This is a genomic window from Mesorhizobium sp. M1307, assembly GCF_040318155.1.
GTDB lineage: Bacteria > Pseudomonadota > Alphaproteobacteria > Rhizobiales > Rhizobiaceae > Mesorhizobium.
On the sequence record NZ_JAMYLR010000016.1, the window covers coordinates 1 to 56,409 of the forward strand.

The window sequence follows — 56,409 nt, forward strand, 5'->3', positions numbered from 1 at the left end:
AAAGAGCTCACAAACCGAGACCATCCCCAGCGACCTGGTGTATCTGCGGAGGACAGGCTGCGCGTATTTCCGTAGGTCCGTAGGGCAGTAGGGGAGTAGGGCAGTAGGGCAGTAGGGCAGTAGGGCAGAGGTTCGAGCGCCCTTTAAACATACTGCCCTACTGCCCTACTGCCTTATTCCCCTTATCACTATCCCCCAGCGCCAACTGGTCCGTGATCTCGAAGCGTTCGGAAGCACCGACGCGGATCATGTTCAGGCTGCCCTCGCGGGTGAAGCGGAATTCGCCGGGCGCGTCCGCACCGGCCGGCTTGCCGGCCTGGAAGCTGATGATGCGCGTGCCGCCATCGGGCCATGTCACGGTCACGTCGATCTTGTCGCCGGTGTGCACGACGTGTGCCTTGCAGCTCGTCATCGGCTGGCCGAGATAGCGCGCGCAGGGGATGGCGTTGCCGGCACCGGGTACCGGTGTCCCCGGCGGCTGAAGCCGCGCAACGGTCTGTGCGTCGGCCGGAGGCGCCGCGTTGGCCGCGCCGAAATTCCGGACGGGGTCCGCAGCCACGGGCGGCGATCCATCAACCTGTCCAGTCGAGGGGTTTCCAGCGGCCAGGGCCAAGCGGTAAGCGTCCTCGATCGCCACCTTGCCGATTGCGTCAGCGGAGTTCAGCACCGTTTCGGGAGCGGTCGCGCCGAGGCGCGTTGTCAGATCGGGCAGTGGTTGAGAGGCAGGGCTCTCCGTATTGGCCGCCGCCTGGGGTGTCACTTGCTGGGGATTGATAGGATCGAGGTAGCGCGCCGGCGCCCATCCGCTCAGTTTGGGGTCGTCAATGTCTTCAACCTTGCACCATTTGTAACCGCTGACGTCGCCGCAGCCGAGATTTTTCACGCTCGAACCGCTCGGCAGCCGCGCCTCGATCTTGCCCATGGCCGACGCCGTGGCGCGCACGTTCAGGAGATCATCCGGAGCAAGACCCGTCACAATCGAGATAATGGGCTCCGGCTCCTGGCCGTTGGCCGGCAACTCCGCCAGCATCAGCGGAGCGGCAACCATCGCAAGCAGCGTCGTCGGGAGTGTTACTGTGCGCCTAATCATCTGCCATGGGCGGTAGGTTCAATTGCCGAAGGCGCGGCCAGGCACGAAAACGCCATCGCACGCCAGCCGGTTTTTATAGGCGACGAGACGGCGCTGTGTAAGCCCGAAAAGGTGCCGCGTGTTGAATCGCGACCAGGCCACTTCCGTGAACTAACAGCCGGCAAAATATTGCACATTTCATGTAAATATGCACTCTCTCAAGTAAGGTTGAGGAGGGCAATATGGTCGACCTTGAAATATTTGCGCAGGTGGAAAACATAGTTCGCCAGCGTATCAAGAAAACGCGCGCCGAGATTGAGGCTTCACTTGGTCACATCGCCAACGGCAATCCGCTGGCCGCCGAACAGACCCTCTCCAGGCGCCTCGACAGGTTGCAGGTAAAGGCGTCGCTCAGCCGCACCGAAGCGGAGATGATATCGGCAGCGATCGACATGAGGTCTGCCGGGGAAAGAAAGGCCGCCGCCAAGCAGCCAGGGCCGGAGGCAATTCTCGGCCCAACGCTCGATTTCATCGGGATCGCATTCCTCGAGCGTGGGCGCCGTGCTGCCGATGCGGTTGGCCGCGTTGCCTTTCTCAACGGCAATCCACAAGGATCGGGTTTTCTGGTCGGGCCAAGGCTGTTCCTCACAAACAACCATGTGATTTCGTCGCCGGCGGATTCCCGGCGCTTCCAGGTCCAGTTCGATTATGAGCAGGACGGTGCGAATGCCGTGCGTACGCCGACGACGTTCCTGTTCGATCCTGAATCCTGTTTCGTGACCGATAGCATAGAGGGTCTGGACTATACGCTGATCGGAGTTGGCGAGCGGCGTTCCGGTCCAAAGGAACTGGGGGAGTTCGGTTTTATCTCGCTGTCGGATGCGCGCGACAAGCATATGCTCGGCGAAATCGCCAACATCGTCCAGCATCCCGATGGCCGCTTCAAGGAACTGGTGCTGCGTGAAAACCGGTTGGTGGCCCGCGACGAAACGGTGCAAGTGCTGCACTATGTCGCCGACACCGAACAGGGTTCGTCCGGCTCCCCGGTCTTCAACAATGAATGGGAACCTATCGCCCTGCACCATTGGGCCGGCCCGTTCCACGAGGTGACGGGCATAGGTGGCTATGCGCTTGCGCGCGAGATCAACGAAGGCATACGGATCAGCGCCATCGTTGACGATCTGGGTGCTAGAAAGTCCAAGCTGCCGGGCTCCTCGGCATCGGCGGTTTCGCAAGCTCTGGCGATTTGGGCCGGCATGCCGCGCATGATGGACGAGACAGTTCGGCTGAACGCCGATATTCGCGAAGATGTGCCGGACAAGCCGGTGCAGCGGCCGGAACCGGATCGCAATCCGCCGGCGACGAGACACAATGCCGATGGCTCGGTCACCTGGACTTTTCCCATCGAGATAAATGTCCGGGCGCCGCTGATCGACCGCGACGGAGGCGATGCGAGACGAAACGACGGCAAAGGCCCGGCAAGCGAACCCGGGAAGGTGGCCATCGCCGAGGCCGCGGGTTGGAAAACAGAGGATTTCGACGATCGTGGAGGGTATGAGCCCGGCTTCATACCGGGCTTTGTCCTGGCAATGCCGACGGTTGCCAATTCACCCTACCGGTTGGCCAAAAACCTTCTTGCCAAACCGGGAGAGGACCCACACGAATTGCGCTACCATCATTTTTCGATCTTGATGAACGCCGATCGCAGGCTTGCCTTCGTCACCGCCTGCAATATCGATGGATCCCGCACCAAGGCGGTCAATCGTGAGGACAAGACGGTCATCGACGACCCGTCGCTTATCGAATTGGGGGTGGAGTCGATTTCCGGTTCGGAAGCCAGCGATGCTTTCCGGCCGGATCGGCGCATCGACCTTGGCGAGCAGATGACCCAGGAATTCTATTCGAGCCAGAATGTGCCTGGATTTCCCGTCGCAAAATCCAAGGAACGAATCGCTCGAATGTTCCAGAAGGGCCATATTACACTTCGCGGCGACCCCGCATGGGGCGTCGATCAGGAGGCGGTCGCGGCAGAACGCGACACGTTCTTTTATACCAATGCTGCGCCGCAAGTCGGCTTCTTCAATCAAGGAAGCTCGCTTAACCATCCCGGCTCCAAAGGGAAGTTGAGATGGCGCGCGGTAGAAACCTATGTGCTGCGCAACGCCTATACGATGCGAGGCCGTGTCACGGTGTTTGCCGGGCCAGTGTTCGGCGAGGACGATCCTCCTTACCGCTTCGAAAGCCATGTTCCGCTGAAGTTCTGGAAGATCGCGCTGTGGTCCGATCAAGCTGGCCTGCGCGCCATCGCGCTGCTGGCGGACCAGAAGCCGGTTTTGGAAGTGATGCCCGAAGCGTTCGGCGAGCGTGCCGAGGCATTCGATGACCCGCTTGAAATTGCCAGGGTATCGGAGTTCCTTTCGACGGTGGCCGAGATTGAAGAGCTGACCGGCCTGAACTTTGGCCAGCAGGTGCGCGACGCCGACATTCGGGCCGGTTCCGAATCCGCCCCAGCACAGAGTTTCAACCCAACGCAACTAGCGCCCAAGACGTCACGGCCAAAGGCTTCGGCGACCAAGACTTCGACGTCCAAGACTTTGGCGTCCAAGACTTCGGCGGCCAGCGCCCGACATCCTGCCAAGCGATCGAAGCGATCGGCGTCTGACGACTGAAGATTGGACCGGTCGCGACTTCTGCCGCTCGAAGGCGGTCATCCGTTCAGCTAGGCATGAAGCCGGTACGCAGCGCGTGGGCCCATTCGGGCCGTCCCGCCTGCTCGGCCTGATACGCCGCCGCCTCATGGTCATAGTCGACGGCGATGGATTCGAAACGATCAGGATGCAAGTCGACGATGCCGTAGCGGGCGTGCGGCGAGCCCTGCTCGGAGACATGCGCCGGCGGGGTTGAATCGTCATAGGCCGGGCAGCCGATGCTGCCCGGGTTGAAGATGACCGGACCGCCGGGAATGCGGACCAGCTCGCTGCGGTGGCTGTGGCCGCAAAGCATGATGCGGCAGGCGGGATCGATCGCGCCGAGCCGCCGCTGGATTGCGACCAGCGGCGCGCGCACCAGCCGGCCGTCGACGATCGCGTCAGTCAGGTATTTTTCGTCGTGGTCGGGCCGGGCGTGGAAGGCGAGTATGCCGGGCGCCACCTTCAGCGTGAGGGGCAGCGCAAATAGCGCCTCGCGTTGGCCTGCGGTCAGCCGTTCCTGCGCGTAGCGGTCGGACGGCCACATGGTCTCGTCGGCGGTGTCGCGGGCAACGCGGCGGTCGTGGTTGCCGCGCACCGTCGGCAGGTCGAGCGTCTCGAGCCTCTCCATGGTCTCGCGCGGCCAGAGCGGGCCGGAAACGCAATCGCCGAGATTGACGATGAGGTCGGCGCCGCCGCGCTGCCGCAGATCATCGAGCACGGCGTCGAGCGCCAGGACATTGCCGTGGATGTCGGCGAGGACGGCAATGCGCATGGCAGGCTCCGTTAATTGGAATGGCTGGAGGGCAGGTGAAGCTATTTTGCTCGTCTCGCGAAGCGGGCGAGAGCGGAACCCAGCTTCGGGCCGTTCAGGCGCGGACTTCGATCTCGTGGCCGCCAACCGCCGGCAACGATGCGTCGTCGCCGGCCGCGGCAATCACGCTGTCGAGCAGGCCCGGGAAGCGGCGGTCGAGATCGTCACGGCGCAGCGTGATCAGCCGGCTGGTTCCAACCGCCTCGGTGCGGGTGACGCCGGCCTCACGCAGCTTGGCCAAATGGTAGCTCAGATTGGTCTTCGAGCAGAGATCGAGGAACCGGCTGCAATTCAGCGGAACGCCCTCTTTGCTGGCGAGATAGCGCACGATGGCCAGTCGCGTCGGGTCGCCGAGCACGGCAAGCACGTTCGGCAGGCTGATCTGGTCGGCGGTGGGATGGGGCAAGGTCATGCCCAGGAATTAAGCACATTCGGAGCCGATTTCAACGCATCTCCTCTCGTGGCTAATGGACACATAGTTTCGTTCCGTCGCCCCGTCCTGACACCGGGCTGTCAGGATGGTTCGGCTATTTTGCAGCGGCTTTATTGACATCATGCCCTGTTATGTCCAATTGTTCAATAAGCTTTGAACTAAGGAAATTGCCATGGATAAGCGCCTCATCTGGCTTGCGCTCGGATCGTTCACGATTTCGACCGAAGGTTTCGTCATCTCCAGCCTTTTGCCCGACATTGCAAAGGATGCCGCCATCTCCGTTCCGCTCGCCGGCACGCTGATCACCGCGTTTGCGCTCGCCTATGCGATCGGCACGCCGATCCTGGCAACGCTGACCGGCGAATGGGACCGGCGCCGCGTCATCCTGTGGACGCTGGTGTTCTTCGTGTTGGGCAACGTCGCCGCGGCGCTAAGCTCCTCCTTCGAATTGCTGTTGATCGCGCGCATCGTCATGGCGCTGTCGTCAGGCTTGTTCGCGGCGACCGCACAGGGAACGGCCGTTGCGCTTGTCGACGACCATCATCGCGCCCGCGCCATTGCCGTGGTCGTCGGCGGCACCACCGTGGCGGTCGCGGTCGGCGCGCCGCTCGGCGCGCTCGTTGCGACGGTTGCCGGCTGGCGCGGCACCTTCTTTGCCATTGCCGGCCTTGGTGCGCTCGCCGGCGCGATCCTGTAGTACCGGCTGCCGCGCGGCATCGTCGGCACCAGGCTGCCGCTCCGGATGCGGCTGGCAGCGGCACTTCGGCCCGGCGTCATGCCTATCCTGGTGACGACCATCCTGGCGCTGATCGGCGCCTTCACCGTCTTTGCCTTTGTCGCGCCGCTCGCCATCGAAGGCGGCGGACTGAGCCCGATCGCGCTTCCCGGAATGCTGCTCGCTTTCGGCGTTGGCGCGGTCATCGGCAATATCGGCGGCGGTCAGGCCGCCGACCGTTTCGGCGCGACGCGCACCGTCTGCTGGTCGCTGGCGCTGAGTGCCGCCATGCTGGTCACGTTTTCGCTGATCCCGATGTTCCTGCCGCGCGAGATCGCCGGGCCGGCGCTCATGGCCATGATGGTGCCGTGGGGCATCGTCGGCTGGGCGTTCCCGCCGGCGCAGGCCAGCCGTATCATCAAGCTGGCGCCCGATGCCGCGCCCATCGTGCTGTCGCTGAACGCTTCGGCACTCTATCTCGGCGTCGCACTGGGTGCCGTGGTCGGCGCCGCTGTGCTGCGCTATGGCGCACCGGCCGACCTCGGTGTGGTCGCGGCGGCATTCCCGATCATTGGTCTGGGCGTGGTGCTGGCGGGCCATCTGGCGGCGCGTCCGGTGGCGATGCCGGCCGAATAAGGCTTGTTAGCGGAGCTTGGCTGCCCGCCGCCGATAATTCAAGTCGCGGCGGGCGGTGCGTCAAAATCCAGCGCGGCGATTTCGTCCAGCGCCGAATTCTGGGAAGTTGCCGGAAGCGACCTCGCCGACGTTCCGCAAGAAATCGTCGTGACCGCCGACGATCTGGTCGATGCAGCGCTGGTTGGCCTGGCAAAGGGTGAAGCATTCACGGCACCGGGTCTTGCCGATATTGCCGGGGTGGATGCCTTTCTTGGCGTCCGGCAAGGCTTCTTCGGCAGTCTTCTGGCGGGCAAGCCGGCGGCGCGTTACGCTGCCTGACATGGCTAAAGACTGATCTTACGCTGTCCGCCACATCGGGATGATCGAGGCGGCCAGCAGCAGGCCAAGCATGATGTTGAGCATGCGCCACTGCCGCTCGGTTCGCAGCAACCGGGCGAGCAGCGTGCCCGCCACGCACCACGCCGCCAGCGATAGGGCCGCTGCAAGACCGAAGACCGTGCCGAGCAGCACGGCGAGCTGCAGCGGCCCGTTGGCGAGCGCGGCAAAGGATGCCGCCGCTCCCAGCCCCATGGCCCAGCCCTTTGGGTTCATCCATTGCAGGCCGGCGCCGCCCAAAAAGCTGTTCGGCTTTGCCATGGCCACGTCCAGATTGGGCGGACCGCTGCGGCCGATCTTGAGGGCAAGCCACGTCAGATAGAGGGTACCGGCCATTTTCATTGCCAGTTGCAGCGAAGGAGCGGCGGCCAGCAGACCGGCGAGCCCGGCAGCACCTGCCGCAGCCACCGTGGCCAGGCCGGCCGCACTCCCGGCCATCAGCGGGATAGAGCGGCGAAAGCCGAACTGCGCGCCGGACGCCGTCGATAAGGTCGTCGCCATGCCGGGCGTTGAGGTTGAGACCAGCGCGAACAGGACGAGGGGAAGGACGGTTTCAAACATGCTGCTTCCTTTGAAGCCCGCACGGTAGGCTGTTCGGCTCATCAGTAAATGCAATGTTTGCTATGACACGCATTAGCAAATATAATAGCTGGATGCTCCGCAACCTCGATACTGCCCTGGTTCGAACCTTCGTCACCGTTGCCGACAAGGCCAGCATGACGGCGGCGGCCAACGCGCTGCATTTGACGCAGGGTGCCGTCAGCCAGCAGATCAAGCGTTTGGAAGAGGTTCTCGGCTGCAGCCTGTTCGATCGCGATCGGCGCGGATTGCGATTGACCCGCTCCGGCGAGCGATTGTTCGGCAAGGGCAAGCGCCTGCTTTCCCTCAATGACGAGATCCTGGCGGAGATGGCGGGCGATGCGGTTGCCGGTCAGGTGCGGCTTGGCGTGCCGTACGACCTTGTCGGCACCTTGCTTGCGCCAGTGCTGAAGGCCTATGCCGAGGCCTATCCGCAGGTCGAGATCTCGCTTGTCTGTGCTTCGTCGCCAGAGTTGGCCGCAGCCTTGGCGACCGGCACGATAGAGCTCGCGGTGATCGAGGAGCCGATCGGTCGGTCGGCCGGTGAATGCCTTGTTGTTGATCGGCTGGTCTGGGTCGGCGCCAAAGGCGGCGCCGCCCGCGGCAAGCGGCCCTTGCCGGTTTCGATGGTCGCCGAGACCTGTGCGTTCCGCCCGGTGGTGCTGGAGGCGCTCAACGAGCATGGGCTGGAATGGCGCACCGTATTCGAAAACGGCAGCATCGACGCGACGACGGCGACGGTGCGTTCGGACTTGGCCGTCACCACCTGGTTGGCGTCGACCGTGCCTGTCGACCTCGACATTTTGGCCAACGATCCGGAGCTGCCGTTATTGCCGAATTTTTCGATCAATCTGCATTTGCCGAAGCACGACGTCGCGCCGGCTGCACTGGCATTCGCGGGCCACCTCCGCGATGGGTTGGCACGGCGACGAGAGGCGGCTTAAAAACAGCAAAAAGGACGGCCAGTGTTCAGCCGTCCTTGATCGCCCCGCGGCATCTACTTCCAGTTCTTGCGCCGCTCGATCTCGGCTTCGGACGGCTGCTCCGTGGCAAATGACCCGGTCTTGATCTCGCCGGAGCGTTCATAGCTCGCCATGAGGACGCCGGTGGTCGATGCCTGCGAACGGGTCAGCTTGAAGGCGGCAGGTATCGTGCCGCTGCCGAACAGTTTTTTGCCCTTGCCCAGCACCAGCGGGAAGATCAGCAAGCTGATCTCGTCGATCAGGTCATTGGCGAGCAAGGTCTGGATCAGCTCGCTCGATCCCTGAATGAGCAGGTCGGGGCCGTCCTCCTGCTTCATCCGGCGCAACGTCGCAACGACATCGCTGCCGAGCGGCTGGCTGTTTTGCCAGGACAGCGAATCCGGCCTGTGCGTCGCCACATATTTGGTGACGGCGTTGAAGCTGTCGGCGATCGGATCATTCTTCTGATAAGGCCAGTGGGCGGCGAAGATGTCGTAAGTCTTGCGGCCGAGAAGCAGCGCGAACGGTTTTGAAAACGTCTCGCCCATCGCGGCGCCCATCACATCGTCCCAGTAATGAAACGTCCAGCCGCCGAATTTGAAGCCGCCGACAGGGTCCTCTTGCGGGCCGCCGGGCGCCTGCATGACGCCGTCGAGGCTGACGAATGTTGCGGTGATGATCTTCCTCATTGGAGCTTCCTTTCCCTGATCCGTGCCGTCATGGCCGGAGTTCGAGCCAAGGACGGGCGAACGGACATTTATCCGACAGCGGCCGGCAAATTTCCAGGGTTGGAAGGACGGATGACTGCCGACCTTGTTGCGTCGGCTTGGAGAAGAGAAACGCTCAGCCCAGACCGACGACCGTATCGTAGAGCAGCTTGAAGTTGAGCACCAGGATGAGCCCGGCGACCACCCAGGCCAGCACGGCAACGGCGCGGGAAATGGCGAAATTGCCCATCTTGCGCTTGTCCGAGACGAACTGCACCAGCGGTACGACAGCGAAGGGGAGCTGCATCGACAGGATTACCTGGCTGAAGACCAGCAACTGGCCGGTTCCCTTCTCGCCATAGAGCGCGGTGACCACCACCACCGGGATGATGGCGATGCCGCGCGTCAGCAGGCGGCGCGCCCATTGCGGGATGCGCAGCCGCAAGAACCCTTCCATCACGATCTGGCCGGCGAGCGTCGCCGTCACCGTCGAGTTCAGGCCGGAGGCGAGCAGCGCTACGGCAAACAGGATGGAAGCGATGCCGAGGCCAAGCAGCGGCGACAGAAGCTCGAAGGCCTGGCCGATCTCGGCAACGTCATGATGACCGGTGCCGTGGAACGCCACCGCCGACACGATCAGGATGGAAGCATTGACGAACAACGCCAGTATCAGTGCGATGGTCGAGTCGGTCGTCGCCCATTTGATGGCATCGCGCTTGCCGCGATCGGTGCGCTCGTAGGCGCGGGTCTGCACGATCGAGGAATGCAGATAGAGATTGTGCGGCATCACCGTGGCGCCGATGATGCCGATGGCGATGTAGAGCATGGCCGGATTGGTGACGATCTCGGACGACGGCACGAACATCGCGTGCAGGATGGAGCCGACCGGCGGGGCGGCGGCAAAGATCTGAATGGCGAAGCAGCCGAAGATGATAATCAAAAGCGCTATGATGAAGGCCTCGAGGAAACGGAAGCCCTTGTTCATCAGCAGCAGCAGCAGGAAGGCATCGAGCGCGGTGATAATGGCACCGCCGATGAGCGGAATCCCGAACAGCAGTTGCAAGGCGATCGCCGTGCCAATGACCTCGGCCAGGTCGCAGGCGATGATGGCCAATTCGCAAGCGACCCAAAGCATGAAATTGACCGGTCGCGGATAATAGGCGCGGCACGCCTGCGCAAGGTCGCGGCCGGTGGCGATGCCGAGCCGGGCGGCGAGTGCCTGCAGCAGGATCGCCATCAGGTTCGACAACATGATGATGAAAAGCAGCGTGTAGCCGAATTGGGCCCCGCCGGCGAGGTCGGTCGCCCAATTGCCCGGATCCATATAGCCGACCGAAACCATGTAGCCCGGCCCCATGAAGGCGAACAGCCGGCGAAGCCAGATCCCCGAGTGCGGCACCGCGATCGTTGCGTTGACTTCGCGAAGGCTGGGCTGCTCGTCGTCCTCCGGGCGGGCAAATCGCCACATGGACCGGGGGGCTGAGGTGGCTTCGGCTTCCGACATGAAACGGCTTTCCACTGGAACGATCGATGTTGTCTCCTTATCTATGCCACGGCTGAACATTATGCAATATGCTATGTTTCATTGTCTGAGCTTTTTCTTGTGGCCGCTTGGCCGTGCGGCCGGAACGGCAGTGAACGCCGGTTGCGCCGGCCACCGAATGGAAATAAACGGCCAGAACCAATAGGGTTCCGTGTTATGACCGCAATGTCGATTCAAACTGCCGGGAGGAGCGTATTGGCGCTGAAGAAAAGACCGGTTCCTCGCGAAAAGCCGCTGCCTGACGCAGAAATCCACTCGGAAGGCTTTAGGCAGACGCGTGAAGCGCGCCGCAGCGCGCTGGTCGAGGATTATGTCGAGCTCATCGCCGACCTGATCGAGGATGGCAACGAGGCGCGCCAGGTCGATATCGCGGCACGGCTCGGCGTCGCTCAGCCGACGGTGGCGAAAATGCTGACGCGGCTGTGCGCCGACGGGCTGGTCTCCCGGAAGCCTTATCGCGGCGTGTTCCTGACCGATGCCGGCCGCAAGGTTGCGGAAGAGAGCCGCATTCGCCACCAGACGGTCGAGGCCTTCCTGCGCTCGCTCGGGGTCAGCGCCGAGACGGCGCGCATCGACGCCGAGGGCATCGAGCATCACGTCAGCGCCGAGACGCTCGAAGCCTTTCGCAAGGCAATAATCGCCGCCCGCTGAAAAGCACGGCCAGCGTATCTCTTCGCGCGACTCGCTTCCCACGAGCAGGGTGAACGGCACAGACCTTGCGATGTCTCGGCCAGAGAGCAGGCAAGCGTCAGCAAGCATTGCTTGTTCGCACGAAAAATACTGTGACTTGGCCTAACCGTTGAGATAATTGTTGTCGCGTCCGATCGAACCGGGACACGGCCCGATCGGCCGGAAAATTGCATCACGGGGGTTGCCATGCTCTGGAAGGGCCGTCGTCAGAGTGACAATGTCGAGGACGAGCGCGGCCAGAGCGGCGGGCTTGGCGGCGGGCCGGGGCAGTTTCGCATCCCGATCGGCGGTCGCGGCGGCGGCGGCGGCATGTCGGGCATTATCATCGTAGGGTTGATTTTCCTGGCAGGGTGGTATTTCGGCTTCGACCCGAGTCAGATCCTCGATAACAGCGGCTTGCAGCCCGGCGGCGGCCAGATCACCGACAATAGCGGCGAGCAAGGCGGCGGCACCGGTGCGCCGGCATCCGACGAGATGAAGCAGTTCGTGTCGACCGTGCTGGCCGAGACCGAGGATACCTGGACTGGCATTTTCCAGTCCGAGGGCCTGACCTATCAAGATCCAAAACTGGTCCTGTTCAGCGGCCAGATTCGCTCCGCCTGCGGTTCTGCCTCGTCAGCGGCCGGACCATTCTACTGTCCCAACGATCGCAAGGTCTATCTCGACACCACCTTCTTCCAGCAGCTCGATCAGCAGTTCGGTGCCTCGGGCGATTTCGCACAGGCCTATGTGATCGCGCATGAGGTCGGCCATCACGTGCAGAACCTGGTCGGCATCCTGCCCAAATTCAACCAGATGCGGCAGAGCATGGGCGAAGCGGACGCCAACCACATGTCGGTGCAGGTCGAGCTCCAGGCCGACTGCTTTGCCGGCATTTGGGCACATTTCACCGGCCAGAAGGGCATTTTGGAGCAGGGCGACATGGCGGAGGCACTGAACGCCGCCAAGCAGATCGGCGACGACACGCTGCAGAAGAAGATGCAGGGCTACGTCGTGCCGGAAAGCTTCAACCACGGAACGTCGCAGCAGCGGCAGACCTGGCTGGCGCGCGGGTTCCAGAATGGCAAGCTTTCGGACTGCGACACGTTCAACAACCCGATCTGAGCCGACGGTTTTCTCGTAATCCGAGAGACTGGATCGCAGTCAGGGGATGTCAGGATGAAAGCACTCTGCCCGTTCCCTCATTGTTCCCAGCGATGTGCTCGCCTATAAGGTGTGTTCCCGTTCGCTCGGGCGGCCCGAGGAGATACCATCATGATAGACCCCAAAACCGCCAGGCGGGGCCTTGCGCTTGTTTTCACCACCCTGCTGCTCGACATCATCGGCTTCGGCATCATTATGCCGGTGCTGCCGGCCTATCTCAGGGAATTGACCGGCGTCGGCATCAGCGAGGCGGCTATCGAGGGCGGCTGGCTGTTCTTCGTCTATGCGGCGATGCAGTTCGTTTTCGCACCAGTGATGGGCGGGTTGAGCGACCGGTTCGGGCGGCGGCCTATCCTGCTTGCCTCGGTGCTGACGTTCGCTATCGACAATCTGATCTGCGCTATCGCCTGGTCCTATCCGATGCTGTTCATCGGCCGCGTGCTGGCCGGCATTTCCGGTGCCAGTTATTCCACGACATCGGCATTCATTGCCGATATCTCGACCGACGAAAATCGTGCGAAGAATTTCGGGCTGCTCGGCATTGCTTTCGGCGTCGGCTTCGTCATCGGGCCGGTTCTGGGCGGGTTGCTCGGCACGTTCGGGCCGCGTGTGCCGTTCTATTTCGCTGCCGGGCTTGCTTTCGCAAACTTTCTGATCGCGCTGTTTCTGTTGCCGGAAACACTTGATGACAAGCACCGTCGCCGCTTCGAGTGGAAACGCGCGAACCCGGTCGGCACGCTCGTCCAGATGCGCAACTACGAAGGTATCGGCTGGATCGGACTTGTCTTCTTTCTGATGACGCTGGGGCACATGATGTATCCTGCGGTCTGGTCGTTCGTCTCCAATTATCGCTATGGCTGGAGCGAACAACAGATCGGCTTCTCGCTCGGCGCTTTCGGCCTGTGCGGGGCGATCGTCATGGCGACAGTCCTGCCGCGCGTGATCCCTAAGATTGGCGAGTGGAAGACAGCGGTAATCGGTCTGGCATTTACCGCACTCAGCGCCTTCGGCTACGCCGTCGCGTCACAAGGCTGGATGATCTATGCCGTGATCGTCGTCGGATGTCTCGAGGCGTTGGCCGACCCGCCGCTCAGAAGCCTGGCGGCCGCCAAGGTGCCACCTTCCGCCCAGGGCGAACTCCAGGGCGCGATGACCTCGATCTTCTCGATCACCTCGATCATCACACCGCTGCTTTATACGGCGATCTTTTCCTGGTTCACGGGGCCGAACGCGCCCGTGGTTTTCGGCGGTGCCCCGTATCTGCTCGGCGCGATTTTCCTCACGCTGGCGCTCGTCGTCTTCGTCACCAGGGTGGCCAAGCCGACGCCGAAGGAAGTCAAACGCATGCACGCGCAGGAACCGGTGACAGGCGGGGCTTGATCGGCGCCGGGAGCCCGGCTGGCGCCGTCAATCAAATTCGTTTTTACGCATGCGCTAAACACGCTCGGCCAGTGCCGGCTCGCCGCGCTTTTCGCGGATGAGATTGACGAAGCGGCGAAACAGATAGTGCGAATCCTGCGGGCCGGGCGAGGCTTCGGGATGATGCTGGACCGAGAAGACCGGCCTGCCGGTGAGCGCAATGCCGCAATTCGAACCGTCGAACAGCGAGACATGCGTTTCCTCGACGCCGCTCGGCAATGAGTCGGCGTCGACGGCAAAGCCATGGTTCATCGAGACGATCTCGACCTTGCCGGTGGTGTGGTCCTTGACGGGATGATTGGCGCCGTGGTGGCCCTGATGCATTTTTGCGGTCTTGCCGCCCAGCGCCAGCGCCAGCATCTGGTGGCCGAGGCAGATGCCGAAAAGCGGGATTTCGGTCTTCAACAGATCCTGGATGACCGGAACGGCGTAGTCGCCGGTGGCTTCCGGATCGCCAGGGCCGTTGGATAGAAAAATGCCGTCGGGCCGCATCGCCAGGATCTCCTCGGCGCCGGTTTTTGCCGGCACCACAGTGACCTTGGCGCCGAGGCCGGCCAGCAGGCGCAATATGTTGCGCTTGACGCCGTAGTCGACAGCAACGACGTGCATCGACGGATCAGCCTGTTCGCCAAAGCCCTCGTTCCAGACCCAGGGCGTCTCGCGCCAGACCGAGGACTGGCCGGAGGTCACCTCCTTGGCGAGATCAAGCCCGATAAGCCCTGACCATGCGGCGGCGCGGCGCTTGAGGTCATCGACGTCGAAGATACCGTCGGGCGCGTGCGCGATGACGGCATTGGGCATGCCCTTTTCGCGGATCAGCGCGGTCAGCGCCCGCGTGTCGATGCCTGAAAGTGCGACGATGCCGCGCTTCTTCAGCCAATGGTCGAGACCGGTTCCGGCGCGGTAATTCGACGGGTTGGTGACATCGGCCTTGAACACGGCGCCGACGGCGCCGGCGCGGGCCAGCGGGTTGAGGTCCTCGATGTCTTCGTCATTAGTGCCGATATTGCCGATATGCGGAAAGGTGAAAGTGACGATCTGGCCGGCATAGGATGGGTCGGTGAGTATCTCCTGGTAGCCGGTCAGCGCGGTGTTGAAGCAGACCTCGGCGACGGCGGAGCCGGTGGCGCCCAGACCGCGGCCCTCTATGACAGTGCCGTCGGCCAGCACCAGCAGGGCTGTCGGCCTCTCGCTGGCCCAAGGGGGGGTCGACGCGGCTGTCATCGTTGCCATGGCGGCACTCCTAAAGGTTGCGCCCTCAGTCGGCGCAACAAAAGGCGCGAAGCGGCGATCTCACAGCCTCGGCGCGCTAAGTTTTCATTTGTGCCTGTCGTTGCCCAAAACCGCTACGCATTTTTGGGCGACGTGCACTAGAATTCAATTCATGCAAGGCCCAGTACATAGGGGAAGGCGCCAAGGCGGTCAATGATGCCGCGCCGCGCGAGCCTAGATTTATTTCGTCGAATAATATCAGCGGTTTGCCGGACGCTATCGAGTTTGCCTTGAGCTATCGGCACGACTATTGTCCGCGGCATTCGAAGGAGAAAGCACCATGCGAGGCAAAATCGCCGAATCCCTGAAGAGTGCGATGAAGGCGCAGGACAAGCGCCGGCTGCCGACATTGCGGCTGATCCAGGCGGCCATTCATGATCGCGACATCGCCAATCGCGGCGCCGGCAAGGAGCCGGCCAGCGACGACGAAATCCTGCAGATCCTGGCCAAGATGGTGAAGCAGCGCGAAGAATCGGCCAAGGCGTTCGATGACGGCAAGCGGCCGGAGCTTGCAGCGCAGGAGCGCGACGAGATGGCCATCATCCGCGACTTCCTGCCGACGCAACTGGGTCAGGCCGAGACGGAAAGCGCCGTCCGTTCCGCCATCGCCGAGACCGGCGCCAGCGGCGTCAAGGATATGGGCAAGGTGATGGCGGCGCTCAAGGAGAAATACGCCGGTCAGATGGATTTTTCCAAGGCGAGCGGCATCGTCAAGAGCCTGCTTCAGTAAGCCGCCGAAGGCCCTTGCCGTCGCGCCCGCAATCCGGCAGCCAAAAGCTCGCGCCCGTGATCGAACTCGTTAAACCGGCACTTGAACACCTGCCGTCCTACAAGGCGGCCCTCGAGCGCGGCTGGTCGCCGGACAATGTGCGGCTGCTCGACGCGACGCTCGAGCAGCTTGCGGCTATCGAAAAGGATCCAGCGACTTTCCTTGGCGATCTCGACGATTCCGATGGCAAGGGACCGCCGATCACCTTGCCCGACGGTTCGACGGTGCCGCGGCTGCCCGGATTCCGGCGCTGGATCTGGGACGGGGAAGTCGCAGGCTCAATCGGCCTGCGCTGGCAGCACGGCACCGCGGCGCTGCCGTCGCATGTGCTCGGCCACATCGGCTATGCGGTGGTGCCGTGGAAACGGGGACGCGGCTATGCGACCGAGGCGCTGCGGCTGATGCTGGTGGAGGCGAGGGCGGTTGGCCTGCCCTTCGTCGAAATCACCTGCAAGCCTCACAATGTGCCTTCGCAGATGGTCGTTCTGGCCAATGGCGGCCGGCTCGTCGGGCGTTTCTTCGAGGACGCCGCCTATGGCGGCGCGGAAAGCCTGCGCTACCGGATCGATCTGTAGCCCTATTCGGCGGCAGCCGGCAGCGGCGGCGCAGCCCGGCTTCGCCATTCCCAGACATGCGAGGCAAGCGCAACCGCGACCGCGACCAGCATGGCGATCGCGCCAACCACCGGCAGGCTGCGATAGCCATAGCCGGCATTGAGCATCGCCGCGCCGAGCGATGCGGCGAGCGCGATGCCGACATTGAAGCCCGACGGGATGAGCGACGAGGCAAGGTTGGAGGCGTCCGCGGTCCAGGTCAGGATGCGGGTCTGGATCGGCGTGCCGATGGCAAAGTTGAGGCCGCCCCAGACGAAGATCGCTATCACCATCGGCAGCGGGTAAGGGCTGACAGCGTAGATCAAGGCGAGCATTGCCGCCTGCAGGAAAAGCATGGCGATGAGCGACGGCATCAGCTTCCAGTCGGCGAGCCGCCCGCCGACGAAGACGCCGATCGTTGCGCCGACCCCATTGAGCAGGAGCACCCAAGGTATCCATTTCTCGTCGAGGCCTGTGACCTCAAGCAGCGTCGGCGTGATGTAGGTGAACAGGCCGAACTGGCCGATCATCAGCATCAGCATAATAATGAGCGAGGTCCAGACCTGCTGGCGTGCGAGCACGCGGACCTCGCTTCCAAGGCTCGCCGACGGGCTCGACGATCCCGTCTTGCGCGGCAGCAGGGCGCCGATTGCCGTGAAGGCCACCACACCGAGCGCGCACATCACCCAGAATGTCGCACGCCATCCCCAGATGTTGCCGATTGCCGTGCCGGCCGGAACGCCGATTACGTTCGATACGGTGAGGCCGGACAGGATCAGCGCCACCGCCATGCCGCGCTGGTCTTCGCGCACGAGGCCGACGGCCACCACCATGGCAACGCCGAAATAGGCGCCATGCGCCACGGCCACCGCTATCCGCAACAGCAGCATCGAAGCGAAGTCGGGCGCCAGCGCGCAGGCGGCCTGGCCGATGGTGAAGGCTGCAGTCAGTCCAAGCAGCAGGGCCTTGCGGGAGAACCTTTTGGTGGCGAGCGCCAGCAGCGGGCCGCCGACTGCAATGCCGCCGGCATAGCCGGAAACGAGATAGCCGGCGGTCGGGATCGCGACGCCAAGGCCCTCCGCCACCTGCGGCAGCACGCCGGCGATGACGAATTCGGTGGTGCCGAAGGCAAAGGCGGCAATGAACAGGGCAATGAGGGGGAGCATGGCGGAAAGGCGATCCTCGGATAAGGTCGCCTCAAACCACGGATGAGGGCAGCGGGCAATCCAGAAATTGTCGACGCCGCTTTAGCTTTTCTTGATCGCCGGTCAGGCGCCCGCCGCGGAGGCAAGAGCTAGGCGGCTGCCTTCCTTCCATAAGGAATTTTCAGCCACGCTCGCTCGTGAAGATAGTAGAGCAGCGACTTGGTGACGACCTCGGTCAGGCCGATGGCCGCGGCGAGCTTGATGCTTCCGGTCACGACGAGCGAAATGATCATCGTGTCGATGGTGCCGGTGACGCGCCAGGAAAGCGCTTTGGCGAAGCTGCGGGAATGGGTGTCCATCGACTTTCCTTCCGGTAGATGCGGCGATCTTTAGCCGACAGACAGGAGGTGGCGCAAAGATAATTTTTGCGCATTGGCCAACAGCAATTTTCTAGGCGATGTTCTGAAGCTACCCGGCCTGTGGATGCAATCTATCCGGCCTTCAGCCGCGAACCGGTGAGCAGGCCGCGCTCCTCAAGTACGGGATAGGCCATCGAGGCGAGCAGCGAGTTGATCTGCTTGAGGTCGCGAATGGTGTCGAGATGGATCGAACTGGTCTCGACGCTCTTGGGGGTGCCGTCGCGCAGCCGCACGAAATGGCTCTGGCTGGTTTCCTTCTCGCGGTCGCGCAGCCGGTCCTTTTCCAGCACCAACTGGCGAGCGGTCTCCGGATCGCGGGATACCAGCACGTTGAAGGCAAGCCTGGCATTGGCAAGCACCAAGGCATGGAAGGCGCAAAGCTCACGCCAGCCTTCCGGCGTGAACTCCAGCCCGCGCTCGAATTTCTTCTTCACGTGGACCAGCATGTTGCGCACGATGATGTCGCCGACCTGCTCCAGCTTGACGCAGGCGCCGATCAGTTCCTGGCAACGCAGGGCCTCGTCCTCGCTCAGCGGGTTCTTGGTGACCCTGGCCAGATAGAGCTTGATCGCCGCGTGCTTTCTGTCGACACGGTCGTCGAGTGCGGCCAGCGCGCCAATCTTTTCGGCATCGGCGCTCTCATAGAGCTCGATGATCCGTTTCAGCATGATCTCGACCGTTTCGCAGACCCGCACCACCTCGCGGGTGGCGTTGGCCAATGCCTGGCTCGGCACGTCGAGCGCACTTTCGTTGAGCGCCGAAAGCTCGACGACGTCGAGCGCGTTGGCGGCCTGGGGCTTGGTGCCCAACGCCACGATCCTTTCCGAGGCGCGATAGACCAGGCTCGCCAGCGGTAGGCCGGCGATCAGGATCAGGATGTTGAAGACAATGTGGGCATTGACGATCTGCTCGGGCACCGTGCTGCCCAAGAAGGCGACCAGCGGCTTGAACGTCAGGAACAGGATCAGCATGATCAGCGAACCCATGCCGCGCATCAGGAGATTTCCGATCGGCACGATGCGAACGCCTGGTTCTGCGTTGCGGGTTAGTAGCGGCGCGATGATCGAAGAGCCGAGATTGACGCCGAGCACCAGCACGATGCCGAGTTCGGGCGGGATGAAACCGCGGCCGGCGAGCGTTACCATCAGCAGCACCGCGGCAATCGAGGAATGGAACAGCCAGGTGACCAACGCCGCCAGAAGATAGGCGGTGACCGGATCGCCGGAGAAGTAATCGACGATGAGCGGCATCAGCGTGCTCTGGCGCAGTGGCTCCGACGCCTGGCCGATCATCTCCAGCGACAGAAGCAGCAGGCCGATGCCGACCAGGATGCGGCCGAACTGGCGCCAGTCGCGCCGCTCGGTGGCCATGAACATGACGGTGCCGGCGACCAAGCAGATCGGCACCAGCAGCGACAGATCGAAGGTGAGCAGCTTGACCACCAGTGCCGAGCCGATCTCGGCGCCGCGCACCGCAAGCTGGCCCGACATGCCGCTGACAATACCGGAGCCGGCGAATGAGCCGACCAGCAAGGTGACGGCGGTCGAGCTTTGCAGCGCGACAGCCAGGCCGCAGCCGGCCAGAACCGCCATGAACGGATTGCGCATTGTGGCGCGCAGTTTGTGGCGCAGCACATCGCCATAGGCGCGCTCGACGCCGGTCTTCACCAGACGGGTGGCAAACAGCATCAGTGCGACCGCACCGGCGAGGTGCAGCAAGACGACCGAGCCACTCATGCCAGGCCCCGCAACGCGACAGGTGCCAGCGACGCGGGCGCGGTGAAGTCAAGGGTGCAAAAGTGGGCGCGAATCGTGGACATTGCAGAGGTTGATATTACTCCGATTTATTTTAGCCGAATAATAAATTTTGCCCGGTTCCGACGCCTGCTGCCACGCGACGGGGCGTGTCGGAAATGGATGGCTGACAAAATGGTTGCATAGCCTGCGGGGTTGCGGCGGGTCATGCGTCCATTCCCGGACGCCCGCTTTAAAGGTAACGCTGAATTAGTCGTTCTAAACGTAGGAAATCATTACGAAAACGTAATCTCGGTGTTCAGTTTCGGTTCATCCTCCCGGCTCTATTCCGTAGGCATCGACAACCAAGGAGTACCCGCCATGAAACGTATCGTTCTTTCCGCCATTGCCTTCTCGATGCTGGCTGCAACCACCTGGCAGGGCCAGACTGCACCTCTGAACACACCAAACGCGTCGCAGTCGAACTACAGCCAGGTCGACTGGCAAAGGCCCGGCAGGCATGTCGACGTGAACAAGCGCGTCGTAGTGAAGAAAAAGATCGTCGTGAAGCGCAGCCATTGGCGCAACGGCCAGAGATATTCCAGCTGGAAGCGTCACCAGCCGATCCGCGACTATCGCCACTATGGCCTGCGCCGTCCGGGTCCCGGGCAGGAATGGATCCGGGTCGGCAACGACTATCTGCTGGTCAGCGTTCTCTCCGGCCTGATCTTCGGCGCCATCGCCGCGCAGTGAGCCCGGAACGGCTGACCGCGCTGCGTCGGTTTAGATCGAGAAGGCGGCCCGCGGGCCGCCTTCTCTTTTTGGCCTGTGAAAACCGGGTATGATCGCCATTAGGAGTCGTCGGGCTTCGACCGTGTGATTATATGGAGGCCAAACGAGCTGTCCCCCATGCGCTTTCCGCCTGCTTTCCTCGACGAGATCCGCGACCGCGTGCCGATTTCTTCGGTGATCGGCCAGCGCGTCGCGTGGGACAGGAAGAAGACTAACGCGCCGCGCGGCGACTATTGGGCGTGCTGTCCCTTCCATGGCGAGAAGAGCCCGTCCTTCCACTGCGAGGACAAGAAGGGCCGCTACCATTGCTTCGGCTGCTCGGTTTCGGGCGACCATTTCAAGTTCCTGACCGAACTTGACGGGATGAGCTTTCCTGAAGCGGTCGAGAAGATCGCCGACATGGCCGGCGTGCCGATGCCGGTTCGCGATGCCCAGGAGGAGCGGCGCGAAAAGGAACGCGCCAGCCTGACTGACGTCATGGAGATGGCGACGGCGTTCTTCCAGGAACGGCTGCAGGGACCGGAAGGGGCAAAGGCCCGCGCCTATCTGCGCGACCGAGGGCTGACACCGGCGACGCAGCAGTCTTTCCGCCTCGGCTATGCCCCCGACAGCCGCAATGCGCTGAAGGAGCATCTTGCCGCCAGGGGTGTCCCCAAGGCCGACATCGAGGCGTGCGGGCTGGTGCGCCATGGCGACGACGTCCCGGTTTCCTACGATTGGTTCCGCGACCGCGTCATGTTCCCGATCCCGGATTCCAGGGGCAAGATCATCGCCTTCGGAGGGCGGGCACTGGCGCCGGATGCGCTGGCCAAATATATGAACTCGCCCGATACGGAGCTCTTCCACAAGGGCAACGTGCTCTACAATTTCGCCCGTGCGCGGCAAGCACTGGGAAAGGGGACGCTGGCCAAGGCCGGCACCGTCATTGCCGTCGAAGGCTACATGGATGTGATCGCGCTGGCGCAGGCCGGCTTCGAAAACGTGGTGGCGCCGCTCGGCACCGCGTTGACTGAAAACCAGCTCGAACTTCTATGGCGCATGGCTGGCGAGCCGGTGCTGTGCTTCGACGGCGACCAGGCCGGGTTGAAGGCAGCGTGGCGCGCCGCCGACATGGCGCTGCCGGCGGTCCAGGCAGGCCGCTCCGTGCGCTTCGCCCTGCTGCCGGAGGGCAAGGATCCCGACGATCTGGTCAAGGGTGACGGGCCGGATGCGTTCCGCGCCGTGCTTTCCGAGGCACGGCCGCTGGCCGACCTCTTGTGGATGCGCGAGACCGCCGGCGGCATCTTCGACACGCCGGAACGGCGGGCGGAGCTCGAAAAGACGCTACGCGAACTGACCAGCCGCATCCGCGACGAGAGCCTTCGCTATCACTACCAACAGGAAATGCGCGAGCGCGTGCAGAGCTTCTTCGGTGCCCAGCGCGGACGCCAGGGACGTCAGGACGGACGGCCCGGTGAGCGCTTCCCGGGCAGGGTCTCAGCACCCGGCGGACAGTTTGCACGTGGCGGCGGTGCCGGTGGGCGCACCGCGATCACCGAAAGCCTCGGCCGCTCGGCGCTGGTCAAACGCGGCGGCGAGGGCATGTCGGTGCGCGAGGCGACGATCATTGCGGCCCTCGTCAACCATCCCGTGCTGATCGACGAGAATTTCGCCCATGTCGAGTTCCTCGATCTCGCCAATTCCGATCTGAAGCGGCTGCATGCGGCCATCCTCGACGCCATGGCGCACGATATGGCCAACAACCGCGAGGCTGTAATCGCGACGATCGAGCGGGCCGGCTGCGGTGAGATCTGGCAGCGCGCGGTGGCGCTCATCAAACGTGCGCGGCAATGGCCGGCGCTGGAAACGGCAGCACTCGACGATGCTCGCGATGCGTTCAGCCAAGCTCTCCACTTGCAGCGCAGCGCGCGCACCTTACATAAGGAGCTGAAGCAGGCGGAAGCAGCGCTCGCCAGCGATCCCACGGACGAAAATTACCGGCACCTGGTCGAAATCCAGGCGCAATTTCGTGATGTGCAGGCAACGGAAGCGCTGATCGAAGGGTTTGGCGTATCGTCGGGCAGAGCTGGGCGCGTTTAGATCGAAGCCTCCAGAAGACTGAAATGTAAGGACGTGCTTGCGCGTTGAATCAAGCGTGCGGTGCTCTAAGTCGGGTAATTGATTCGCTTTTTTCATGCGAATCATGCGAGAGGCGCTTGACCTTCCGCCAGAATGGCGGAATCAGGTCGATTCGAAACGTTAACCCGCCCCGGCATCGACGGGAATGCAGCGATGTAAGGTACTGATCACTGGACAGGCAGTCAGCTTGCCACAGATATCAGGGTTAATCTGGACTTAACGAGAGATGCAGTTACTGGCCCGGTAAAGCGCGTTCTGGAAGGAGCGCATCCAATTTGACCGGACTGGCAGCTTACGCGGCTTTGATACTCAGCCGCTTGGAGAAAATAAAGACTATGGCGACAAAAGAAAAGGAAGAAGTCGAGACCGAACGCGAGGCCGCGACCGATGGCCCTCTGCTCGACCTTTCCGACGATGCTGTCAAGAAGATGATCAAGGCCGCCAAGAAGCGCGGTTATGTCACCATGGACGAGCTGAATTCGGTGCTGCCCTCGGAGGAAGTGACCTCCGAGCAGATCGAGGACACGATGGCCATGCTTTCCGACATGGGCATCAACGTGGTCGAGGACGACGAGCAGGGCGAGGAGCCCGAAGCCGCCGATACCGCCGCTGACGCCGAGGAAGACGCCAACGAGCTGGCCGAGCAGACCGGCACTGCCGTCGCCGCCACCACGACCAAGAAAGAGCCGACCGACCGAACCGACGATCCGGTCCGCATGTATCTGCGCGAGATGGGCTCAGTCGAGCTTCTGTCGCGCGAGGGCGAAATAGCGATCGCCAAGCGCATCGAGGCCGGGCGCGAGACGATGATCGCGGGCCTTTGCGAAAGCCCGCTGACTTTCCAGGCCATCATCATCTGGCGTGACGAGCTCAACGAATCGAAGATCCTGCTGCGCGAGATCATCGACCTCGAGGCGACCTATGCCGGGCCGGAGGCCAAGCAGGCGCCGGTTGTCGAGCGTATCGAGGAAGCCAAGACCGAGGAAAAGTCGCGCCGTTCGCGCGAGGACGAGGACGACATCACCAATGTCGGCGGCGACACGCGTGGCCTGGTGGACGACGACGAGGAAGACGATGACGAGGCGAGCCTGTCGCTGGCGGCCATGGAAGCGGAACTGCGCCCGCAGGTGATGGAGACGCTCGACGTCATTGCCGACACCTACAAGAAACTGCGCAAGCTGCAGGACCAGCAGGTCGAGAACCGGCTGGCTGCCGCGGGCACGCTGTCGCCCAGCCAGGACCGCCGGCTGAAGGAATTGAAAGACCAGCTGATCAAGGCGGTGAAGTCGCTGTCCTTGAACACGGCGCGCATCGAGGCGCTGGTCGAGCAGCTCTACGACATCAACAAGCGACTGGTGCAGAACGAAGGCAAGCTGCTCAGGCTGGCCGAAAGCTATGGCGTGCGCCGCGAGGAGTTCCTCAAGGAATATCAGGGCTCGGAGCTCGATCCCAACTGGACGCGCTCGATCGGCAATCTGACCTCGCGCGGCTGGAAGGAATTCACCAAGAACGAGAAGGACGCCATCCGCGACCTGCGCGCCGAAATCCAGAACCTCGCCACCGAGACGGCGATTTCGATCCAGGAATTCCGCAAGATCGTCAACCAGGTGCAGAAGGGCGAGCGCGAAGCCGCGATCGCCAAGAAGGAAATGGTCGAGGCCAATCTGCGCCTCGTCATCTCCATCGCCAAGAAATACACCAATCGCGGCCTGCAGTTCCTCGACCTGATCCAGGAAGGCAATATCGGCCTGATGAAGGCGGTCGACAAATTCGAATACCGCCGCGGCTACAAGTTCTCGACCTACGCGACATGGTGGATCCGGCAGGCGATCACCCGTTCGATCGCCGACCAGGCGCGCACCATCCGCATTCCGGTGCACATGATCGAAACGATCAACAAGATCGTGCGCACCTCGCGCCAGATGCTGCATGAGATCGGCCGTGAGCCGACGCCGGAAGAACTGGCGGAAAAGCTCGCCATGCCGCTGGAAAAAGTGCGCAAGGTGCTGAAGATCGCCAAGGAGCCGATCTCGCTCGAAACGCCGGTCGGCGACGAGGAGGATTCGCATCTTGGCGACTTCATCGAGGACAAGATGGCGATCCTGCCGATCGACGCGGCGATCCAGGCCAATTTGCGCGAGACGACGACGCGCGTATTGGCCTCGCTGACGCCGCGCGAAGAGCGCGTGCTCAGAATGCGCTTCGGCATCGGCATGAACACCGACCACACGCTTGAAGAGGTCGGCCAGCAGTTCTCGGTCACCCGCGAGCGCATCCGCCAGATCGAAGCCAAGGCGCTGCGCAAGCTCAAGCACCCGAGCCGGTCGCGCAAGCTCAGAAGCTTCCTCGACAGCTGAGGCCGGGTGACGGATAAGCAGTTTCAAGGGCGCCGGTGGCGCCCTTTTCCGTTTGGGCACAGGCGATCACGATTGAACGCGCCGCTCTTGCGTGTCGTGCCCTACGAGAGGATAATTCCGCGACGGACGCATTCTCTGGGCGACAAACCCGGATGCCCGCCCCGGCAGTTGGACGCCGTGCTCCGTGGCACCGGAGGGAGGTGTGGCATGACAACTTACATCGTGCTGATCAACTGGACGGAGCAAGGCGCCAAAAACGTGCGCGAATCGCCGAAGCGGCTCGATGCCGCCAAGAAGCTGCTGGGAGACATGGGCGGGTCCTTCAAGGCATTTTATCTCACCATGGGGGATTGCGACATGGTGGCCGTGCTCGAAGCGCCCGACGATGCCGTCCTGGCTCGTTTCTCGTTAATGCTGGCGACGGCTGGCAACGTCAGGACTCGGACGCTCAAGGCTTTCCCGGAGGATGCCTATCGCGAGATCATCACCTCGCTCGGCTGAGCCGCGGCGCCTGAAGCGCGTCGCGCTGAACGGCCTTTGCGACGCGCTTAAGCTCTTCTTTTTATGCATGTCGTTATCGTAAAACCGCTGCGTACCCTTTGGGCGACCTGGATCAGCGAAACCGGCCATTCCGCCGGTATCGTGTCACGTTGCGGCGCAACGGCATTTCTCGGATAATCCGTGCGTGTCCTCTGGTGCCGTTTCGAAAGATGAGCAAGCCTCTGCTGACCGTCTGGTATAATACGCGCTGTCCGGTCTGTGATGCCGGTATCAGCCGGCAGAAGCGGCGGCTGATCGAGGCGGTCAAGGCCGGGCGGATCGAATTTCGCGACATCAATGCCGAACCGGCGGCGCTGGCCGGATACGGCATCGGGCTGGAGGACATCCGGCGCCGGCTGCATGCGATCCACGCCGACGGCAAATTGCTGGCCGGCGCCGATGTTGCCATTGCTGTATGGCGGACGACGCCCGGCGAAGGCTGGCTCGCAACGCTGTTCGGCAATCCCGGCGCACTGCCGTTGACGCGCTATGGCTATGATCGCTTTGCCGATCTGCTCTATGCCTGGAACCGGCGCAAAGGCCGCTGGTAACGGGTATTATTCGCTCCGCACCGAAAGGTCCGGAGATTGTTTCCAGGCCTTTCGCGTGCCCTGCTATCGAGCCACGGGCTCGCAAAGCCAGCCAACGATACGGCGCACCGCCGGCAGCACCAGCAGCAGCGTCGGAAAGGCCACCAGCCAGGACAGGCCCCAAGCCGTCAGCCAAGTGGCCAGCATGTCGGGCTGGAAGCCAAGGCTTTTCAGTGTCGAGATGAACGACACGATGAACGTCATCAGCAACGACAGCACCAGCGGGCCGAGCACGGCGGCATAGCGCGCAGGCAGCTTGCTGCGGGGGGTTTTCATGGTCATTTGGATTTCCCTGAAGCATCCGGTTCGTCGCCTTGCATCCATTCGCCGGTATTGTCGGCGTAACTGCCCGGAACGACCGGGGTGGATGCGTTGCTTCACAGACGCTTACGGAGCGGCCTTCGGCCCTCATGCACCCTCTAGCTGCCCTCGCTGGCGAAATCAATCCTGCTGGTGCCATTTTCAGATACATCGTAAGATATATCTTGACTCGACCGTGGCGGGCACTTAGTTGAGATATATCGTAAGACATAACTCAAGGAGCAGACAATGCACAAAGACAATCATTTCGGGCATCATCGTTTTGGCGAACACGCCGAGCGCGTTTTCATGCATATGGCCGGCAAGTTCGGTGGGCGCGGCGGCTTTGGTCCGTTCGGGCATGGCATGAGAGGCGGCGGACGCGGCGGGCCGGGCGACATGTTCCGCGCCGGGCGCATGCTGGCCGACGGCGATCTCAAGCTGATCACGCTGTCGCTGCTGGCCGAGGCGCCGCGGCACGGCTATGACATCATCAAGGCGCTGGAGGAGCGCACCAGCGGCTTCTACAGCCCGAGCCCCGGCGTGGTCTACCCGACGCTGACCTTCCTGGAAGAGGCCGGCTACGCCGTTTCTACGGCGGAAGGCAACAAGAAGGTGTTTTCAATCACCGAGGCTGGGCAGGCGCACCTCAACGAAAATCGCGAGATGATCGACCACGTGCTCGAACATCTCGAGTGCTTCGGCCGCAAGATGGCGAAGGCGCGCGACTGGTTCGGCTGGAACGATGACGGCGACGGTGGCCGGCGCGGCCGCGGCCGCTCGGAAAAGCGCGACGAGTTTCGCGCCGTGCGCCACCGGCTGCGCGCCGCGCTCGGCGAAATCGTCGATGCGCCTGAAGCAAAGCAGGCCGAGGCAATCAGCATATTGGAAGCTGCCGCAGAGGCGTTGGAAGCGTTGTCGCGCGACTGACCTCTGAGTGCCAAGCCAGCTGCGGCCCTTGCCCGCTCGGCCAAGGACCGGTACTGAAAATCATCCTGCACCGCGCTATGTGGTGCAGGATGATTGCCGTTGGAGGATACCCCATGTCTTTTCTGAAGCGTCTTTTCGGCGGAGGCAACGAAGCCGCCGAGCCAAAGACAGCGGCGCCGGCAAAGCAGATCGAGCACAAGGGATTTTTGATCAGCGCCACGCCCTACAAGGCGGAGGGCCAGTACCAGACCTGCGGCGTGGTTTCGAAGGAGATCGACGGCGTGATGAAGGAGCACAAATTCATCCGCGCCGACCGCTTTGCCGGGCTTGATGACGCTGTCGACATCTCGATCAAAAAGGGCATCCAGCTGGTCGACGAGCAAGGCGAGAAGATCTTCGGATAGATCGGCTACTACAGCCTTGGGTCGATTGGCTCGCTTTCCAACGCCAGCACGGCGAAGACACACTCGTGAACCCGGCGTAGCGGCTGCTTGGCGACAAATCGCGTTAGCGCTTCGCGGCCAAGCGCGAACTCTCTGAGCGCCAGGCTGCGCTTGCCGGCCAGGCCGCGTTCTCGGAGGCGGACGAGATTGTCGGGCGCGTCATATTCGGGACCATAGATGATGCGCAAATATTCCGGGCCGCGGACCTTCAGCGCCGGCTGGATGAGCCCCTTCTTGCCACGGCTGACGAAGTCGCATGGTTTGACCACCATGCCTTCGCCGCCTGAGCCAGTCAGCGCTTCCCACCAGGCGACGGCCTCGGCACACGCGCTGCCGTCGGCCAGATCAACCATACGCCATCGAGTCGGCGTGACCACGCCGCCACGGGCAGCCAGACGGTCCGCGAGCGACATGTGCCAGACATGGTCCTGGTCAAACCAAACACGTCCCTCGCTGGCCAGCAGGTGGAAAGGCGCGGCCTTAAGGTCCTCGACGCCCGAAACTGGCCATACGTAGGGCACCCAGGCGGTGGCGTATTTGGCTGCGCGGACGGCCCGGTCTTCAAGGCGTGCGTTCAGGCCGGCTGCATCGACGCCGCGCGCCATCGCACGGGCCAGCGCCTCGCTGCTGGCCTTGAGACCGGCGGCAGAGGATGTGGCCACAGGCGCATACTGGCTTTCGATCAGACTGCCGGCTTTGGCCGACCAAGGCATTATCTCGGCGTCCAGCAGCAGCCAGTCGCTGTTCAATTCCTTCCACAGATCCGCCGCGTCGACCTCGGTGCGAAGACGGGCGAGCAGGTCCTCCGTCATGGCACTGTCATTGAAAAAGGAGCGTCCGGTGCGGGTCCAGATTGCGCCGGTTTCGTCGCCAGGGACCCCGAAGCGGCTGCGTGCCGCCTGCGCGTTCCGGCAGAGCGCGATCACTGCCCGCGAACCCATGTGCTTCTCCTCGCACACGATCTGCGCAACGCCGCGCTCGCGGAAGTAAGCGAAGGCATCCTCCGGACGTTCCAGCCAGCCGTCCTGGCTGCTGGTCTCGGACGGCGACATGGTCGGCGGCAGATAGATCAGCCATTGCGGCGAGAGCGCGAAGCGGCTCATCACCTCCAGTGCTGCCGACGCGTTCTCCTCGGCCACGACAATCCGGCCCCTCAGTCCGGTCTCGATCCAACGGCGACCGGAGACATCCTGATAATCGAGCACGCCGTCGGCGTCGGCCTGTGCCGATTTACCGGGACCGGACCCGCCCAGCGGACGTATCGGCTCCGACCAGGTCTGGATTGCCGGCACCTCGACCAGTTCGCGTTCCGGCCAGCGCAAGGCCGTCAGCTTGCCGCCAAATACGCATCCGGTGTCGATGCACAGGGTGTTGTTGACCCATTCGGCCGATAGCGTGGGCGTATGTCCATAGATAATGGCCGTCTTGCCACGATAGGCCGCAGCCCAGTCGGCACGGACGGGCAGCCCGAACTCGTCGGTCTCGCCTGTGGTCTCGCCGTACAGAGCGAACTCGCGCACAGCGCCGGAACCGCGTCCGATCATCTCTTCCTTGAGGCCGGCATGGGCGACGGCGAGGCCTCCGCCATCGAGCCAGACATGGCTGCGCAGGCCGTCGAGAAAGGCCGGCAGCGCCTCGCGCAGGCCTCGGTCCTGTGCAGTTAGCTGATCGACAGTCTGCTGGAGGCCGTGAGCGACCGTGACCTTGCGGCCTTCTAGCCAGCGGCTGAGTTTGCGTTCATGGTTGCCCTGGACACAGTAAGCCGTTCCAGCCGCGACCATGCTCATGGCAATGCGGAGTACGTTGGGCGAGTTGGGGCCGCGATCGACGAGGTCGCCGACAAAGACGATCTTGCGGCCCTCTGGTGGGACCACGGTGACCGTTCGGTCGCCCTGATGCTCAGACCAGACGATGCTGTAGCCCAATCGAGCGAGCAGGATATGAAGCTCATCCGAACAGCCGTGGATGTCGCCAATGATATCGAACGGGCCATGGTCGTCGCGCTTATCGGTCCACAGCGGCTGTCGCGACACCTCGGCCGCGTCGATGCTGGCCTCGCTGGTAAGCTTCCAGACTTGGCGGAAGCCCTCGCGTTGGAGGCCGCCAAGACCCTTGCGGATCTCGGTTGTCATGCGCTGGGCGACCCCGGCGCCGAACTGCCGGTCGGCTCGCACCGCATTGCGTGCGACGCACACCTCGACGCCTGGATCGAGGACCACGGCGACGGGCAAAGCATGCCACTTGCGCGCCAGCTCAATCCAGGGCTTGCGGTCGGCGGCTCGCACATTGGTGGCGTCGATGACGGCCAGCCTGCGGTGTTTGAGCCGCTTGCCGGCTATTTCGCGAACCAGATCGAAGGCATCCGCAGAGACGTCCTGGTCGGTTTCGTCGTCGGAGATCAGCGCCCGGCACTGGTCCGAGGAGATAATCTCGGTCGTCAGGAAATGCTTGGTGGCGAAAGTCGACTTGCCCGATCCGGTCGAGCCGATCAGCACGACGAGGGCGAAGTCAGGAATGGTGAGGTTGGTCTTATCAGGTTCTCTCATCGGGTGAACACCGCCATCTGTGTGGGGGCGCCGAGGGTCGGGTCCTCGGCTCCGATACCGCTGAAGGTGGCTGCATAGCCATAGATCTCGCCGATTTTGGCCGCCCAGGCTTGGAACTGGGCCCGGCTCCATTCGAAACGGTGATCGGGATGGCGAAATGCGCCAGGGACCAGTCTTGGAAACAGAGCGTTGTAGTCCGCATTCGGAGTGGTCACGATGACGGATTTGGGCGCCGTCTCACCGAAAACGATGCGTTCGACCAGGGGCAGCCTGTCCTCGTCGAGATGCTCGATGACCTCGACCAGAACGGCGACGTCGGCTGCGGCCCAACGGCTGTCGCGGTAGGTCAGCGATCCATGCAGCAGCGTGACCCGGCCCTCGGGCGGCCCGCCTAATTCGTTCAGCTTGAGACGCTTTGCGGCCCATTCCAGTTCGCGCGCCGCCGGATCCAGACCGAACAGCTTGTGGATCCATCGCTCGCGCACCAGCCTGTCGAGCAGCTTACCTTCACCGCATCCCAGATCCGCAACCGTGGTTCCTCCCGTCGCCCGAATGGCGTGGACAACTGCGTCCATGCGCAGATCGTTGAGCCGGATAGGCGTCTCAAGCGCTTCCTCGGGCGTGGCGCGCAACTCGGCAGGTCGTGCCTCGCCAGCCGTCTCGGGAGCCAGCCGCTCCAGAGCGATGCGGGTCAAGGCCCTGCGATTGCCCAGATAGCGGCGCACGATCAGGTCTTTGGCCGGATGATTTTCCAGCCAGCCTTCGCCTTTGGACAGCAGCTTGTCGATCTCTGCTTCGCCGACCCAGTAATGCTTGGCATCGTCCATCACCGGGATCAGCACATAGAGGTGGTTCAACAAGGCGCTGAGCCGGCCCGTGCCGGTCAGCTTCAGATGGCCGTATCGGGGCTCGCCTGCAGCACCCCCGATTCCTTCGATTGGCGTCAGATCGACTGTCCAGCCCAAGGGTTCGAACAAACTTCGAACCAGAACCTCACCGCCGCGCGTTGGCAGTGGCGTAACCACGGCTTCCAGCGGCAGTTCGCTGTCGGCCAGTTCCTGGCGCTCCTTCGATATACCGGTCATCGCCGTCCGCAGCATTTTGTTCAGCGCCACCGACAGGAAGGATGATGCTGCGTAAGGCCGGTCGTTCACATATTGGTCGAGCAGGCCTTCTGCCTGGCCCTTGCCCCGCACCAGGCCCACAGGATCGACATCGAGCAGGAGTGCAGCCTCGCACCGCTCTTCGGTTGCCTCGGGATAGAACAGCCACGCCTTGCCGAAAGACAGGTCGGTCTCGTGCAGGCGATCCGGATGCTTGTGCAGCAAGAAACCGAGATCGGTGGCCGGACGGTGCGTTGTGGCAACGGAAAGGAACATCCGCGACCGATAGCGCAGACAAGCGGAATAACCAATGGCGGTTGTGTGGCCCACCACAATAGGTTGTCGCCAACGACAACAAGGGCAGGCGCCGGGCGCCTGCCCTTGTACAATTCAGACGATGCTGACGCTTTACGCCGCGGTGGCGACGCGCTCGGCATTGCCGGTCGCGGCTACAATGGCGTCGACCTTGGTCGAGGCCTTGGCCAGCGCTGCTGCCAGCGCATCGGCGCCCATGCCGACTCCTTCGATGCGGATGACCTCGAGATCGGTCATGCCGAGGAAGCCAAGCACGCTGCGCAGGTAGGGAATGGCGTGATCGAACTGCACGGCCGCACCTTCGGAATAGATGCCGCCCGAAGCCAGCACGATGTAGACCTTCTTGCCGGTGACGAGGCCCTTGGGGCCGTTCTCGCCATAGGCAAAGCTCTTGCCGGAACGGGCAATGTGATCGACCCAGGACTTCAGCGTCGAGGAGATGTTGAAGTTGATGAAGCCGGTGGCGAGAATCACCGAATCGGCGGCGAACAGTTCATCCAGCACGACATCGGAGACGCCAACGACTTCAGCCTGGCGCGAGGTGCGCGCTTCGGCCGGCGTGTAGATGCCGGTCGCATAATCGGCATCGATGTGCGGCAACGGATTGGCGACGAGGTCGCGCACGACAAGCGTGTTCGACGGATCGGCGGCAACAAGCTTTTCGGCGAATTCAGTAGCAATACGGGTCGAGTGTGAGGCAGCGCCGCGCGGGCTCGATGTGACAAGAAGGATGGACATAATGGGGTCTCCAGGGTTGGATCAAAATCTCCCGGCAGATATGTGTACGCGGACCCATTTGAAAAACTGGTATATTTTGTATATTATCCATCTAAAATGTGGATTGAACGATGCAACCGAACCCGACGCTTGACCAACTGCAGATCCTGGTTGCGGTGGCCGAGACCGGCAGCTTCTCGGCCGCCGGGCGCAAATTGAATCGCGCGCAATCGGTGATCAGCTACGCCATCGCCAACCTCGAAGCGCAGCTCGGGCTGAAGCTGTTCGAGCGCGAGGGCACGCGTGAACCGCAACTGACCGATGTCGGCAAGGCGACGCTGGAAGATGCCCGGCGAATGGTCGGCGTGCTGCAACGCATCCGCTCGCGTGTCGACGGATACCGGCAGGGATTGGAGGCGGAAGTTACGCTGTCGGTCGACGTGACGCTACCGTCGCCGGTGCTGGTTCGGGTGCTAAAGGCATTCGAGGCGCAGTTCCCGGCCGTGACGCTGCGTCTGCATATCGGCTCGCTTGGCCTTATCCTCGATCATGTTGTCGGCGGACAGGCCGATCTCGGCATCGGGGGGCTTCTGGGTGAGACGGACGTGAATCTGCTTCGCATCGGCTTCTTCTCCCTGGTGCCAGCCGCAGCGCCTGATCACCCGCTGGCGCTGCTGCCGAGACCAGTGGCGCTAGAGGATGTCCGCGAACACATCCAACTGGTCGTCTCGGACCAGTCCGAGCGTACGCGCGGGCGTGACTATGGCGTCTTCGCCTACCGCACCTGGCGGCTGACGGATGTGCGCACCAAGCACGTGCTGATGCGCGAGGGGCTGGGCTGGGGCGGGCTGCCGCGATGGCTGATTGCCGATGATCTGGCGAACGGCCGGCTCGTCGAACTCGATCTCGAGCCTTACAGCGAAGTCCGCTCGCCGCTCTATGCCATGCACCGCGCCGATCGCAGCCCAAAACCGGCGGCCGCCTGGCTGATCGACCAGTTCAAGCGCCAGCTAGGCTGTTTCAACGAGTTCGAACCGGGTGAGGTGCCTGAGGAGGAGCCGGAGACAGGCCGTCGATCAGCGCTATGAGAACGGCGCGATAGTCCTCGATCGATGCTCCAGTTTCGATGGCGAGCGCTGCGCGGTCGAAGGCGGCAGCGAGCAAAGCGGTCAGTGCTTCCACAGGCAGTCTCGTCATGGAGTGCGAGCGCATCGCGGCAACAAGGCCTTCGCGCAGCGAACGGTTGCCATGGCGATTGTCGATCGCATCCATGGCGGCGCGGCCGAGCACGGCCGGGCCATCAAGCAGCAAGAGCCGCGTACGGCCGGGCGCACGCATGGCAGCCAGACAGGCATCCGAGCCGGCAATCAGCGCATCGCGGGCAAATAGCGAAGGCGGCGACGCGCGTTCGATCTCTTCCGAGACGGCTTGCGCCTCCTGTTCGACCACAGCGGCAAACAACGCCTGCTTGTCGGCAAAGTGATGATAGAGCGCGCCGCGCGTGACGCCGGCAGCGGCGGCGATCTCGGGTGTGCCGGTCTCGGCATAGGACTTTTCGGTGAACAGTTTGCGAGCCGCGGCGATGAGCTCGGCGCGTGTCGCGGCGGTGCGATCACGGTTGGAGCGGCGAGCGGATCCTTGTTGCATACATGCAGCCTGTATGTTAATTCCATTTACCTGCAGACTGTATGTTATTTGCCGGGAGAAGGAAAGATGAGGACGACGAGCTATTATCCGGTGCTGATGACGAGCGACGTTGCCGGCACGGCAGCCTTTTGCGCATTTCGGCTTCAAGCCGCTGTTTGAGGCCGACTGGTACGTGCATCTGCGCTCGGCCGAAGACCGTCGCGTCAACCTCGGCATCGTCCAGGGCGATCATGAGACGATCCCGGAGGAAGGGCGGGGCCGCACATCTGGCCTGCTGATCAATTTCGAGGTCAGGGATCCGGATGCCATCTATGAGCGGATCACCGCCGCTGGCCTGCCGATCCTGCGAACGCTGCGCGACGAATCCTTCGGCCAGCGCCATTTCATCACCAGGGATCCCAACGGCGTGCTGATCGACGTGATCAGGCCGATCCCGCCGAGCCCAGAATTTATGGCGCAATATGCGCAGGGTGCTGCGGCGCGCTAACTCGCCCGCGCCAACGGCATCACGGTGACCTGAGTAATGCCGGAGCGGCGCACCACCGTGCACAGTGTCTCGCGGCCGATTCGCTCGGCGTCGAGCATGCGCACCAGATCGTCGACGCCGGTGACCGGGCGGCCGTCGATGGCGGCAATAATGTCGCCTTCCCTGAGGCCGGCCTTGTCCGCCGGGCTGTTCTTTTCGACGGTGCGAAGGCGCACCGCCGTGCTGCTCGACACTTGCGACAAAAGGGCTGCGCGGCGCGGCAGGTTGGTGGTATCGGCGGAAACGCCGATGAAGGCGCGGCGCACACGGCCGAAGCGGATGATTTCCGAGATGACGAAATTGGCGGTGTTGGAGGCAACCGCGAAGGCGATGCCTTGCGCACCGTGGATCATCGCGGTGTTAACGCCGATCACCTCGCCGGCCGAGGACACCAGCGGGCCGCCGGAATTGCCGGGGTTGAGCGCGGCGTCGGTCTGGATGACGTCGTCGATCAGCCGGCCGGTGGAGGCGCGCATCGAGCGGCCGAGTGCCGAGACGACGCCAGTGGTGACGGTCCATTCGAAGCCGAGCGGATTGCCGATGGCAATTGCAATCTGGCCGCGCCTCAAACGCTTGGAATCGCCAAGCGGCGCAACATCGGCAAAGTTGCCGTCGGCGCGCACCAGCGCAATGTCGGTGTCGGGATCGCGGCCGAGCACGCGGCCTTCCCTGGAGGCGCCGTCCGGCATTGACACGCGCACGCTGCGCGCATCGCCGACGACGTGGAAGTTGGTGACGACCAGCCCGTCCTGCGCGATGACGAAGCCGGAGCCATGGCCGCCCGGGCCACCGATGCGCTCGATGCGGCAGACGGCGGGCCCGATGCGGTCGACGGCATCGGCGACCGTCGCCGAATAGGCATCGAGAAGGGCATCGTCATATTGCAATTGCTGGGCGGGCAGGGCCATCCGAGGGCTCCGTTTGGAACAAGATGAACAATGCCTATATGTGCGGAGCGGCCGGACCGGCCGCGACCTGACCAGATGGCCAGTCACATGCCCAAACTAGCCGTCAGGCGAGTATCCGCCAACGTCCTGCCGGGCGATATCTGGGTCACGAAGAACCCAGGAGATAAATCATGAGCGATTTCAATCTGAGCACGTTTTCCGACGCCATTGCCGACATCGCGGCAGCCGCGGCACCAGCGACGGCCAGCTTCGCGACGCACCACCGGACGTCAACTGCTTTCCACTGGCGGGACGGCTATTTCGTCACTGCCGAGGAGGCGGTCGAGGCCGGCGAGGAGATCGAGCTGACGTTTTCTTCGGGCGAAGCCGTCAAGGCGGAACTGGTCGGCCGCGACCCGTCCACCGGCACGGCCGTTTTGAAACCGGCCGGCGCGCCGGGCGCCCCGTCACTGGTAAAGGCGGATGCGGTGCGGCCGGGCAATCTGGCGGTCGTGGCGGGCAATAGCGACGGCACCTCGCTCGCTACCTTCGGCACGGTCGGCGAGGTCGGCCCGGCCTGGCGTTCAATGCGCGGCGGCACGATCGACCGGCGCATCAACCTTGCCGTCAATGCCGGCGGCCGTTTCGAGGGTGGCCCTGTGCTCGACGCCAAGGGTGGACTGATCGGCATGCTGCTGTTCGGGCCACGCCGGCGGGCGCTGGTCATGCCTTACGAAACGATCGAGCGGGCAGTCACGACGCTGCGCGAGAAGGGCCATGTGGCGCGCGGCTATCTTGGCGCCGGCCTGCATCCGGTCCGCAATGGTGATACACAGGGCGCCATGGTGATGAGCCTCGACGATAACGGGCCGGCGAAATCAGCCGGTCTCAGTCTCGGCGACATCATCGTGTCGTGGAACGCGGAGACGGTGCATGGCCCGCGCGAGCTGATCCGCAAGCTCGGGCCGGACAGCGCCGGTGCCTTGGTCACACTCGGCGTGGTGCGCGGCGGCGAGAACCGTGAGGTTTCCCTGACCATCGGTGAAAAGCCACTGAGCTGAGGGATAGATGGTAAGCGGCGAGGTCGCTGGCAGACGGCTGACGGTGCTGATCGCGCTCGGTGACGTCGAGCGCGCGCGAAGTCTGTCCGCCGTTCTCGCCGCGACCGATGATCTGCGGCCGGTTCTGGCCGGCGAAGTCGACGGGCGTGAGGCGGCGGATGTCGCCATCGTCGATGATCATGGGCTACAAGGCGGGCTCGTCGACGCGGCTATGCCTCGCGTGCTGCTATCGTCGCGAGCGGCCCGCGAACGGCCGGCCGATACAGTGTTTGCCGTGCTGCCCGTGCAAGCGGACGAGTTGCTGATCGCCGCCGCCGCGCGGCTCGCGGCTGCGGGCTACCGGATTTCGCGCGACAGCCATGCTCTATCCGATCGGCATCACGATTTGACCTTCCATGACAGCGACCGGTTCGAAGAGGAACCGACTGACGAGCATATCGTCCGGCCGACGCTTTCGCCGCGGGAAAGCGAGGTGCTGGCGCTGCTGGCCGAGGGCGCCCCCAACAAGGTCATCGCGCGGCGGCTGAACATCTCCGTGCATACGGCGAAGTTCCATGTCGCAGCGATCCTGACGAAGCTCGGTGCCGCCAACCGCACCGATGCGATTGCCATCGCCATGCGGCAGGGCCTGGTGCTGGTCTAGCTCGTCTCAAGGCCGACGCAGCGTAACCCACATGCGGTGTGTTGGGCCTTGCGCGGCGGTTCTCAGCCGCGCAAGGATCGTGTCTTTCATGTTGCAGGAAGGCGCAAGGATGTCGCTCAAGGGAAAGACGCTTTTCATCTCCGGCGGGTCGCGCGGCATCGGGCTGGCGATTGCGCTGCGCGCCGCGCGCGATGGCGCCAACGTGACGATCGCGGCCAAGACCGCCGAGCCGCATCCGAAGCTGCCCGGGACCATCTACACGGCGGCGCACGAGATCGAGCAGGCCGGCGGCAAGGCGCTGCCGGCGCTGTGCGACATTCGGGATGAAGAACAGGTCGCCGAGGCGGTTGCCAAGACCGTGGAGCGGTTCGGCGGCGTCGATATCTGCGTCAACAACGCCAGTGCCATCCAACTCACCGGCACGCTGGAGACTGATATGAAGCGCTACGATCTGATGCACCAGATCAACACGCGCGGCGCTTTTCTCGTCTCCAAAATGTGCATTCCGCACTTGAGGTTGGCGGAAAATCCTCACATCTTGAATCTGGCGCCGCCGCTCGACATGAAGGCCAAGTGGTTCAAGAACCATGTCGCCTACACGATGGCAAAGTTCGGCATGTCGATGTGCACGCTGGGCATGAGCGCCGAGTTCGCCAGGGATGGCATTGCGGTCAATTCGCTATGGCCGATCTCGACCATCGACACCGCGGCGGTGCGTAACCTCCTGGGCGGGGCGACGGTGGCGGCGATGAGCCGTTCGCCCGACATCATGGCCGATGCGGCATACGCCATCCTGGTCAGGCCGTCGCGTGAGGCGACCGGCAATTTCTACATTGACGAAGAAGTGCTGCGCGCTGAGGGCGTCAGCGATTTCTCGGCCTATGCGCCGGGTGCGACAGGCCCGCTCGCCGGCGACTTTTTTGTGCCGGACGAGGTGTTCGGCCGGACGGATACCAAAATCAAAGGTATCTACTGACGGAAAGTATCTAGCTGACAGGCATATCTCTTAAAGACCGGCACAGACGCGTGCTCAGTCTTCGGCTTTCTTGGCTTTGCCAAGACCCATCAGCCGGTCGATATAGGCAAGCATCAGTGCCGACAGAACGAAGGCCAGATGAATGATGGTCAGCCACATCAGCTGGTCGGTCGTGTAGGAGACCGAGTTCAGGAACACCTGCAAGAGGTGGATCGAGGAGATCGCTATGATTGTCGAGGCGACCTTGACCTTCAGCGAGCCGACATCGATCGTGCCCAGCCAATGCACCTTGCCGTCATTTTCATCGAAGCGGCTGACGAAGTTTTCGTAACCCGAGATGATCACCATCACCACCAGTGAGGCGACCAGCGCGGCATCGATGAGGCCGAGTATTTTCAGGATGGTGTCGGTGTCATCGAGCGTGAAGGCAACGGAGACGAACTCGAACAGCTTGTTGCCGAAGGACACGGCATAGATGGCAAGTGCCGCACCCAGTCCGAGATAGAAGGCGACCAGCAGCCAGCGCGAGGCGAGAATGATCGATTCGATGGCGAGTTCGAGGCGCTTCATGCGGCGATTCGGGCTCCGTTGTCGGAGTGCCGTATTTCGGGCAGGCTGCGGCGGTTTGCAAGGTTTCAAAAAAACGAAACCCCGCCGGGGAGGGGAACCGGCGGGGCTCGTGTGTCCCGCTGGAGTCGGGACAGGGCAGGGAACGCCCTTTCCAGAATCTGGGATGGGTAACCGCGCGTTTCAAGATTGATGACCGCGCGATTCAATGGTTGATCAAATCGCGCGGTTCACATTGCGGTTTATTGGGCGCTGGCCACAGGCGCTACCAGGGGGGTAATCCGGCGGATGGCGACGCGGCGGTTCTCGCGGTTGGGTCCCGACGTGTTGACCTTGAGATACTCCTCGCCATAGCCCTGCGTCGTCAGGTTCTCCGGCGGGATGCCAAAGGCGTTGGTCAAGGCTTCGGCGACCGCCTCGGCGCGGCGGTCGGACAGAGCAAGGTTCGCTTCCGGTGTGCCGACAGCGTCGGTATGGCCCTCGATCAGGAAGCTCTCGGCCGGGTTTTTCTTCAGCAGCTTGTCCATGGCGTTGGCAACACCCTCCAGCTTCTGGACCTCGGTGTCGGAAATCGAGGCCGAACCGAATTCGAAGTTGAGCGTGTCGAGGTCGATGCGGCGGGCGATGTCGCGCACGCGGGCCGAGCGCTTGACCTCGTCGATCGAATAGAGGCGCTGGACCCTCTCGACCGGCGGCCGTTCGAGGAAGGTGTAGTAGTCGTCCGGATCCTCGACCTCTTCGGAATCCAGAATGTATTCCTCTTGCGGGATGGTAAGGCGCATCGGCGGCAGGTCGTCGCCCGGGTCGCGCCAGTCTGCATCATCGTCATAGTTCCGCTCGTCGACATAGCTCAGCACATATTCGCGGCCGTCGGGCGCGATGCGTGAACGCTGGATGACGTCGCCGTAGCGATTGCGGATGGTGACGATCCGGACACCATTGTCACGCTCGACTATTTCCCGGGTGCGATCGCCCGACAGGTCCTCATAATAGACATTCCTGGCGCCGCGGTGCATGCGCGGTGCATCGCTGCTTTCGACGAACGTCTGGTTGTTGAACTGGAGGATAACGCGGTCGCCGAATTCCCTGACGACGTTGGCACCCTGGGGGCGCGGACGACGACGAACATCCTCGATGTCCGGCGCACGCTCGACGCGCTTGCCTTTTTCCTCGGTCACCGGAACGATTTTTTCAGGCTTGATCTCCCGCTGGGCTGCCCGGTCGTCGGTGGGTGGCGGCCCCTGATCGACCGGAGCCGGCTTCGGGGCTTCCACCTGGTTCTCGCCCTGCTGGGCGGGCTGGTTGCCCTGCCGCTTACCGGCATTTTGGCCGCGCTCCTTGCCACCCTTGCGCTTGCGCAAGACATCCTTCTGGCTGTCCAGAACAGGTGCCTCGTTCGGATTGGCCTGGGCTTCACCCTGGACCGGATTTTCCCCCTGGACCGGCGCGGCCTGGCCAGTCGAAGGCTGTTCGCCGGTCGAGGGCTGTTGCTCTCCTGTCACCGGCTGTTCGCCGACAGGCCTCTTGCCACGTTTCTTGATCTTGTCCTGGGGCTGTTCGCCCGGGACGGGAGCGGCCTGCTGCTCGGTCGGAGCCGGTTGGGCCTGTGGGGTCGCTTCCTTATTGGTCGGCGCCGGCTGGCCTTCCGCCTCCGTGGCGGGTCCGGTCAATTCAGCAGGCTTCTTGCGCTTGCCCGGCTTTTGTCCGGGCTCGACAGTCGGAGCCTGTTCTGCCGGGGCAGCCTCGATCTGCTGGTTCTGTTTTTGCTTCTTCTTGCGCGGATTGACGTTGGGCTGGTTGTCGTTTGCCGGCGCTGCCTGCTCGGCCGGTTGTTCCGATGGGGCCGCTTCGATCTGCTGCTGATTGCGCCGCTTCTTGCGGGGCTGCTCGGTCTCGGCCGGAGCGATCTGCTCGGCCGGAGCGGATTCTGTTTGCTGCTGCTGATTGCGCCGCTTCTTGCGGGGTTGCTCGGACTCGGCTGGAGCGATCTGCTCGGCCGGAGCGGATTCTGTTTGCTGCTGCTGATTGCGCCGCTTCTTGCGGGGTTGCTCGGACTCGGCCGGAGCCGCCTGCTCGGCCGGAGCGGATTCCGTTTGCTGCTGCTGGTCGCGCTTCTTCTTTCTGGGCTGCTCTGCCTGCTGGCTCTGCGCGCAGGCCTCCGCCGACTCGCCCTCGGCGCAACTCGATTGCACTGGGATGAGCGGCGCTGCGGTGCGTTGCACGGGGCCGAGTGCGGCATTGCCTTGCAGCGGGAACGCGCCTAGCGGCGCGGACGCCATCAACAGGCCAAGCGCCGTGCCTGCCAGAATCCGTGGTTGGCGTTTCATCATAAACACTCCTTGTGGCGTCCCATCCCTGCCCAAACTTTCAGCAACCATGTTTGGTTCCTGTTTGTAGGTTCTAGCTGTGGCACAGGGCGATTGACCGGCGTTTTGAAGGCGACTTCATGTCATTCGTATGGTCCTGGCGTATGTTCCGGCGTATGGTCCCGGCGTATCGTTCGGACGAGGGTGCACGGTTGCCGTGCTTGACCTTGAAGCGTCCGGGGGCCACATGCCGACGATGGAAAAGCCGTTCTGGAAGACCAAGACGCTCGAGGCGATGACCCCGGCCGAGTGGGAATCACTCTGCGACGGTTGTGGCAAGTGCTGCCTGTCGAAACTCGAAGACGAGGACACCGGAGAGATCTACTGGACCAGCGTCGGCTGCCGGCTGTTCGACGCTGGAAGCTGCCGCTGCTCCGACTATGCCAACCGGCTGGCGCGTGTTCCGGATTGCGTCGGGCTGACGCCGCAGAACGTGCGCACCATCAGCTGGCTGCCCAAGACCTGCGCTTACCGGCTGGTGGCCGAGGGCCGCGATCTCTATTGGTGGCACAGGCTGGTGTCGGGAAGCGACGAGACCGTGCACGAGGCCGGCATCTCGATGCGCGGCCGGGTCAGCGCCAGCGAGACCGACCTTGCCGAGCCGGACGACTATTTCGACCATATGCTCGCGGACGAGCCTTAGGATTTCCTGCGGTAACGAAGACCGGGAACCATGGCAAAAGGGTACGTTCCCCATCTGCCCTGCATAGAACGGTTCCAGAAACGGACAGACTAACGGCTGGCCCATTCTTGCCGCATGAACGGGGGATGAATGGCCGGTTCGCAAAAAATTCAGACAGGCGGGTGCATTCTCCTCGCATAGGTTTGACGAAAACGGGTGGAAACCCTCAAACAAGGAGAGAAGACAATGTTCAATACCATCAAGACGGTTGCTCTTTCGGCACTTGTCGGCCTTGGCACGCTTGCTGCCATCCCCGCTCATGCTGACAGCATCTATCTCGGCTTCGGCAACAACCAGGATCCGCGCGTCGGCGTCTATACCGGCGACGAAGATGATGGTTACTATCGCGAACACCGCCGTCATGGCGGCTGGCGCCGGTCCTGTTCGCCGGAGCGTGCCATTGACAAGGCCGAACGCATGGGCCTGCACCGCGCCCGCATCATCGACATCAACCGCCGCACGGTCAAGGTCGCCGGCCGCCAGTATGGCGACCGCGTCGTAATCGTATTCGCCAACGAGCGCGGCTGTCCGATCATCTATCGCTAAGGTCTTCGGGCTTGCGGCCGGCTGACTTGCAGCCGGTAGAGTAGCGGAGCCCTTTCCGCCAGGACGGAAAGCGCGGCTCAAAAAACCCCGGAGGATCGATCCTCCGGGGTTTTTTCATGCTGCAAGCGATGATCATTTCAATTCGAAAGTCACCGTCACCTGTGCGGTATAGGAATTCTCGCCGGCTTGCACCGGGACCGACGCGCCGGCGGCATCGAATGCCTTGGCGTTGATCGGCATCGGCGGTGGTGCGAAATTCTGGTCGGTGATTTCCAGGACCCGGCCGATGCCGACGCCGGCCGCTTCGGCCAGCGTCTTGGCCTTGGCCATGGCATTGGCGACGGCCTTCTTGCGCGCCTCGGTGACGGCTGCCGCCGGATCGTCGTTGGAGAAGGAGATGCCGCCGCCCTGGTTGACGCCGAGCGACACCGCCTTGTCGAGAATGTCGCCGGTCTTGTCGATGTCGCGGACGCGCACCGAAAGCGTGTTGGTCACCTGATAGGCGACAAGCTCGGCCTCCTGGCTGCCGTCGGGCTTGTTGGTGTAGTTATAACGCGGATTGATCTGGATGCCCGCTGTCTGCAGGTCGCGCTCCTTGATGCCGGACGATTTCATGGCAGCGATCACCGCGGCCATGGCGTCGTTATTGGCATCGAGCGCTGCACGTGCCGTCTTGGCTTCGCGCATGACGCTGAGCGTCAGCAGAGCCAGATCGGGTGCTATCGCCGCCTCGCCTTCACCGGTGACGACGATACGCGGCGGCGGTGGCGAATCGGCGGCGGCCGCGATCGCCGGAAATGCGATTGCGGCGGCAATCGCCAGGGGCAAAATACGTCTGGTCATGAAATCTCCTCGATCTGGGATCCCAAGACAGCCGAGTGTTGGCCGGCGTCCAATGGGCGACGTGCAATAGGTTATCAATATGGGCTGATTTGGGCGATCCCTGCCAGCCCCTTGGAACGCCTGCTCGGAAAGCCCTCGGAAAGCCTTGTGCGGTTCAGGGAAAAACACTAATCCAGCGCCGTGGGGCCTGTAGCTCAATGGTTAGAGCCGGCGGCTCATAACCGCTTGGTTGGGGGTTCGAGTCCCTCCGGGCCCACCATTGGCTTTTGTGGCCGTTGATTTAATTGGATTTTTTGGCCATTTTTGTCCCACCTCTTTCAACCCCCTCAGAAAGTGGGACAATTTTGTTCTCTTTTCGATCGATAACCAGCAGGTATTTCGCCGCTCTCGCTACCTTCCGGCGACGCGCTTTCTTGATGTAGTGGTCGGGCTGCTGGTACGTAGTCCACCCATATATCGCCTTCAGCTGCTCGTGCGTCGCGCCGTTCTCAGCGGCGATCGTCGCGCCGGCCTTGCGAATTCCATGAGCACTGCAGTGCGGCAGCTCAGCTTGATCACACCACTGGCGCATCTTGTTGCCCAGACCGTTCTCCGAGAACGGGCGACCATACTCATTGACCAGGAAGGTCATCTGGTCGGAGGGCGTGTGCTCAAGTTCCGCCTCTAGTTCGGGCAGAAGCGGGAGCTCCACCAACACCGCATCCTTGTTACGACTGGTCTTCCCAGGCTTAATTCTGATCCACTTCTCCCACTGCTCGGTCTCCTCGTTGTAGACGAGCGTGATGTGCTGTCGACCGAAGATCGCGACGTCGGACAACCGCAGGCCAGTAAACATGAAGATCGAGAGCGCACGTCTGGCTGCGGTACCCAGCGGATGCCGCTTCTCATATTGAACGATCTCCGACACGTCCCATGGGTGCCAGCCGTCGCCGCTCTTTAGCCGTCTGATGCCGCGGGCGGGATTGGAGTCGACGCCCGGAATCTCTGTGTCCTTTGCCCACTCAAACATCGCGCTGATGGCTTTTACGATATTGTTTGCCGCGCCAAGGGCGTCGAGCCTGGTGTCCCTGATCTCCTTAACATGAGACCGTTTCATACCGGCGAATGGCAGAGATCCCTTGGTGGGATACTGAGGATCCGGGTCACCTTCGAGGGGATGAGGTAATTCGCATACGCGCTCCAGAATTGCTCGTCGGCGCGCCATAGTGTCTTGGGTGATTTCCGTGCCGCCCCGACGGTAATACTCCTGGCAAAGCCACAGCAACGTGCCTTTCTTCGCTGGCTCGGAAGGCTTGGGGAGGCGCTGGCAAATCTCGGGAAGAGTGCCGGGCCGAACATAAGTGACCTCGGCGCGCGCGCACCGCAGTTCCTCGAGGAACTCGTCGCTGCCGGTCGGTTCACGGAGCCGGACCTTCTTCCGACCCGGTGCGCGAAAATAGTACCGATCATTGCCGTGGCGATCAGTGTCCTTCACTACGCCCTTAAGATCGACCTTCACGGGCTCATCCGTCATGTTCGTGGTTTTCGATCCCAAGGATTGTCTAGTGGCGGCGAATCTTCGTCAAGCTTTGGTGCTCCTCCGATTTGGCGGTGAGGGAGCTTTCGAAACGCCAATACAAGTTCCTCGACGTCCCAAACAATGCGCCCCTTGCTCGGCATTCGTGGCTGCGGCATCCGGCCGTCCTGGACCATTTCATCAAAGGTCGTTGAGCTTACGCCGATGAACGTCGCAGCCTGCTCGCGATTGATTCCTACCGGCGGGAGCGAGGGCGGCAAGACGCTCGGGGTGCGCAGCATCGGTTTAGTGCGTTGAAAGCGCGTCTTTGGCGCCTGCCTGTCTTTCTATGCACCTGTCCGAATATTGCAGACGCTCAATCATGTCCTGGCCCTGTGCTTGCAGGCTCACCTAGGTCTCCAGACCTAGGATCGCTCAAGACACCGGACTCTTTTCCAGCCTTTGTGTACGATGATGGGTATCTTAATGCGCTCGAGGCCAAGAACTGAATGGGCAGCGACTTGCAAGGGCAAAATGACCGCGGAACCACGTATCTGAGTCAGAGGCGCAATCCAACTGAGGAACGCATGGTTGTGTTTTCAGACGGTTATGACTCTCATGCATGCGTAACAACCAACAAGAATACCAACAAAATATTTCTGTGGATCACTTTCATTCCTCATGGAATGCGCGACTGATTTGGTCCGACAGCGGCTTCACAAAATAAGAAAGCGCCGTACGCTCGCCCGTCTGGATCATCGCTTCGGCCGGCATGCCGGGCACGAGCGTCAGGTCCTTGAGCTTCGTCAGTTCCGCATGCGGAACCGACAGACGCACCAGGTAATACGAAACGCCGTTTTTTTCGTCCGTCGCCAGATCGGCTGCGATCCGGCTGACATATCCGTTCAATACCGGCGTGGTCCTCAGATTGAAGGCTGACATCCGCAGCACGGCCTTGTGACCAAGCTGGATTTGGTCGATGTCCTTCGGGGTGATTCGTGCTTCAAGCGCAAGATCGTCGCCTTCCGGCACGATTAGCATAATCGGATCGGCGGGCGTGATCACTCCTCCGACAGTATGAACTGCGAGTTGTTGAATGGCGCCTGACTGCGGCGCGACAATATCGATCCGTCGCAGTTCCTGTTCAGCCGCCACCTTGCGCTCAACATACTCCCCAACCTGCGCCTGAACCTCTCTGAGCTCTTGGCCGACTTCCGTCTTGAAATCCGGATCGATCTGCAGGATCTGCAGGCGCGTTTCGGCTATGCGGGCTGCCCTCTGTGCCTGTTGTGCAATCTTCTCACCGCGTTCGCCGCCGAAAGTGGCAACCTGCGTCTTCAGACTGTTCAAGCGTTGGTCCGAGACAATGCCTTGGACGCGCAGCCCACTCAGGGCAGCAATTTCCTTTTGGAGGATCTCGGTGCTTTTCTCACAAGCGATTTCCTGCGCCTTGAGCCCCTCGATCTCGTGCTCATATTGAGTGATGCGTTCCGCTAGCTGCGCCTGCCTTCCGTCGCGGGATTGTCTGCGGAATTCGAACAGCCGCGTCTCGCCATGTACTGCCGAAGCTACGTCCGGAACATCTCTGCGGGCGAGCAGCCAGTCCGGGAAGGCGATCTCCGCCAGATCGTCACGCTCAGCTTCGAGTCGTGCCAGGTTGGCGGCCAGCTCATCGAGCCGCTTGGTGACTACAGCGAGAGTGGCGCGCGTCTGGGTGGCGTCGAGCCGCATGAGGATGTCGCCGGCTTTTACTTTATCACCTTCGCTCACCAGGATTTCTCCCACCACCCCGCCGGTCGGGTGCTGCACCTTCTTCACATAGGAATCGACGACAAAGTGTCCGGACGCGACAACCGCGCCGGACAGATTCGTGAAGGCCGCCCAGGCTCCGGCTCCTCCCACAAAGATCACGCTCGCCAGCAGGCCCGCCACCAGATGCCGGCGAATGGACCTGGAAACGTCATTGTTCTGATGAATGCCGGACACCGGGATCCTCCATGTCAGCGCGCTCGTTATCCTGTGTAGACTCGATGGCCTTGACCCCAGCGCCTGATGCCATCGCTGCCCCCTTAAGGACTTTGGAAAGCGCTTCATCACGCGCACCGAATGCTCGCTGCCGTCCACCTTCCATCACCAACACCAAATCCACGGCGCGGATGGCGCTCGGCCGATGGGCAACGACAACCGCAATGCCCTTGCGCTCGCGCACGGAGGCGATCGCCTTAACGACCGCAGCCTCGCCTTCCGCATCGAGATTGGCATTGGGTTCATCGAGCACAACAAGGAAAGGGTCTCGATAAAGGGCACGGGCAAGACCGACACGCTGGCGCTGCCCGGCGGAAAGTGCCGATCCGGCCTCACCAATCGGGGTTTCGTAGCCGTGCTCAAATCGGAGGATCAGTTCGTGCGTGCCCGCTGCCTTCGCCGCGGCGACAATAGCCTCAGGGTCAGGATCGTCTTCAAGACGAGCGATGTTTTCGGCAATGGTGCCGTCGAATAGTTCAACACCTTGCGGCAAATAGCCGATATGACGGCCTAGCGCTTCCCGGTCCCATTGATCGAGGCTTGCGCTGTCGATGCGAACCTTTCCGGCGACCGGCGTCCATGCGCCGACGATGGCGCGCGAGAGTGTCGACTTGCCCGAACCCGATGCACCGATGATCCCGAGTGCGCTTCCCGCCTGAACGGCAAACGCAAGGCCGGTCACGGTCGGCTTCCTTTCGCCGGGCGGAACGATTGTCACGCCTTCGAGGCGGAGTTCGCGTTCAGGTGCAGGCATTGGCATAACAGGAGCGGTTTCAGGAACCTTTCCCAGGAGGTCCTCCAGCCGCGCCCAACCCTGGCGCGCCATGAGGAAGGGTTTCCAGCTTGAAATGGCCAGATCGACCGGAGCCAGCGCACGCCCCATCATGATCGAACTTGCAATCATGACCCCGGCCGTAGCCTCCTGACTGATCACAAGGTACGCGCCGACGGCAAGAATGGCCGATTGCAGCAGCACGCGCAGCGACTTTGAAATGGCACCCAGCCCACCTGCCACGTCCCCGGCTTTCCGGCTGGCGGCCAGATACTTGGCATTGGCCGTGTGCCATCGGGCAGCGATCCGCCTTCCGAGACCGAGAGCTTGCACGACCTCGGCATTGCAACGCGCTGCTTGCAGTAGACCATTTCGTGCCATGTTGTGGGCAATGGTATCGCGTATCGGTTGTTGCGAGAGAGTGTTGGCAAGAAGTGTCAGAGATGTGAGACCGATCGCCCCGATAAGGGCCGTCATGCCGATCCAGAAATGAAAGAGGAAGCAAATGGCAAGATAAAGCAGCATCCATGGCAGATCGAAGAACGCTGTCGGACCGTTTCCACCTAAGAATCCGCGAATATTGTCGAGATCGCGAAGCGGCTGCAAGCCGTCGCCCGGCATGCGCGTTAAAAGCGGAAGGCGAACGATCGCATCGTGAACGCGTCCGGAAAACTGTTCATCGAAACGCTCGCCAATCCGCAGCAGCACGCGGGCGCGCAAAACGTCGAGCAGGCATTGGAACGCATAAAGCCCTGCAGCAAGCACGACGAGCCCCACTAGCGTCGATACGCTGCCACTTGCCAGAACGCGGTCGTAGACCTGAAGCATGAACAGCGGCGAGATCAGCGCAAGCACGTTGACCACGCCGCTGATCAACAGAATTCCCCAAATAGCGGAACTCAGAGGGAAAGGTCTCAAAGCTGAATCCTTCAAGGAATGGTTACTCACGTAGGTCTCCGTGAGGATCTGGCGACCCAGCTCCCTATATTGCTCCCCGAGCGGCAACCGACTGCATCCGCGCGCTGATTCAGGATCAGTGCTCCCGCCGAATGTGTTTGGTTTGGCATCTAATGGAGCGGGTCAACAACAACACCGTCCGGCTGAAGGTTTGGAAGGGCAACGTCATCGTGGCCGGCCGCAAGGGCCCGAACAGGCTTCCGCCTCCACGCCTTCAGGGAGATTTCGGTGTACGACCAGCGCGACGTGCAGGGCTTCGTCAAGCTGTACACGCTGCGACTGCTCCCGGGCGCCCCGGCCCATCGCAAGTAGCGGAAACGGAAAGCGCCCGCCCCCGGGGGGCGGGGCGCTGTTCCGTATGGGTTTTCTGGATCAAACGAAGGTGAAGTCCGACGCGGTCAGGCCTAGGTCGGCCACGGTGACCACACCGCCCAGGTGGACGAATTCATGCGCGTTGTTGTCGGCGGTGACATAGGCCAGAGTTGCGACTCTGTCGGTGTAGCTGCTTTGGTAGACAATGATGTCGCCGGCGTGCTCGCCGGAGATCGCACTCGCGGCTTCAGAAGCAGAGTTGAAAGATTCGCCAGTGATTACCACGACGTGTTCGCCGTTCGCACCTGAGGCCGCACCACTGTAGAAGCTGCTCACCGGGTAGCCGGACTGTATGCTGGCGTTGTTGACGAAGTTCGCGCCAAAACCGTCATTGTAGAGGCCCACCGCATCGAAGGCGAACTTGTCCTCCGCCGGGTTGAAATCGGTGATAGTGGTAATGTCCGACTTCGACCCGACAACCCCAGGCACCGGATTGTGGAACTGGAACACGAACGTGTCACTGTCGGTGCCCCCGGTCAACGTGTCCTGGCCGTCACCCACGTAGAGGACATCCTGGCCGGGACCGCCGCTGAGCCTGTCATTGTCCTCACCGGAGACGCGCGGGTTGAAGCGGCCGTTGTCGCCGGAGAGATCGTCCCAGCCATCTCCGCCGAAGATGCGGTCGTTACCCTTGCCGCCGATGAGTCGGTCACTGTCCGGGCCACCCGAGATCTCGTCGTTGCCGCCACGACCGTCAATCCAGTCACCGCCCTGGAAACCCTCCATCCAATCGTCAAGCTCGGTGCCGATGAGTGTTTCGGCACCCGGGCCACCCTCGATAATCTTTGCCATCGAAAATACTCCTAATGATGCACCCTGCCTGACGCGTTCATATTGCTCATCGGATAATTAGAGAAATCGATTGCTTGGATAGACACACATTTACGAAATGGATGCACTCACGTTCACTTCCTTCTGCTGAGCAGTTGCGGGCTCGCTGGCGGCGGGGACGCTGGTCGCCCAAGCAATCGATCTGAAGATTCGACACTCAAACCACCAGGACAACACTTCGTAACGGGGCCGACCTGGTTCGGCCCCAAACTTCTCTCTGTTTGCTCGACGCCGGCATACCCGCACCGTAAGCGCTGGACGAGGACAAGTTCCGCTGGCCGCGGGTGGAGAACGGCGTGATCCGGCTTGCCGCGCGGAACTGATGGCGCTCGTCGAAGGCATGGACTGGCGCGTTTGAGCCGAACGGAGACGGCGTCCGACGTCGGCCGGATAGGCCGTGGCGAAGTGACTCAGGCGCAAAAGGCGGGCCTCAGGCCGTGCAAAATAAGCTCCTGTCGGCGTCATGACGAGAAGCGCTTCGGCCCGTCCCCACGAAATCGATACGCTCAAGGCGATGTTCGTCGCCATGGCGGCGGAGAAGGCCAAACTGCAACAACTCCGGAGCGAAACACTCAAGGCCGAGATCGTCCGGATGGCGACACTCAACGAGCCTGCCCAGGAGCGGATCGCCGACCTTCATGGGATCGTCAAGCAGCTGGAGCGCGCCGCTTCGGTCGCAGCTCCGAGAAGCTCGAACGTGACCAGCAGGCCTTCGCCTTCGACGAAATCCAGACCGGGCTCGGCGCGATTGAGTCCGAGCTCGAGGCCGCAAGACCGACAGGCGAGCCGCGACGTGCTGCTCGACCGCGCAAGGCGTTCCCGGCGCATCTGGAGCGGGTCGAGATCGTCATCCAGCCCGAGCCATGGGGGAAGAAGCGCTCCCGCAGCCAATCGTCCAGTCCGTCAAACGCGGTCGGCCGCACAGGCTTGCGAAACGGAACAGTCCCGCCCTCGCTTAGATACCGAGGCACCGTGTTGCGCGCGCACCCGAATTCTTTCGCCCGTCGGTTCCCCAGCCAAGCTCATGCAGCGGCAGCATCGCTGCCACCTCTTCAGGCTGAGGATCTGCTCTCCCTGCATCGTTCTCGACAATGCAGGAATCGCCCAATCCCAATCGCCATCCATGCCTCCTCTCATAACCGAGGGGTCGTCGGCCGACAACTGAGACGTCCGGTGCTCTTAGGCGGGGTAATCATACGAGATGCCTCCTGCAACATCATTTCCCGCATCCATAGGCTTGCCGGATCATTATTGTGAAGCGCAGGCCATTGGACGGCCTCCGTGAATGCGGCAGGAAGTGGCGGCGGAAGTTCGACAATCCGCAGGGGTGTTAATTTTGCGAAATGCTGCGCCAGCCGTAAGGGCATTGTCCCGATGCGGTTGGTGCCTGATAGAAGGGGCGGGATCATGCTAAAGCCCTGTACGACGACCTCGATACGTCTCTCGAAACCGTTCTCGAGCAAATACCATTCCTCGATGGAGGGCTGCCGGGTGTCCCCGAATTTAAGCACAACCTGCCCCATCGACAAGTATCGGTCGAATGTAAGTGGCTCTGACAGCTGCTTGTTCGTGCCGCAGCCTACGCATACGAGCATATCTTCGAACAGGGCTGCGCGAGGATGTTTCGACATGAACACTTCCGGCATAATCAGAAAATCAACGTCGCCGCGCCGGAGAAGCTCCTCGGGGTCGTCGGAAATAAGCAGACATTCGAAGCGGACGGCGGGAGCTTCCCGCGCAGCACGCTTTACGATCTTCTTAAAAAATACGAGTGTGAGGTAATCGGAAAGGATGATGCGGAAGCGACGATCCGATCGGGCCGGGTTAAAGGCGTCCCAGGAAATAATCGACAGCTGGATGTGCAGCAATGCCTCCCGGACTGCTGTGGCGAGCCCCTCCGCGCGCGGTGTCAAAATGAGTTCGCGGCCGTTCATCGTAAATAGCTCATCGCTGAAATAGGCGCGTAACCGACCGACGGCGGCGCTCATGGCCGGCTGACTCAGGTTAATACTGCGGGCCGCGGCGGTGACTTTACGCTCCCTGATCAAAGCGTCCAGCACAACGAGGAGATTTAGATCGAGTCCCTTAAAACGCATGTATTGACCTATCCGACGCGCGGATGGGCATCGCCCAAAGAATCAATTTTACGAATGGTGAGTAGCGTCAACGCATCAGCCGACGACGAAATAGAGCAACCGATAGGAAGAACGGCAAAACCGTGTATATGCAAAGCGCGCCGATATGCAGGCCCATGCTGCCGGCCGGACGGCCAAGCATCGCCGGACGAATGAGGTCAATTGCATGTGCGAGCGGCAACAAGGAGGCGACGTCCTGAAAAGCGCCGGGCAACTGGTTGACCGGAAACATCGCGCCGCAAAGGAACAGCATGGGTGTTATAACAAGCGTATTATAAAATATGAAATATTCATAACTGGGCGCAAGCGCCGTGACGACCATCGCTAGACTCGCGAAGGCGAGGCCACTGAGAGCGATGACTGGCAGCAAGCAGAGGATGGATGGCCACGATGTGTAGCCGAGCGTGGTGGCAACAATGGTGATTGCTGTGCCCGCCATCAGGGCCTTGGTGGCTGCCCACGCCAATTCGCCGAGTAAGATATCGCCGAGCGTCAGCTGAGTGCATAGCATTCCTTCCCAGGTGCGCTGGTTGTCCATGCGGCCGAAACTCCCGTAAACCGTTTCAGCAGTCGCCGATGCCATCGCGCTTGTGGCAACCATGCCAGCCGCGAGAAACGCAATGTACGACGTGCCCTCAATAGGACCTATCATTGTTCCGATGCCAAAGCCGAGACCGAACAGATAGATCATCGGATCGGCGAGGTTGCCGAGAACCGATGCAAGCCCGATTTTCTTCCATCCAAGATAGTTGCGGCGCCAAACCGCGACCCAATTCCACGCATTGGCGGGCATGGCCGCCGCATAACGTTCGCCCATTGTTCAGTCCTCCATCTCGCGCCCGGTTAGCCGCAAGAACACATCCTCGAGATTGGGGGGACGCTGCAGAAGGCGCAGACCCGCGCGCCCGCGTAGCTGCACCAGCACCTGCTCCGGATCGGGTGCATAGCAAAAAAGCGTCTCACCGCTCACCTCGATGCGCTGTGCGTACGGCCGGATCAGCGCACCCAGTTCATGCGGATTGCCGCCGTAGACCTCGACCACGTCACAGCCGATCTGCTCGTCAATGAGTGCGGACGGGCGGCCTTCGGCGATCTTGCGCCCCTCCTCCATAACGCACAGCCGATCGCACAGCCGCTCGGCCTCTTCCATGAAATGGGTAGTCAAAAGAATAGTCTTGCCCCGCGCCAGCAGCGATCGCAGCCGTTCCCAGATCAGGTGGCGGGCCTGCGGATCGAGGCCGGTGGTCGGCTCGTCCATCACCAGCAAGTGCGGGTCATTGATCAGCGCACGCGCGAGCGTCAGGCGCCGCTTCATGCCGCCGGACAGTTCGGCGACGCGCGCATCCGCTTTGTTCTCGAGGCGGGCGAACTCAAGCAGCGATGGTATGACCGCTTCGATCTGGCGTCTGCTCATCCGGAAGTAGCGCCCGAACACCAACAGGTTCTCGCGTACAGTGAACGCGGTATCAAGATTGTCGAACTGCGGGACCACGCCGATGCGCATACGTGCCAAACGCGCGCGCGCCGGCACTGGAGCGCCGAGCACAGTAATCTTCCCCGCATCAGGCGATGTCATGCCGAGGACCATACGCGCAATCGTGCTTTTGCCCGCACCGTTCGGTCCCAGGAGCCCGAAGCATTCCCCCGCCGCAACGCGGAACGACAGTCTGTCGACAACGAGCTTGTCATAAGTTTTGCTTACGTCAGTAAGATCGATCGCTACCATGGACATGGGTTCATTTTACCGAGAGGGACGCCAAGACTGGCGGTTGCTTGGTTGCCTGCCGGACCTGAAACTGTGACTCGTCTTCGCCATCCCAGCCGTCGATAACGAACTGATCGACATCACAAGGATTTAGCCCCTGTTCCGCCAAAGCGGCGACAATTGCGTCGAGATTATCGATGGTTTGATAACGCGGATTGTTGTGCCGCTTTTCCTGCTCAACGCAGAAGACGAGCCGTCCATCCTCGACAAGGGCGATCGCCCCATCATGGGTCAGCTTGGTACCACAGATGCGCATAGTGTCTCCACGTTAACGGCGATAGATTCGATTGATCAGGAAGCGGAAAGCGGGTTCCGGAAACGGACGAGCAAGCAGTCTTCGTTGACCGACTCGCCCCGACACTCAAGACGCTCTACCTCGATCAACGTTTCGTTCAGCATGGCGATGACCGGCTCAGCACCAGCGGCGTGACCCCAGCGACGGCAATTAGCATCCCTTGCCGATCCGAAGATCAGATGCCCGCCTGGCGCAAGCACCCGCACCAGGTTTTTGACGGCCGCGCGCATCTCGGCTATGTCTTCGAGGTAGTATAGGACCTCCGCCACAACGATCAGGTCAAACAACTCGTCGGTCGAAAACTGTTGAACATCGGAGACTATCCAGTTGATGCGCGACGGCTCCTTTATCCGTTGACGTGCTCGAGCAATCGCTTGCGCCACGACATCGATGACGGTGAGCCCTTGGCAGTTGGGAGCTAATTTTTCCGTGAATGCGCCGGCAGCGCACCCGACTTCGAGGGCATTTGTAATGGAGCCTTGGGCAAGCGCCAGCTGGAGCATTTGCGTGTGGCGCTCCCGCTCGAACGGATTGCCGTCGAGGCGCCACGGATCGTCTGCGGCCAATTCCCGATCGAGCAACTGATGATTCATGTTCTGGGTCAAACTCGTCCACCTCTCGTCCACCTAGGTAATTAGCGATCACTCGTCGCCGCAGATGTTGCTCGACAGCGCTAATCCCGAAGAATCCGCGCAAGATTGAGCCTGCGAAGCGGAGCCGCATGCGGTGAGAATTCTGCCCTGCTTGATCCAGTGATCGGAGTTTGGGTGGGGGCCTGTTTTCCCCCAGTGTTCGATGTAGGGACAGCAGAGCTTCGCGACAGCCAATCGCTATTGCTCAATGTACACAGCGCGTAGGCCTTCAAGGGAAGTAAGAGAAAGATGTTGATGAACGTGTGCAGGGAAAAGCCCAGAAATCGAAACTGTCGAGCACGAAATGCTACCACGCTGCATCGGAGCATGGTCATGGACACAATCATCAGTCCTGTCCACCAAGGCACAGTGCCTGTCAGTGCGAAATGTGCGAGGCCCGTTAGTACCGATAGGGCGAGGAGTAGCGGCCCGAGATTCTGTCCGACCACGTCCAACGTGAGATAGCTATTGAGGCCGGGCAGCAAGCGCAGCCCAAGCAGCGTGTCCCGGAATGTGCTTCGTGCCCAACGGAGTTGTTGGCGCAGATACGGTCCGAGTCTGTTCGGAACGACTGTGGCCGCGATGGCGCCCGGAACGTACTCGGTTCGAAAGCCTGCTTTCAGCATGAGGATAGTGAGATGGCGATCCTCCCCGAAGTCGCTTGGCTTGCCCCGAAAAAATTGCGACTCGTACTGGTCCAGTAACAAAAGGAGCGCAGACCGGCGGTACATGGCACATGGGCCGCAACAGCACATAACGGCACCGAAGCGAGCCTGTGCCGCGCGCTCCTCGTTGCAAGCCAGCCAGTACTCCATGTCTATCAGCCTTGTCAGCCAGCTCTCGCTCCGGTTACTGGCAATCAACTGACCCATGACTGCGCCGACCGCTGGATCTCGCATCTTCGGTACAAGCTTGGTGATGACGTCGGACGCGAGTATCGTGTCTGAATCAACGTTAAGCACCAAATCCCCGGATGAGCGGCGTATCGCGGCGATCTGCGCCTTGCGCTTTCCAACATTCTCGGGAAGCAAAATGATGTCGAACCTAGGGTCGCGCGCGTAGGTTTCGTGGACAGTTCCTACGGCTTCGCGATTTCCAGAACCGTCATCAACCACATAGACCCGAAGTCTTCCGGCGTATTCTTGGTCTGCAATGGACGCCAGGCACTCTGAAAGCGTGCGCGGATCCTCGTTGAAGCAGGGGACGATGACATCCACGCTGGGCAGTTGATCGGAGCCGACGAGATCCTCCAACGCCGATGAGTCGTTTGTCGGCAGAGCATAAATCCCCTGCATGCTCTTATAAGCAGTCGAGAGCAGTGCATAAAGCGAAATGGCCACAGTGCTGGTTGTACCAAGAAGAGTCATGGGATCTCGTTTGTTCAGTGATGTTGAGGAAGTGAGCGGATTACAAATCCGCGCTCATGAAGTGCTGGAATCAGCCGGGACAGCGCCGTGACCGTCTGGTCGCGCAGACCGGCGTGAGCGCCCTGGCTCAACTCGCCGGGAGGGCATCCGTCGTGCAAGAGTACGATTGCGCCCGGCCGGACAGAGGCGAGCACGGTATCGATAATCGCGTCGACCCCAGGGCGAGACCAATCTCGAGGGTCGACGGACCAATGGAGGGCCGTCAGCCCGGCGATCTGTGACGCTGTGAAGACTTCTTCGCTCCAGGCCCCGTAGGGCGCGCGAATATAGCGCACCGAGGCCTGAGGGCACGCCCTCATGATGGCGCCGTTCGCTTCAAAGATCTCACGTTGCACTTCGCCGAAGCCGCATTTGTACAGATCCGGATGAGTCATCGTGTGGTTGCCTAGCTCGTGCCCTTCTGCAAACATTCGTTGGATTAGATCCGGGTGCTCTAAGGCGTAGGCGCCGATGACGAAGAAAGTCGCCGGCACCCGCTGCTCTGCCAACACATCCAGAATCTCCG

50 protein-coding genes, 1 tRNA gene and 5 pseudogenes (1 of these 56 only partly in view) are annotated in these 56,409 nt (G+C 62.0%); 25 read left to right on the plus strand and 31 right to left on the minus strand.

The genetic code is table 11. The features are described from left to right. Positions 1-157: 157 nt before the first annotated feature. The gene (locus NKH16_RS18670; protein WP_352450703.1) at positions 158-1,048 is read right to left on the minus strand and encodes an SH3 domain-containing protein; all 891 of its coding nucleotides are present in this window, start codon (positions 1,046-1,048) and stop codon (positions 158-160) included. A gap of 263 nt (positions 1,049-1,311) precedes the next feature. Here NKH16_RS18670 and NKH16_RS18675 point away from each other — a divergent pair, with 263 nt between their 5' ends. Next, positions 1,312-3,738, plus strand: coding sequence for a DNA/RNA non-specific endonuclease (locus NKH16_RS18675; RefSeq protein ID WP_352450704.1), 2,427 nt, complete (start codon positions 1,312-1,314; stop codon positions 3,736-3,738). Between the two features lie 46 nt (positions 3,739-3,784). Here the strand turns inward: NKH16_RS18675 and NKH16_RS18680 are convergent, their stop codons facing one another. Beyond that, positions 3,785-4,531, minus strand: coding sequence for a metallophosphoesterase family protein (locus tag NKH16_RS18680; protein WP_352747560.1), 747 nt, complete (start codon positions 4,529-4,531; stop codon positions 3,785-3,787). 94 nt (positions 4,532-4,625) lie between these two features. Continuing rightward, the gene (locus NKH16_RS18685) at positions 4,626-4,982 is read right to left on the minus strand and encodes an ArsR/SmtB family transcription factor (protein WP_023719360.1); all 357 of its coding nucleotides are present in this window, start codon (positions 4,980-4,982) and stop codon (positions 4,626-4,628) included. Between the two features lie 193 nt (positions 4,983-5,175). Here NKH16_RS18685 and NKH16_RS18690 point away from each other — a divergent pair. Both NKH16_RS18690 and NKH16_RS18695 read left to right on the plus strand, forming a co-directional pair. Further along, positions 5,176-6,354: pseudogene (locus NKH16_RS18690) on the plus strand (MFS transporter). A gap of 3 nt (positions 6,355-6,357) precedes the next feature. After that, positions 6,358-6,672, plus strand: coding sequence for a hypothetical protein (locus NKH16_RS18695; protein WP_352450707.1), 315 nt, complete (start codon positions 6,358-6,360; stop codon positions 6,670-6,672). An 18-nt stretch (positions 6,673-6,690) separates the two neighbouring features. On the opposite strand, the gene NKH16_RS18700 is transcribed toward NKH16_RS18695, so the two are convergent. Then, entirely contained in the window at positions 6,691-7,290 is a 600-nt protein-coding gene (locus NKH16_RS18700) for a LysE family translocator (RefSeq protein ID WP_352450708.1), read from the minus strand. A gap of 53 nt (positions 7,291-7,343) precedes the next feature. Here NKH16_RS18700 and NKH16_RS18705 point away from each other — a divergent pair, with 53 nt between their 5' ends. Continuing rightward, positions 7,344-8,252, plus strand: coding sequence for a LysR family transcriptional regulator (locus NKH16_RS18705; protein WP_352901009.1), 909 nt, complete (start codon positions 7,344-7,346; stop codon positions 8,250-8,252). A 53-nt stretch (positions 8,253-8,305) separates the two neighbouring features. Here the strand turns inward: NKH16_RS18705 and NKH16_RS18710 are convergent, their stop codons facing one another. After that, entirely contained in the window at positions 8,306-8,959 is a 654-nt protein-coding gene (locus tag NKH16_RS18710; RefSeq protein ID WP_352747567.1) for a dihydrofolate reductase family protein, read from the minus strand. 154 nt (positions 8,960-9,113) lie between these two features. Next, a complete protein-coding gene (locus tag NKH16_RS18715; protein ID WP_352450711.1) occupies positions 9,114-10,481 on the minus strand; it encodes an Nramp family divalent metal transporter in 1,368 nt (455 codons plus the stop codon). Between the two features lie 234 nt (positions 10,482-10,715). Here NKH16_RS18715 and mntR point away from each other — a divergent pair, with 234 nt between their 5' ends. The 3 genes from mntR (at position 10,716) to NKH16_RS18730 (ending at position 13,733) form a co-directional block, all read left to right on the plus strand. Continuing rightward, positions 10,716-11,171: a manganese-binding transcriptional regulator MntR gene (gene mntR, locus NKH16_RS18720; protein ID WP_023678308.1), complete on the plus strand. Its 456-nt coding sequence runs from the start codon at positions 10,716-10,718 to the stop codon at positions 11,169-11,171. Between the two features lie 225 nt (positions 11,172-11,396). Continuing rightward, entirely contained in the window at positions 11,397-12,314 is a 918-nt protein-coding gene (gene ypfJ, locus NKH16_RS18725; protein WP_352747569.1) for a KPN_02809 family neutral zinc metallopeptidase, read from the plus strand. Between the two features lie 150 nt (positions 12,315-12,464). Next, a complete protein-coding gene (locus NKH16_RS18730) occupies positions 12,465-13,733 on the plus strand; it encodes a TCR/Tet family MFS transporter (protein WP_352747571.1) in 1,269 nt (422 codons plus the stop codon). A gap of 54 nt (positions 13,734-13,787) precedes the next feature. Here the strand turns inward: NKH16_RS18730 and carA are convergent, their stop codons facing one another. Next, on the minus strand, positions 13,788-15,005 hold the full coding sequence (gene carA, locus NKH16_RS18735; RefSeq protein ID WP_352747574.1) for a glutamine-hydrolyzing carbamoyl-phosphate synthase small subunit: 1,218 nt from the start codon (positions 15,003-15,005) through the stop codon (positions 13,788-13,790). A gap of 319 nt (positions 15,006-15,324) precedes the next feature. Between carA and NKH16_RS18740 the strand changes: the two genes are divergently transcribed. Beyond that, on the plus strand, positions 15,325-15,774 hold the full coding sequence (locus NKH16_RS18740) for a GatB/YqeY domain-containing protein (protein ID WP_023678304.1): 450 nt from the start codon (positions 15,325-15,327) through the stop codon (positions 15,772-15,774). Positions 15,775-15,830: 56 nt separating this feature from the next. Beyond that, on the plus strand, positions 15,831-16,388 hold the full coding sequence (locus NKH16_RS18745; protein WP_352744541.1) for a GNAT family N-acetyltransferase: 558 nt from the start codon (positions 15,831-15,833) through the stop codon (positions 16,386-16,388). Positions 16,389-16,390: 2 nt separating this feature from the next. On the opposite strand, the gene NKH16_RS18750 is transcribed toward NKH16_RS18745, so the two are convergent. The 3 genes from NKH16_RS18750 to NKH16_RS18760 all read right to left on the minus strand — a co-directional run bounded on the left by NKH16_RS18750 (position 16,391) and on the right by NKH16_RS18760 (position 19,706). After that, positions 16,391-17,572, minus strand: coding sequence for an MFS transporter (locus NKH16_RS18750; protein ID WP_352450716.1), 1,182 nt, complete (start codon positions 17,570-17,572; stop codon positions 16,391-16,393). 128 nt (positions 17,573-17,700) lie between these two features. Then, entirely contained in the window at positions 17,701-17,910 is a 210-nt protein-coding gene (locus NKH16_RS18755) for a DUF2061 domain-containing protein (protein ID WP_023678301.1), read from the minus strand. Between the two features lie 131 nt (positions 17,911-18,041). Next, positions 18,042-19,706, minus strand: coding sequence for a Na/Pi cotransporter family protein (locus NKH16_RS18760; RefSeq protein ID WP_352747576.1), 1,665 nt, complete (start codon positions 19,704-19,706; stop codon positions 18,042-18,044). 378 nt (positions 19,707-20,084) lie between these two features. Here NKH16_RS18760 and NKH16_RS18765 point away from each other — a divergent pair, with 378 nt between their 5' ends. From NKH16_RS18765 to NKH16_RS18785, 5 genes are all read left to right on the plus strand, one after another. Next, positions 20,085-20,456, plus strand: coding sequence for an RcnB family protein (locus tag NKH16_RS18765; protein ID WP_352450718.1), 372 nt, complete (start codon positions 20,085-20,087; stop codon positions 20,454-20,456). Positions 20,457-20,612: 156 nt separating this feature from the next. Next, entirely contained in the window at positions 20,613-22,574 is a 1,962-nt protein-coding gene (dnaG, locus tag NKH16_RS18770) for a DNA primase (protein WP_352747578.1), read from the plus strand. Between the two features lie 374 nt (positions 22,575-22,948). After that, positions 22,949-24,970, plus strand: a complete 2,022-nt coding sequence (gene rpoD / locus NKH16_RS18775) for an RNA polymerase sigma factor RpoD (protein WP_023678297.1) — start codon at positions 22,949-22,951, stop codon at positions 24,968-24,970. A 207-nt stretch (positions 24,971-25,177) separates the two neighbouring features. Further along, positions 25,178-25,471 (plus strand): GYD domain-containing protein, encoded by a 294-nt coding sequence (locus NKH16_RS18780; protein WP_352450720.1) that lies wholly within the window; start codon positions 25,178-25,180, stop codon positions 25,469-25,471. A gap of 209 nt (positions 25,472-25,680) precedes the next feature. Further along, positions 25,681-26,061, plus strand: a complete 381-nt coding sequence (locus tag NKH16_RS18785; protein ID WP_352747580.1) for a thiol-disulfide oxidoreductase DCC family protein — start codon at positions 25,681-25,683, stop codon at positions 26,059-26,061. Positions 26,062-26,124: 63 nt separating this feature from the next. On the opposite strand, the gene NKH16_RS18790 is transcribed toward NKH16_RS18785, so the two are convergent. After that, a complete protein-coding gene (locus tag NKH16_RS18790; protein ID WP_031212108.1) occupies positions 26,125-26,382 on the minus strand; it encodes a DUF2798 domain-containing protein in 258 nt (85 codons plus the stop codon). 267 nt (positions 26,383-26,649) lie between these two features. On the opposite strand from NKH16_RS18790, the gene NKH16_RS18795 reads away from it, so the two are divergent. After that, positions 26,650-27,330, plus strand: a complete 681-nt coding sequence (locus NKH16_RS18795; protein ID WP_352747583.1) for a PadR family transcriptional regulator — start codon at positions 26,650-26,652, stop codon at positions 27,328-27,330. 113 nt (positions 27,331-27,443) lie between these two features. Beyond that, positions 27,444-27,734, plus strand: coding sequence for an HlyU family transcriptional regulator (locus NKH16_RS18800; protein ID WP_023678291.1), 291 nt, complete (start codon positions 27,444-27,446; stop codon positions 27,732-27,734). A gap of 8 nt (positions 27,735-27,742) precedes the next feature. Here NKH16_RS18800 and NKH16_RS18805 read toward each other — a convergent pair whose 3' ends face one another. The 3 genes from NKH16_RS18805 to NKH16_RS18815 form a co-directional block, all read right to left on the minus strand. After that, complete coding sequence (locus NKH16_RS18805) at positions 27,743-30,319, minus strand: polynucleotide kinase-phosphatase (RefSeq protein WP_352747586.1); 2,577 nt, start codon at positions 30,317-30,319, stop codon at positions 27,743-27,745. Further along, positions 30,316-31,698, minus strand: a complete 1,383-nt coding sequence (locus NKH16_RS18810) for a 3' terminal RNA ribose 2'-O-methyltransferase Hen1 (protein ID WP_352747587.1) — start codon at positions 31,696-31,698, stop codon at positions 30,316-30,318. Before NKH16_RS18810 ends, NKH16_RS18805 begins: the two co-directional genes overlap by 4 nt. A 132-nt stretch (positions 31,699-31,830) precedes the next feature. Beyond that, positions 31,831-32,475, minus strand: a complete 645-nt coding sequence (locus NKH16_RS18815; RefSeq protein ID WP_352473960.1) for an FMN-dependent NADH-azoreductase — start codon at positions 32,473-32,475, stop codon at positions 31,831-31,833. Between the two features lie 110 nt (positions 32,476-32,585). On the opposite strand from NKH16_RS18815, the gene NKH16_RS18820 reads away from it, so the two are divergent. After that, positions 32,586-33,542, plus strand: a complete 957-nt coding sequence (locus NKH16_RS18820) for a LysR family transcriptional regulator (protein WP_352747592.1) — start codon at positions 32,586-32,588, stop codon at positions 33,540-33,542. Here NKH16_RS18820 and NKH16_RS18825 read toward each other — a convergent pair. Further along, positions 33,475-34,101: a TetR/AcrR family transcriptional regulator gene (locus NKH16_RS18825; protein WP_352747595.1), complete on the minus strand. Its 627-nt coding sequence runs from the start codon at positions 34,099-34,101 to the stop codon at positions 33,475-33,477. The genes NKH16_RS18820 and NKH16_RS18825 overlap by 68 nt on opposite strands. A 66-nt stretch (positions 34,102-34,167) precedes the next feature. Between NKH16_RS18825 and NKH16_RS18830 the strand changes: the two are divergent. Further along, positions 34,168-34,588 (plus strand): annotated as a pseudogene (locus tag NKH16_RS18830) (VOC family protein). Here the strand turns inward: NKH16_RS18830 and NKH16_RS18835 are convergent. Next, entirely contained in the window at positions 34,585-35,535 is a 951-nt protein-coding gene (locus NKH16_RS18835; protein ID WP_352821962.1) for a S1C family serine protease, read from the minus strand. The pseudogene NKH16_RS18830 and the gene NKH16_RS18835 sit on opposite strands and share 4 nt — an antisense overlap. Positions 35,536-35,705: 170 nt before the next feature. On the opposite strand from NKH16_RS18835, the gene NKH16_RS18840 reads away from it, so the two are divergent. The 3 genes from NKH16_RS18840 to NKH16_RS18850 all read left to right on the plus strand — a co-directional run bounded on the left by NKH16_RS18840 (position 35,706) and on the right by NKH16_RS18850 (position 38,194). Then, entirely contained in the window at positions 35,706-36,575 is an 870-nt protein-coding gene (locus NKH16_RS18840; protein WP_023678283.1) for a S1C family serine protease, read from the plus strand. A 7-nt stretch (positions 36,576-36,582) separates the two neighbouring features. Next, entirely contained in the window at positions 36,583-37,218 is a 636-nt protein-coding gene (locus NKH16_RS18845) for a helix-turn-helix transcriptional regulator (RefSeq protein WP_352450729.1), read from the plus strand. A 109-nt stretch (positions 37,219-37,327) separates the two neighbouring features. After that, positions 37,328-38,194: an SDR family oxidoreductase gene (locus NKH16_RS18850; RefSeq protein WP_352747625.1), complete on the plus strand. Its 867-nt coding sequence runs from the start codon at positions 37,328-37,330 to the stop codon at positions 38,192-38,194. 54 nt (positions 38,195-38,248) lie between these two features. Here NKH16_RS18850 and NKH16_RS18855 read toward each other — a convergent pair whose 3' ends face one another. Together NKH16_RS18855 and NKH16_RS18860 are read right to left on the minus strand one after the other, a co-directional pair. After that, positions 38,249-38,764 carry a TIGR00645 family protein gene (locus NKH16_RS18855; RefSeq protein WP_352747602.1) on the minus strand — a complete coding sequence of 172 codons (516 nt, stop codon included), beginning with the start codon at positions 38,762-38,764 and terminating at the stop codon, positions 38,249-38,251. A gap of 239 nt (positions 38,765-39,003) precedes the next feature. Continuing rightward, positions 39,004-41,088, minus strand: coding sequence for an OmpA family protein (locus tag NKH16_RS18860; RefSeq protein ID WP_352747605.1), 2,085 nt, complete (start codon positions 41,086-41,088; stop codon positions 39,004-39,006). Positions 41,089-41,323: 235 nt separating this feature from the next. Between NKH16_RS18860 and NKH16_RS18865 the strand changes: the two genes are divergently transcribed. Further along, on the plus strand, positions 41,324-41,770 hold the full coding sequence (locus tag NKH16_RS18865; RefSeq protein ID WP_023678278.1) for a YcgN family cysteine cluster protein: 447 nt from the start codon (positions 41,324-41,326) through the stop codon (positions 41,768-41,770). A 225-nt stretch (positions 41,771-41,995) separates the two neighbouring features. Next, positions 41,996-42,355 (plus strand): hypothetical protein, encoded by a 360-nt coding sequence (locus NKH16_RS18870; RefSeq protein WP_352637442.1) that lies wholly within the window; start codon positions 41,996-41,998, stop codon positions 42,353-42,355. A 132-nt stretch (positions 42,356-42,487) separates the two neighbouring features. On the opposite strand, the gene NKH16_RS18875 is transcribed toward NKH16_RS18870, so the two are convergent. Continuing rightward, complete coding sequence (locus NKH16_RS18875) at positions 42,488-43,198, minus strand: SIMPL domain-containing protein (protein WP_352472400.1); 711 nt, start codon at positions 43,196-43,198, stop codon at positions 42,488-42,490. 183 nt (positions 43,199-43,381) lie between these two features. On the opposite strand from NKH16_RS18875, the gene NKH16_RS18880 reads away from it, so the two are divergent. Beyond that, a tRNA-Ile gene (locus NKH16_RS18880) sits at positions 43,382-43,457 on the plus strand. A gap of 21 nt (positions 43,458-43,478) precedes the next feature. Here NKH16_RS18880 and NKH16_RS18885 read toward each other — a convergent pair. The 4 genes from NKH16_RS18885 to NKH16_RS18900 form a co-directional block, all read right to left on the minus strand. Then, a complete protein-coding gene (locus tag NKH16_RS18885) occupies positions 43,479-44,696 on the minus strand; it encodes a tyrosine-type recombinase/integrase (RefSeq protein WP_352901021.1) in 1,218 nt (405 codons plus the stop codon). Between the two features lie 669 nt (positions 44,697-45,365). Continuing rightward, positions 45,366-46,679, minus strand: coding sequence for an HlyD family type I secretion periplasmic adaptor subunit (locus NKH16_RS18890; RefSeq protein WP_352811371.1), 1,314 nt, complete (start codon positions 46,677-46,679; stop codon positions 45,366-45,368). Then, a complete protein-coding gene (locus NKH16_RS18895) occupies positions 46,654-48,423 on the minus strand; it encodes a type I secretion system permease/ATPase (protein WP_352901097.1) in 1,770 nt (589 codons plus the stop codon). Before NKH16_RS18895 ends, NKH16_RS18890 begins: the two co-directional genes overlap by 26 nt. Before the next feature lie 396 nt (positions 48,424-48,819). Continuing rightward, positions 48,820-49,611 (minus strand): calcium-binding protein, encoded by a 792-nt coding sequence (locus tag NKH16_RS18900; RefSeq protein WP_352483785.1) that lies wholly within the window; start codon positions 49,609-49,611, stop codon positions 48,820-48,822. Between the two features lie 444 nt (positions 49,612-50,055). On the opposite strand from NKH16_RS18900, the pseudogene NKH16_RS18905 reads away from it, so the two are divergent. Next, positions 50,056-50,436, plus strand: a pseudogene (locus tag NKH16_RS18905) (hypothetical protein); the annotation flags it as partial. 77 nt (positions 50,437-50,513) lie between these two features. On the opposite strand, the pseudogene NKH16_RS18910 reads toward NKH16_RS18905, so the two are convergent. The 8 genes and pseudogenes from NKH16_RS18910 to nodB all read right to left on the minus strand — a co-directional run. Beyond that, positions 50,514-50,775 (minus strand): annotated as a pseudogene (locus NKH16_RS18910) (hypothetical protein); the annotation flags it as partial. Between the two features lie 8 nt (positions 50,776-50,783). Continuing rightward, a complete protein-coding gene (locus tag NKH16_RS18915; protein ID WP_352516375.1) occupies positions 50,784-51,746 on the minus strand; it encodes a LysR family transcriptional regulator in 963 nt (320 codons plus the stop codon). 67 nt (positions 51,747-51,813) lie between these two features. Then, on the minus strand, positions 51,814-52,602 hold the full coding sequence (locus NKH16_RS18920; protein WP_352457038.1) for an ABC transporter permease: 789 nt from the start codon (positions 52,600-52,602) through the stop codon (positions 51,814-51,816). Between the two features lie 3 nt (positions 52,603-52,605). Beyond that, complete coding sequence (nodI, locus tag NKH16_RS18925; RefSeq protein ID WP_023719311.1) at positions 52,606-53,517, minus strand: nodulation factor ABC transporter ATP-binding protein NodI; 912 nt, start codon at positions 53,515-53,517, stop codon at positions 52,606-52,608. Between the two features lie 43 nt (positions 53,518-53,560). After that, positions 53,561-53,806 (minus strand): annotated as a pseudogene (locus NKH16_RS18930) (carbamoyltransferase N-terminal domain-containing protein); the annotation flags it as partial. A 35-nt stretch (positions 53,807-53,841) separates the two neighbouring features. Beyond that, complete coding sequence (gene nodS / locus NKH16_RS18935) at positions 53,842-54,438, minus strand: nodulation methyltransferase NodS (protein WP_031194123.1); 597 nt, start codon at positions 54,436-54,438, stop codon at positions 53,842-53,844. 80 nt (positions 54,439-54,518) lie between these two features. Then, a complete protein-coding gene (nodC, locus tag NKH16_RS18940; protein ID WP_352777054.1) occupies positions 54,519-55,844 on the minus strand; it encodes a chitooligosaccharide synthase NodC in 1,326 nt (441 codons plus the stop codon). A gap of 14 nt (positions 55,845-55,858) precedes the next feature. Further along, positions 55,859-56,409, minus strand: the 3' portion of a protein-coding gene (gene nodB / locus NKH16_RS18945) for a chitooligosaccharide deacetylase NodB (protein WP_352457035.1). 109 nt of this gene lie beyond the right edge of the window; the window shows 551 of its 660 coding nt (coding positions 110-660); its start codon lies beyond the right edge, outside the window — the gene reads right to left on this strand; its stop codon occupies positions 55,859-55,861.

Bases quoted from the DNA above. Each gene is read 5' to 3' on its own strand.
- NKH16_RS18670 (WP_352450703.1), bottom strand. From the start codon at position 1,048: ATGGTTGCCGCTCCGCTGATGCTGGCGGAGTTGCCGGCCAACGGCCAG.
- NKH16_RS18675 (WP_352450704.1), top strand. From the start codon at position 1,312: ATGGTCGACCTTGAAATATTTGCGCAGGTGGAAAACATAGTTCGCCAG.
- NKH16_RS18680 (WP_352747560.1), bottom strand. From the start codon at position 4,531: ATGCGCATTGCCGTCCTCGCCGACATCCACGGCAATGTCCTGGCGCTC.
- NKH16_RS18685 (WP_023719360.1), bottom strand. From the start codon at position 4,982: ATGACCTTGCCCCATCCCACCGCCGACCAGATCAGCCTGCCGAACGTG.
- NKH16_RS18700 (WP_352450708.1), bottom strand. From the start codon at position 7,290: ATGTTTGAAACCGTCCTTCCCCTCGTCCTGTTCGCGCTGGTCTCAACC.
- NKH16_RS18705 (WP_352901009.1), top strand. From the start codon at position 7,344: ATGTTTGCTATGACACGCATTAGCAAATATAATAGCTGGATGCTCCGC.
- NKH16_RS18710 (WP_352747567.1), bottom strand. From the start codon at position 8,959: ATGAGGAAGATCATCACCGCAACATTCGTCAGCCTCGACGGCGTCATG.
- NKH16_RS18715 (WP_352450711.1), bottom strand. From the start codon at position 10,481: ATGTCGGAAGCCGAAGCCACCTCAGCCCCCCGGTCCATGTGGCGATTT.
- ypfJ (WP_352747569.1), top strand. From the start codon at position 11,397: ATGCTCTGGAAGGGCCGTCGTCAGAGTGACAATGTCGAGGACGAGCGC.
- NKH16_RS18730 (WP_352747571.1), top strand. From the start codon at position 12,465: ATGATAGACCCCAAAACCGCCAGGCGGGGCCTTGCGCTTGTTTTCACC.
- carA (WP_352747574.1), bottom strand. From the start codon at position 15,005: ATGGCAACGATGACAGCCGCGTCGACCCCCCCTTGGGCCAGCGAGAGG.
- NKH16_RS18740 (WP_023678304.1), top strand. From the start codon at position 15,325: ATGCGAGGCAAAATCGCCGAATCCCTGAAGAGTGCGATGAAGGCGCAG.
- NKH16_RS18750 (WP_352450716.1), bottom strand. From the start codon at position 17,572: ATGCTCCCCCTCATTGCCCTGTTCATTGCCGCCTTTGCCTTCGGCACC.
- NKH16_RS18755 (WP_023678301.1), bottom strand. From the start codon at position 17,910: ATGGACACCCATTCCCGCAGCTTCGCCAAAGCGCTTTCCTGGCGCGTC.
- NKH16_RS18760 (WP_352747576.1), bottom strand. From the start codon at position 19,706: ATGAGTGGCTCGGTCGTCTTGCTGCACCTCGCCGGTGCGGTCGCACTG.
- NKH16_RS18765 (WP_352450718.1), top strand. From the start codon at position 20,085: ATGAAACGTATCGTTCTTTCCGCCATTGCCTTCTCGATGCTGGCTGCA.
- dnaG (WP_352747578.1), top strand. From the start codon at position 20,613: ATGCGCTTTCCGCCTGCTTTCCTCGACGAGATCCGCGACCGCGTGCCG.
- rpoD (WP_023678297.1), top strand. From the start codon at position 22,949: ATGGCGACAAAAGAAAAGGAAGAAGTCGAGACCGAACGCGAGGCCGCG.
- NKH16_RS18780 (WP_352450720.1), top strand. From the start codon at position 25,178: ATGACAACTTACATCGTGCTGATCAACTGGACGGAGCAAGGCGCCAAA.
- NKH16_RS18785 (WP_352747580.1), top strand. From the start codon at position 25,681: ATGAGCAAGCCTCTGCTGACCGTCTGGTATAATACGCGCTGTCCGGTC.
- NKH16_RS18790 (WP_031212108.1), bottom strand. From the start codon at position 26,382: ATGACCATGAAAACCCCCCGCAGCAAGCTGCCTGCGCGCTATGCCGCC.
- NKH16_RS18795 (WP_352747583.1), top strand. From the start codon at position 26,650: ATGCACAAAGACAATCATTTCGGGCATCATCGTTTTGGCGAACACGCC.
- NKH16_RS18800 (WP_023678291.1), top strand. From the start codon at position 27,444: ATGTCTTTTCTGAAGCGTCTTTTCGGCGGAGGCAACGAAGCCGCCGAG.
- NKH16_RS18805 (WP_352747586.1), bottom strand. From the start codon at position 30,319: ATGAGAGAACCTGATAAGACCAACCTCACCATTCCTGACTTCGCCCTC.
- NKH16_RS18810 (WP_352747587.1), bottom strand. From the start codon at position 31,698: ATGTTCCTTTCCGTTGCCACAACGCACCGTCCGGCCACCGATCTCGGT.
- NKH16_RS18815 (WP_352473960.1), bottom strand. From the start codon at position 32,475: ATGTCCATCCTTCTTGTCACATCGAGCCCGCGCGGCGCTGCCTCACAC.
- NKH16_RS18820 (WP_352747592.1), top strand. From the start codon at position 32,586: ATGCAACCGAACCCGACGCTTGACCAACTGCAGATCCTGGTTGCGGTG.
- NKH16_RS18825 (WP_352747595.1), bottom strand. From the start codon at position 34,101: ATGCAACAAGGATCCGCTCGCCGCTCCAACCGTGATCGCACCGCCGCG.
- NKH16_RS18835 (WP_352821962.1), bottom strand. From the start codon at position 35,535: ATGGCCCTGCCCGCCCAGCAATTGCAATATGACGATGCCCTTCTCGAT.
- NKH16_RS18840 (WP_023678283.1), top strand. From the start codon at position 35,706: ATGAGCGATTTCAATCTGAGCACGTTTTCCGACGCCATTGCCGACATC.
- NKH16_RS18845 (WP_352450729.1), top strand. From the start codon at position 36,583: ATGGTAAGCGGCGAGGTCGCTGGCAGACGGCTGACGGTGCTGATCGCG.
- NKH16_RS18850 (WP_352747625.1), top strand. From the start codon at position 37,328: ATGTCGCTCAAGGGAAAGACGCTTTTCATCTCCGGCGGGTCGCGCGGC.
- NKH16_RS18855 (WP_352747602.1), bottom strand. From the start codon at position 38,764: ATGAAGCGCCTCGAACTCGCCATCGAATCGATCATTCTCGCCTCGCGC.
- NKH16_RS18860 (WP_352747605.1), bottom strand. From the start codon at position 41,088: ATGAAACGCCAACCACGGATTCTGGCAGGCACGGCGCTTGGCCTGTTG.
- NKH16_RS18865 (WP_023678278.1), top strand. From the start codon at position 41,324: ATGGAAAAGCCGTTCTGGAAGACCAAGACGCTCGAGGCGATGACCCCG.
- NKH16_RS18870 (WP_352637442.1), top strand. From the start codon at position 41,996: ATGTTCAATACCATCAAGACGGTTGCTCTTTCGGCACTTGTCGGCCTT.
- NKH16_RS18875 (WP_352472400.1), bottom strand. From the start codon at position 43,198: ATGACCAGACGTATTTTGCCCCTGGCGATTGCCGCCGCAATCGCATTT.
- NKH16_RS18900 (WP_352483785.1), bottom strand. From the start codon at position 49,611: ATGGCAAAGATTATCGAGGGTGGCCCGGGTGCCGAAACACTCATCGGC.
- NKH16_RS18915 (WP_352516375.1), bottom strand. From the start codon at position 51,746: ATGCGTTTTAAGGGACTCGATCTAAATCTCCTCGTTGTGCTGGACGCT.
- NKH16_RS18920 (WP_352457038.1), bottom strand. From the start codon at position 52,602: ATGGGCGAACGTTATGCGGCGGCCATGCCCGCCAATGCGTGGAATTGG.
- nodI (WP_023719311.1), bottom strand. From the start codon at position 53,517: ATGTCCATGGTAGCGATCGATCTTACTGACGTAAGCAAAACTTATGAC.
- nodS (WP_031194123.1), bottom strand. From the start codon at position 54,438: ATGAATCATCAGTTGCTCGATCGGGAATTGGCCGCAGACGATCCGTGG.
- nodC (WP_352777054.1), bottom strand. From the start codon at position 55,844: ATGACTCTTCTTGGTACAACCAGCACTGTGGCCATTTCGCTTTATGCA.